Raw genomic sequence first — 57671 nt, forward strand, 5'->3', positions numbered from 1 at the left:
CCGCTGTTCCGTCACGCTGATCTCCACCAACACTCGGCGGAGTGTCACGCATGTCCTGATACCGATCTGTCACGCAGGTCATGAGACTCGACACGAGGATGAAGCCGACTTTGTGATGAGTTTCTTTACGGGTTCAAGGCGGCCCGCTCCGCAGGCCGCTCGCGCCGCCCAGCAGGGCCGGGCCGGAGGCCCGCCGCTCGGGGCCCGCGCCCGGGCGCTTCGCTGGGCGCACCCCGGCGGTTCCCGCCCGGCGGCAGGCGCGAACGTGCGAAGAAGCCTCGGGCCGCCTAAAGGGGCAGACCGGGGCCAAAGGTAGAACCTTCACGGTAACGTAACAGAACGTGAGCGAACCGGGTCCGCCTCTATTCCTGGCCGGGAACCCGCGGGACAACCAGACCGGCGGCATCGGCGTCGGCGCTGTGATCGCCGTGGTGCTCCTGATGCTCGGATCCGGAGCTGCCGGATTGTTTGGCCTGTTGATCTTTCCTTACGCCAGCGACGCGTGCGGGAACCCAGACTTGCTCATCTGCACGGGCAATGGGCAACTGGCGGTGGGGCTAGGACCCATGTCGGCAGCGATCGCCGGCAGCGCCATTGCAGGTTGCTCCTTGGCGCTGCGGCCGCCCTATCGAGCGGCAGGGATCATGCTCGGGTACGTGGTTGGCTTCAGCGGCTTCGTAGCCGCAGCGATCATCGTTTCCCAGGTGTAAAGGACAGGGCTACAACTCAAGATCTGTCCTCACCGGACGGGCGGGCTCCCAGGATGGCCGGCTTCGCGGAGACGCGCATGGGTGTTCGGGGCGGGGTGCGGAGTCATCCCGCTCGCCGGGCGTGGCTGGCAACAGCCAACGGCTGAGCATAGACCGGTTCCGCGCGGACCAGCGCGCGCACGGACGGCGGCAGAGTAGCGGATCCGATCTTAGGGCTCCGCGGTCATTGGACCGGCTTGCTACCCCTCGCCAGCGAGGACCATAGGGGTCATGATTTCGCCGGTATCCACCGCGGCGCTCAGCTGCCGGCCTCCGCGAACGGCAACGAAAGTCCGCGCCTGGTAGCGCACGACGATCTCGCCGTCTTCCTCCGTCGCCGCGGTCCGGCGCACGCGACTGGGATCGAGATGGCACAGCGGTGCCGACGGGGTGCCGGCGTACCTCTCAAGCGCCTCGAGGATGCGCGCGACCACCTGCTCCGGCTCCGCACTCGTGGTGTCGCAGACCACGTCGTAGTTGCGCAGGCGGGTCTTGTCAACGCCGTACCGGGACAGGAACCGCTGCCGTTCGCTCTCGCTGCGGCCGGCGAGTTCGTGAAGGGCCTCCTCGACGCTGCGGTAATTCTCGACCGAGTCGCCGGGCCGGTCGAGCACCCGCCGGGCCGGCGAGCGGGCTCGTGCTTCCGTTCGTTCCCGCGCCTCGCGGGCGTATCAAGCTGGAGGGCCCGCGAGAGCGCCGCCACGGTTCAGGATGCGAAGGGCGTAATCGTTTCGAAGGGGTCCTGGAAGCGGATGGTCCAACCGCCTTCAGTGCTCTTGCGGTCGAGGAAGTCTTTGGAGTCGGTGAGCCTGTCCATGAACGTCGGCATCGGGCGCAGCTTTTCGGTGAGCGGTTGCATGAAGTTGTCCCAGTGCACCGGGATGATGAGCTTGGGGCGAACGGCTTCGACGACGTGGTGCCAGTAGTCCTCGCGGAAATGCTCTGGCTGCGCCCCCAGCGAACCGATCCCGAGGTAGAGCACCTCGGCCTGCACGCCTTCGAACTTGTCGGGGACGAAGTTGGCGCTGGGGTGGACAAAGATCGATCCGGTCGGATGGGTGATGTGGAAGGAGTAGCAGCCGCCGTCGCGGTAGCTGCTCGCTTTGGCCGGGGTGGTGAGGGGCGCATCGATCGTGCCGGGATAGCGGTTGCCGGGGCTGTGCAGGCCTTCGAAGACGCGTACGCCGAAGTCGCCGACGGTGTACTCATCGCCGTCGACGATGAGCTGCAGGCTGTCCTCGTTCAAGCCGGCGCCTCGTCCGACGTTGAGGGTCGATTCGGACCCGTACAGCGTGCCGCCGAGCTGCCTGATCACCTCGGGTGCATCCATGGCGTGGTCGTGGTGGGAGTGGGCGACGAAGATGCCGTCCAGACACTCCACGTGTCCACGGGTCAGCGCCTGGCTGATACGGTCGCGATCGGGCGCGATGCGTCCCAGCGCGACGCGCAGCAGCGGTGGTCTGCTCAAGAACGCGTCGGTGAATATGCTGGCCTTCCCGTCGCTCACGAACACCGACGTCGTGCCGAAGAAGGTGCACTGGACCGGGTGGTCGTCGTCTGCCATCTCTCGGGTGTCCCTCTCCGGTTGCCGGTTGCCGGTTGTCGGTCAGCCGGGACCCGGTTCACGCTCGCCTTCTGATCATGATCTATCAGGGGCCTCCGTCATTTGGGAGGCAATTACGCCGCCTGCCTGCCACGCGAAGTTCGCCAGCCAAATTATGGAGCTCTTCGTAACCGTTGGACCAGGAGCGAACGGGCGAGTCAATCCCGATGTATCCGGCCACATAACACACGCGCTCTCATCGGAACAATGCATTCGTCTCACCTGCCAGCCCGAAGGCTGTTGACGATCGGCGCGGCGTAGCGATCGGTACCGATGATGGTCACTCGTCCGGCGGACAGTGATCGAGGGCGTGGGAGGCGGACCGTGAAGCGATAGACCGCAGCTGACGGTGGGAGGGCTTCACGGCAACGCCGGGACTGTTCAAGCAATGCGGGTGCCGCGACGCCGGCACCCGGCGGCGGCTGCGTACCCGCTGCCCGCGTATCGGCGAGCGCGGGCACGGCACCTGGTACTACCGCTGCTATATCCGGGACCTGCTTGGCAAGCCGGTTCAGATCAGTCACGGCGGCTACCGCACCCAGGCCGACGCTCGGCAGGCCCGGACCGCCGTGCAGGCCGAATCCCGCCCCGACCTCGCCGGCCATCTCACCCAGCGGCAGGCTGAGGACGCGCAGCAGCGCCCAGCTTCCCAGCGAGAAGCCAGGACCGACCCGACTCCGGAGGTGGCTCGCAGGCTGCGGGTGTCGCAGACCGCGGTGTATGGCTGGCGGCAGCGTTGGACGGCCGATGGGCGCGACGCTTTGGTGTCGAGAGGGCCGAGTGGGAGCCGGTGCCGCTGTGGTGGCTCATCGCCCTGCGCGGCCTGCGCCGGGGCGAGGCCGCCGGTCTGCGCTGGCACGACGTCGACCTCGACGCCCGGCAGCTCACCATCACCAACCAGCGCACCACGGTCGGCTACCAGGTCATCGAAGGCCCACCCAAGTCCGCGGCCAGCCGCAGGACCATCGCACTGGACCGGCGCACCGTCACCGTGCTCCGCGCACACCTGCGCCGCCAACGCGCCCAGTACCTGGTCACCGGCCGTGTCTGACGGGCGTCCGGGTACGTGTTCACCCGGTCGGACGGTCTGCCCTTCCACCCGAACTACTTCACGAAACGGCTTCGCTTCCTGACCGACCTGTACGGCCTGCCACCGGTCCGGCTGCACGACCTGCGCCATGGGGCGGCCAGCCTGGCGCACACCGCCGGAGCCGACCTCAAGACCGTCCAGGACCAGCTCGGGCACGCCAGCATCGTGCTCACCGCCGACACCTACACCAGCGTGCTACCCGCCGCCCAGCACAAGGCCGCCGAAGCCACCGCCCGGCTCATCCTCACCACCGCCCGCAATGCCCGCGCCCAGATGACCGCCAAGAACCTGCGCCGCCGCCGCCCGTCCGGACCGCCGCCGCGGCCGGCCCAGACGTCCACCACACCACCCCGCGCTAACACCGCTGCCGCCGGTAAAGCCGCAGGTCAGGGGGCTGCACCAAGCTGCGCGACACCCGAATGCATCCGAAACAGTCCAAGCGACAACGAGTGACCAGCAAGCGCCCACCCACTACAACGGACAGTCGTAGTCGGGGAAACCGCAGGTCACCAGGGTGGGCCGCCGGGGATTCGAACCCCGAACCTAAGGAGTCCCGGCAGCTCGGATGGATCGAGCTCCGTGCGAGGTCAGGCGGGGCGTGGGTGGTGGGTAGCGGCCGGTGCGGTTGCTGGCGTTGCTGTACTTCGCTGCTGTACAGCGACTCGAGGTGAGGACTTGAACCCCAAAGCCGTGATGGTGAAGTCGCGTGATGCGCGCCGGTGCTCAGCCGCTCCTGCCAAGGTGATCACATGGATCGCCTGATAAGTGCCGCCTGCGCTCTCATGGGCGCATTCGCAGTAGTGGCTAACCGGAAGTTCGGACAGGCCGGGCCCACGAACGCCAAGAGACACTTCGGCAGGGACATCCCGGAAGGCAGCCGGGAGTACCGGTTCCTGGTTGCCTACGGGCGAACGCTCGCCATAGTGGTCGGCTCACTCATGTTGTTCTTCGGCACACTGGGCGCGCTTGGTGTCGACTGGCGCGCCCTGCTCAAAATGCCGTAGTCGCTCTGTACGCCCGCTGGCATTTGCGCACCCCAACCTGCCTCCCTGCCATCCCGTCCACCGTCGACCCACACACCGTGGAGCGGGCCTGGTCCAGGGCGCCAAGGTGGAGCGCCCCACCGGACGAACGACCTTGGCGCCCTGGAACAGGTCTGCTCGGCTTCGCCTGGGTCGACGGCGGGCGGGATGGCCACCATCCCCGAAGCCCGAGTGCCCCGCCGGAGGCATCCCCTTGGATCAACGCCACAGCAAGAACGGGCCGGCGCGCCGGCCGATGCCGGCCGAAGGCCGCCAGCAGGCCGAGCGCGGCCGGCCGTGCCGCGCTCGCGCGGCGCGTCTTCCAGGACTCCTGTCCACCAGGACCATCACGATCCCAGTTTCAAGTGTCCAAGATCAGGGGGCAACTCCCGACATCGCGTCGACCTGTTCCGTGTCAGGGAAACGATCATGCCGTCTGACCTGCGCTCGGGTGCGCCGTAAGCTGGGAAAATAGTCCGTCAGCGTCCATAGTCGTCCGGGCTCGTGCCACCCGGTTGTCCCTCAATTAGTCACCCTGCTACGGATTAGATCAAGACCTCTTCGTGGATCTCGGCCCGGTCGAGCTGACCGCGAGCAACCGCGACGAAGTCGCCGCTGAAGATTCGAAGACGCTCATACGTCGTCAGCAGCTCCAAGCGGACCTCCGACACCGACTCCGGTCGGGTATCGGGCCAACACTCGCCAGCGAGATGAACACCGATCCCGACCTGCCCTCGTCCTCCAACAGCATGGAAGCGCAGCCCAACGAGTTCCTCTTCCAATTCGTAAGGGGCTTCTCGGCTGCTAAAGCCGCCTGCCAGCTCCAGGCCGCGAGGTAGCGGGAACTCATCGAGCGAGCCAGCGAACTCTATGAGGTGCACCGCGTCGAAATACGCGGCGCCACGACCGGCAAACCCGCCGGATTGGGCATAGACCTGAAGCTGGCCCGTCCCGTCGCTACTCTCGACGAACTCGACAGCCACGAAGCTCGCCGCCCACGCGATGCTCACCACGCAGCGATCATGACATCCGTTGCCGGTCTGAAGGTTCTGTTCGGACCCCCTCGCTTGTAAGTTCCGGGCGGCCCGTCCCGCATCGTCCGTCCATGGCCGTGAACTCGGACGGCTGTCCGGCGGCGCCCCGTTGCGGTCGAGATCGTCCGGCCCGGTTGCTGTCAGCGTTGCTGTCGAAATCGGGAAACGCCGGGCCGTCGGACTCGAACCGGCTCATCCCGTACAAGGGTGCACAATCCGCCGTCGTGGCCCCTCGTAGGCTCCCCCATGTGGCCCCTTGGTCTCTCCCAGTCCTCCGACGGCGCCTTGACCCCAAGGCAACCAAGCCCGGCGCGGTGCTCAGGTCTGCTCGGATGAGCCGCCCAGCATTGCGCCACCGGCCGGACCCACACCCGCACGAGGGCGGGGGATCACGGTGAATGTCAATGCCAGCACCGAGCAGAGCGTGAGACCCGGGTGGATCAGCACGAGATCGGCCCGGATGTTGAAGCCCTTCCCTTGCAAGGAAGCCTCGTACGGCGCGTAAAGGGCCCACAGGCAAGACACAACGAGGCAGGGCCAAATGCGCAGCCTACGTCCCGCTCCAACAAGCCGGGCAGCGAAAACCAGCAGCCCGGGAATTGCTAACACGGCCGCAATAAGCAGAATGCGCCCCGGGCGCTCAACCAGCAGGTCAAACACTCGTACCCCTCACCCCTGTGTGCGGCCCACCTTGGGTAGCCGCACGCCGACTATAGAGGTCCGCCGCTGAGCTTCCCTCGCCAGAACAGACGACGCCGCGCTCAGAGCCGCATCCGCCGCTTCCGCTAGGACTACGGGCCGGCCGGGCGGATCCACGGGTCGAGGATCAGGTGGTCGAGGCCGATCGCGGCGAACCTGTCGTACAGCGGCTGGGTCAGCTGGACCATGTTCACCCGTAGCTTGCCGTCCTCCGAGGAGGCCGTGTAGATGCCCAGGTCTTCGTCCATCAGCGCCCCGACCGCCTCGCCGGTGGTGGCCTGCAGCCTGTTCTCAGCGGCGATGCTGTGCCCGCCGGGTGCGGCGACCACGCAGAGGTTGTCGGTGTAGATCGCGGTCAACGCCGCCCGGGCCTGGTCCACGTCGCCGCTCACCACCTCGACCACCAGGATGCGGGCGTTCCCGACGTGCGTCGCGAAGGGTGCCGCGAACTGGTCGGGATGTGCGTGCAGATATTCGTGGACCTGGTCGTCGGACCGGTCCTCGCCGTCGCGCCAGCCACCGGCCGGGGCCGGACACGGCGGGGTGTCCGGCAGATCGAAGTCCGCGAGCGTGCCGGCCGACGTGGGCGCGTACGGCATCCGCTGGATGTCGGACAGCCAACCCTGATGCCACCGGCCGCGCAGCGTCGCGCCGCCCGTCGGTTTGACGCCCGGCACCCGGATGCCAAACGGGCAGGTATCGCTGCCGACCGGGCCCGGCGCGCACAGCTCACCATCCTCGACCGAACCGCTCGCCTCCACGAGATCGCCGTCCCGGACGATCAGCTCGACCCGCCCCGCTGGAACGATCACCCGCACCGCTGCGGGTGCGGGTTCTGGCGGTGGTGGTTGGTCAGTGGCGAAATCCTGCGCTCCCAAGGCCAGGATCGCGGCCGCTACGGCACCGACCGGCACCAGCCAGCCCCGCCACTGCGGGGTCGGCGACCGGCTCACGTCCGGCTCGGGCGGCGGTGGCTGGGTCGCCCGCCCGAGCCCGTCGGCCGCAGTGAGCGGATCGTCGCTCAGTTCAGGGCCGTGATCACCAGGCACGATCGCCCCCGTGCTATCTCCAAGGTCGCGCACCGGTCAGACGCTAGGCGCTGATCAACTTCCTTGGCGTCCCCCGAGCCAGCCAACCGCACGTCCGAACGGAGGAGGCCGTCCGCCAGACTGCGCGGTGAGACCGTGGGCGCACTCACCTGCCGCGATACGCCTTCCTGCTGTCGCAGATCACTCGGCGGACGGCCGTCGCACATCATCCGGCGGAGGACGTACTACCTCGAACCAAGGTGCGAGCGACACGCGGTTTAGGAATGGGGGTTGCGCTGCCAGACACGGGAGAGGGCCGGCCGCCGCGAGGACCCGTCCGCGGTCGTGCTGGACACCCAGTCGATCCGGGCCGCCAACCACGTCCCGGCCACAACGACGGGCAAAGATGCTGGTAAACGGGTGCCCGGCCGCAAACGGGGCCTGGCCGTGGACGCGTTAGGGCTGATCATCGCGGTGGTCGTGACCGCGGCCTCGGTGACCGACAACGCGATCGGCATCCGGCTGCTCGACAAGGTCGCCGAACACACCCCGACGGTGACCGTGGCCTGGGTCGACGCCGGGTTCAAGCAGGACGTCGGCGTGCACGGCGCGGTCCTGGGCATCGACGTCGAGGTCGTCAAGCGATCCGATGCCCGGCCCGGGTTCGTGCCGGTCAAGAAGAGATGGATAGTCGAGCAGGTGTACGGCACCCTGATGCTGCACCGCCGCCTGGCCCGCGAGTACGAAAGCCGGCCGGAGTCGAGCGTGTCGCGCACGCTGTGGGCGTCGATGGCGACCATGGCCCGCCGACTGACCGGGACCAGCACCCCGACCTGGCGAAACGCGTAAGGCCTCAGGCGATGCACTACGACACGATCATCAAGCTGATCACCGACCGGCAGAGCGCCGCCACAGCGACCGCCGACCTGCTCCGCGACCAGATCAGCCAGTTGACCAGCGAACTCGCTGGCATCGACCGGGAACTTGACGACCTGGCGACTACCCGGACCATGCTGCACAGCCTCGCCGCGACCGAGTTCACCGCCGACGACCCGACCGTGATCAGCTCTGCCTACCAGCAGATCCTCACGGTCCTACGCCCAGCCGCCGCTGGGATGCGCGCCAAGGACATCTGCCTCGCCCTCGACATCGAACCGCTACCCAAACACATCGAAGGCACCCGCGCGAAGCTCAAACGCCTGCAGCCGCGACATCGTCACCGAGACCGAGCCCGGAATATTCGTCCTGACCCAGAAACGGACCTAATCTCCCTTACCGCCCTCTGACTGGACGTTTTATTAGTACTGATGGTGCTATCAGGCATTTGGAAATTGCCAGCGACGGTCCCGACTGGCCGATCTACCCGAATCACGCATTATCGACTGCTTCACATCTGTGCAGCTTCGCGGCTTTTCATCCCTCGATCGTGTTTCATTGACTTCCACCATGGAATCGACGGACATAGCGTCCTCACCACAGGCCGCCATTGCCGTAATCCACCGCTATGACCGAACGTCGCAAATACCCGTCCGACCTGTCCGACGCCCGCTGGTCCTTGATCGCGCCCCGGCTGACCGCTTGGCGTCAGGCCCGCACCGACGCCCGCACCTCAATCGGCATCAAAGGCCGCACCCCCACCTACGACCTGCGGGAAATCTTCAACGCCATCCTCTACGTCAACCGCACCGGCATCGCCTGGCGCTACCCCCGTTACCTTTTTGATCGTCCCCAGCCGGGGACTGCTCGGTCGCTCGGTCCGGTATGACTTACTGCCCCTAATAGAGGGCGAACGGGGTGCTCGGTGAGACTCTCGGACGTCTTTACTGCCCTTGACCTATGAGGTCTCACGACAGACGGACGACGGGACATCGAGCACCTCGTGTTGGCGGTCCGGAGACGTCGCGTTGACGTCTGGGGTCAGTTGGACATTCAGTCCTTTGGGTAGACCGGCGCGTTGTCGGCGTGTCCGGACCGCCGTCGCTCCGCTCGTCAAGGCAGGTTGCTGCTCGTGGTTCGAGCCCGCCCGCATGGTCGATACCTCATTCATGCTGAGCCGCTGAGCTCTGACGCAAGACCGGGGATCGTGCGTGTTGCTGGGATCGCGAACGGCTCATCGGAGGGTAGGCCCAGAGCCTCGCTATTAGGTCGCCGCGCGTTCTCGCCAGGGTTCTGAACAGCCAATACATCGCCCGATAGGGCAGTTCTGGGGAGGAGGGCCACTGGTGCAGGTTTTTTGTGGCATCGATTGGGCCGAAGGGCATCATGACGTGGCCCTGGTCGATGAGGCCGGACAACTGGTCGCCAAGAAGCGGATCAAGGAGAGCGTCGAGGGATTCACGCAGCTTGTCGAGATGCTGGCCGCGGCAGGCGACAGCGCAGACGCGCCAATCCCGGTCGGGATTGAAACCCCTCGTGGCTTGCTGGTTGCGGCCTTGCGGGAAACCGGGCGACCGGTGTTCGCGATCAACCCCATGGCGGTAGCCCGTTACCGCGAACGTCACTCGGTGTCGAGGGCAAAGTCCGATCACGCCGACGCGATGGTCCTGGCAAACATCCTACGCACCGACCGTCACGTGCACCGGGTACTGCCGGCCGACAGTGAGCTGGCCCGCGCCATCGCCGTCCTGGCCCGCGCGCACCAGGATGCGACCTGGCAGCGGACCAAAGCCGTCCAGGAACTGCGCTCTGTCCTGCGTGAGTACTACCCGTCGTTTCTCGAAGCCCTCGCAGGCAGCACCACCAACCTGGCGACGCCGTCCGCCCGAGCGGTGTTGGCGATCGCGTCGACGCCGGGCGCCGGCGGCCGGCTGACGAAGGCCCAGATCGCGGCCGCGCTGCGCCGAGCCGGCCGACAACGCGGTATCGACACGACGGCCACCGAGCTAAAGCATGCTCTCCGACGGCCTCAGCTTCGACAGCCGCAACTGGTAGAGCAGGCCATGGGGGTTCAAACGCTGACGCTGCTCGCTGCCTTGAACACCGCATGCGACAACGTCGACCGGCTCGCCGAAGCAGTCACGGCGGCACTCCAGCAGCATCCGGACTATGAGGTCCTTGTCAGCTTCCCGGGGCTCAGCGAAACTGGCGCCGCCCGGGTGCTGGCAGAGATCGGTGACGACCGAGCCCGGTTCAGCGACGCGCGTGCGTTGAAGGCCTACGCCGGTTCGGCGCCTGTCACGAGGGCATCCGGCCGCAGCATTTCGATCACCCATCGCCGGATCAAGAACGACCGGCTGGCCGCTGCCGGATTCGTCTGGAGCTTCATGGCCATCACGAACCACCCGCCGGCGCGTGCCCACTACGACCAACGACGCGACCGCGGCGACCGACACCCGGCGGCGCTGCGACACCTGTTCAACCGGCTACTCGGTCAACTCCACCACTGCCTGGCCACCGGCCAGCTCTACAACGAGACGAAGGCGTTCGGCATCTTGGAAGAGGCCGTCATCTCGTGAGCCGGACGTCCAGCTTCTGCCCAGCGCCAGAGGACCGCGTGTTCAAGCCGTGCTGAAGAATCACGGGTATGGACATCCCCGACCCACTGCGCCAGGCGGCTGTCATGGTCCCTCAATCCGCCACCAGCGAGGCCGGGACCACCGTGGTGGACGCTATCGACTACCTCAACCACAACGAGTTCGAGATCGCGCTCGACATACTCACGGAGCTGGGCGATGCCTACGCCGCCGAGCCGGCGTTCTGGAACCTCCTGGCAGACGCGGCCGCCGAAATGAACCTGCACCGCGCCAAGGCGTGGTGTCACTGGAGAGCAGCAGAGACCCTCCACGGCATCATCCGCGCGGACCTCCAACTATTCAGCCCTGAACAGCCTGGTGCTCGAAAGACCGCGATACCCGGCGACGGCATACTGCGACCCCTTTGGGACCTCGGGCTCGTCATGCCGGAGGGCCATCCTGACCTGCGCGTTGCCCGTATCTGGGTCGAACGGGAACCCCGCCTGGACCCAGGCGCATGCGGATCAATCCGCCTTGCTCCGCTCAGCCCCGAAGGATGGCGACACCTGCGACCAGGCGACGAGATCACCATGCACGAGCAGGCGCCGCCGGCCGGGACGGCCACCATCACTCAAACGCTGTTTCCAGCTCAGTAGCACTTGACCGTTCGCGCTATCGGAGGTCTGTCGTACGCATGATCCGGGGGGTGTTGTCGCCGGGCCGGGTGGCGTCGGCGGACCGCTGATAGGGACCCGGCCACCCCTCGGGGAGCAATGCTCAGAACCTGTGGATCGGCTTGGTGAGGACGTACCCTCCCGAGCGATCGATTCGAAGGTCACTGAGTAGGCCGACGTTGGCGCGTCGGCTGGGAGGGCACGCCCATGCTTACCGTAGTTGACGCCGACGGGATGACGCCGAACGGCTCGTTGATCGACGAGATCGTCCGGGAGGGTGCGCGGCGGATGCTGGCCGCGGCGTTGGAGGCGGAGGTCAACGGCTACCTCGCCGAGTTGTCCGGGCAGCGGGACGAGTCCGGTCGGCGGCTGGCGGTGCGCAACGGCTTCCACGCCGAGCGGACGATCTCGACGTCGGCTGGACCGGTGCAGGTCAAAGCGCCGCGGGTCAACGACCGGCGCGTGGATGAGGCGACTGGGGAGCGTAAGCGGTTCTCCTCGGCGATCCTGCCGCCGTGGGCCCGCAAGACGCCGAAGATCTCCGAGGTGTTGCCGCTGCTGTACCTGCATGGCCTGTCGACTGGGGACTTCGTCCCGGCGCTGGAGCAGTTCCTGGGTTCGGCGGCCGGCTTGTCGTCGGCGACCGTCAGCCGGCTGACGGCGCAGTGGAGCGAAGACCACAAGGCGTTCCAGGGCCGTGACCTGTCGAGGACCGACTTCGTCTACGTCTGGGCCGACGGAGTGCACCTGAGAGTCCGCCTGGACGAGGCCAAGGCGTGTGTTCTGGTCATGGTGGGTGTCCGGGCCGACGGCAGCAAAGAGTTGATAGCCCTGGATGCCGGTTACCGGGAGTCCGGTGAGTCGTGGTCGAATCTGCTGCGTGATGCCGCCCGGCGTGGGATGCGCGCCCCAGCGCTCGCCGTCGGTGATGGGGCGCTGGGGTTCTGGAAGGCGCTGCGTGAGGTGTTTCCCGAGACTCGCGAACAGCGGTGCTGGGTGCACAAAACGGCGAATGTTCTGGATGCCCTGCCGAAGTCGGCGCAGCCCGCGGCGAAGAACGCCCTCGCGGACATCTACAACGCTGAGGACAAGGAGCACGCCGGCGCCGCCGTGCGGGCCTTCGCCAAGCAGTACAGGGCGAAGTTCCCGAAGGCTGTCGCGAAGGTCGTCGACGACCAGGACGTGTTGCTGAGGTTCTACGACTATCCGGCAGAGCACTGGATCCACTTGCGGACGACCAACCCGATCGAGTCGACGTTCGCTACCGTCCGGCTGCGCACCAAGGTCACCCGCGGTGCCGGATCCCGCGCGGCCGCTCTCGCGATGACGTTCAAGCTCATCGAGTCGGCCCAGCAACGCTGGCGCGCGGTCAACGCGCCTCACCTGGTCGCCCTCGTGCGCGCCGGGGCCCGATTCGACAAGGGCGTGCTCGTCGAGCGCGAACAGGTCACCGCGGCATGACCGATCCCGCGCAGAGCCCCCTGCTGTTCCTCGACGTCGACGGGCCGCTCCTGCCGTTCGGCGACGGCCCGCAGCGACGGCCGTCAGGCGACGCGTCAACCTCGCATCTGGCGCGGCTCGACCCACACGTGGGGCATCGCTTGGCGGCGCTGCCATGCCAGCTGGTCTGGGCCACGACCTGGGAAGAGGAGGCCAACGCCGAGATCGCGCCCCGGATCGGGCTGCCACGCCTACCGGTCGTGCTCTGGCCGGAGCCCTCCGACGAGCACGAACGTCAGGACCAGTGGTTCGGACTTCACTGGAAGACCCGGACCGTGGTGGCATGGGCAGACGGACGCCCGTTCGCCTGGATCGACGACGAGATCACCGACACCGATCGGGACTGGGTGTCCGCGCACCATCCCGGCCGAGCACTCCTCCATCACGTCGTGTCGTCGCAAGGCCTCACCGACGATGACTTCGCAGTCCTCGATCAATGGCTTCGCGCAGCCTCGTTCAACCACAGGATTTGACAATTGCTCTCCCGTGTCCAGGTCAAGGCCGATGTTGAGAAGACCGTCTTGTTGCACGCTGCGCCTCCACGACAGCGAACCCCGCGATCGGGCGCGACCAGGCATCACCGGCCGTAGGCGGTTCGCGGGTGTGTGATCAGGGCTGCCGGCCGCGCGTCGGGTATCTTCACTCGAGTGACTGTCGAGGAGCGTCGCCGAACGCTGTTGCCGCGAGGCATGTCGCCGAAAATGCGGCTGCGGTGTATAGAGGGCGCCCAAAGGGCGCAGCGGCGTTCCAGTTCTGTTTGCGCTGTCTGTCACCTTGGACGGTGACCGGCGAGGCCACCATAACGCATCATGCGGCAGCTCGTCAGCGTCCCTGAACGCATCTGGCACATCGAGAAACCAAAGGTGTCCCGTCCCAGCTTCCGTGGGAAAAGTCGGGTTCCTCGAAGCGGCTTACCTGCGGTTATTCGCCTCTGAGCCTTGTCGCCGCTGACGGACAGTGCTGCACGCCAGTGAGGTCGGCTCACCCGCGTGCAGCACCTGCCGGACTACGGCTGGTTGGGCAGGGTCGCGCAGGTGGACTGTGCCGGCTGGCCCGCGAGCCGGTCAGTCAGCCAGTTCACGGCAGAGCCCTGGTCGGCCAGATACGCTCCGGCGTGGTTCAGTACGGGGCTGCCGACATTGGGCAGTTTGATCGGGGCGTAGGTGACGTCCGCGCCGAGTCGGCACCAGTCGACGGCCAGCATGCGGGCCTGGGCGTGGGGTACGGCGTTGTCGCTGACGCCGGTGGCCACCCGGACGGCACCGGTCGGCTTGACGGTGCCGATAAGCTGCGCGTCGATGAACTTCTGTATGCGGGGCTCGGCCCGGATGACGTCGACCATGGACTCACCGTTCACTGTCCACGCCGTGCTGCGCTTGTTGGCGTAGGTGACCAGCGCGTCACTGGCGCACATGGTGGAGAGGTCCTTCAGCACGGCCCGGCCGGTGTCGTTCAGGTGCTGGTCGAGAAGCGGTTGCAGGTCCGGCTGGGATTGGACGAACCCGTTCACCGACCAGCCGAGCGTGCCCACCAGCTCGGTGCCGTCGATCCCCGCCGTGACCTCGGTGATGTTGGCCGGCGGGGCGCCAGAGTAGGTGGCCTTCAGCGGGACGTCGGGAGCGTATGACGACTGCAGTTCCGCGGCCGCGGCCGCGGCGCCGCCGCCCTGGCTGTATCCGTAGAAGCCTACGGTCGAGTCCGCGGTGATCGACGTGTCCGGGAGCGCCTTGGCCGCCCGGGCGGCGTCCAGCACGGCGTGCCCGGAGTCCACGCGGTTGACGAAGGTGTGCAGCCGATCGGTGGCGCCGAGACCGACGTAGTCGGTCTCAACGACGGCGATGCCCTTGGCGAGGAGCCGGTAGATAGCGAGGAGCTCGTAGCCGATCGACACGGTGGACTTCTTCCAGCCGATCTTGAGGACCACGCCGCGCTCCAGCGTCAGGGAGGCGGAGCACTGGTCGCCCTGGCCCATGGTGCCGGGCGCGAAGACGACCAGCGGGCGCGGTCCCGGCCCTCGCCAGCGCGCGGCCGGTTCCACGTAGGCGCCGGTGACAGCGACCGGCTTGCCGTTCGAATCGGTGGATTTATACATGATCCGGGTCGCTTCGCCGGGCAGTCGGCGCGTGAAGCCCGGCAGCGACAACCTCATAGACATGGGCTCGGTGCGGATCAGCGTGCCGTTGTCCGCCGGTAGCGTTTCGGGCGACGCGTAGAAGGCGGAAATCTCGATTCCGCGAGACGTGACGCCATTGTCGGCGGCCACAGCGGGGGGCGAGGCGACGCCTACGCCCACGATCGATGCCGTCAGCAACACGGCGGTTATGCGGGTGCGGATGGACATGTCCGGCCTCCGTTAGCTCAGCGCGACCGCCCGTTGACATCCGTGAAACGTCGCGGCTACCGGAAGGTAACTACTGCAACTGAGACAAACCAGGGTCCTCACTTCTCACTCTGGCTGACCGCCGCCCGCCGGGCGACGTCTCACTGCCGCAACAGGCCGGGTGTTTGGCCTTCATAGCACGTACATTTCGGATATGACCGAAGCGGACTCGGAGGGGCGCGATGCGGCCAATCGCCCGCATGGGCACCACTCCGGCCCGAGGCCGCTCCACCGCACCGGACGCTCACCGGGCGCCGTCAGCGATCGCGACAGGGTGACCCCCGTCGGGGCAGCGAAGGCGAGTGCCGTCGCCGCTCCGACCGCGACGGGAATCCGCAAGGTAAGCTGCGGCGGCCCATCGGTAGGCGGGGGCGCCCGGCACCCGGCGGCACAGGACAGCGGTAAAGTCACGACTGTGACTGTCGCCCTGCCGGACCTCCTGACCCGGGTGCTGCACGATGTGAGCGCCACCTACCCGCTCCGCGTGGCTTGCGAGCCCGTGAGGTCAAGAAGCAAGCGTGAGTCAATCGTGCGGATCACGGCCGAGGGTCTCGCCACCGTGGAAATCAGTGTTCCCGACGGCGACACCTCCGCCCGCGAACTCGCAGAGGTGGCAGATCGGGTAGCAGATGAGCTGGTCGAGGTGTTGCCAGCTGCCGGCTATCCAGCGATTTGGCCCGAATGCCCCCTGCATCCAGGCAGCCACCCGCTGGAAGCGCGAACCGACGGGCACGAGGCTGTGTGGTCATGCCCGGCAGCCGACGCAAGAATCGCCACGATCGGCTCATTGGCCGGCGCAAACGTGCGTTGATTGGCTAGCCCGTAGTGACTGTGGGTTGGATGGCGAAGCCGCGATAGACGAAGCTCACGGGGGAGTTGAGATCTCGAGGGCGCCTCGTCGCTTCAACTCCACGACCGCCTCTCCACCACGTTAATCCATAGTGGAGAGTTGGCGCGAAAGAATTATACAAGGGCATCCCACTCTCAGAAACCAACCCCTAACACCTTGAGAGCGTGACAACTCTCTATGTACTCGGCCTCCGCAGGCGAGCGCGCCCTTTCTAAGATGATCACGACGAAAGGTGACGCCTATGGATGGGATGCGGGTGCGAAAGAACAGGATGATCGCTGCCGTCGCGGTCGCGACGGTGGGCTCGCTTTACTGGGTCGCGCCGGCCCAGGCCGACCGCGGCAGGGTTGCACCCGCGGACGTCGCGGTCGGTTCGACGGTTGCAGCTCCTTCGGACTCCGGGTCGTACAGCTCCACCCTCACGCTCACGGTCGATGCCGCCAGCGCGCCCCAAGCGCGGATTCTCGTCGACGGCCTCGCGCGGCAGACGAGCGCCGAAGGCTCGGCCCCGATCGAGGCTCCTTTCAATGAGGAGTTCGAGGCGATGGCGGCCGCCGAAGAGAACGAGAACGCTTCGGCACCGAAGGACGCCGACGGCCCGAGCCGGGCGCCGGACCCGGGCGGCGGCGCTCCGGCGTCGGGCGGCGAGCAGATTCGATGCAACAAGTTCTACATGAAGACGGATACCAACGGGACCTTCACCTACCAGCACAAGTGCGGTGGCAACACGGCGCCCTGGGGGTACAAGATCACGCCGACCGTGCAGCGGATCATCGTGAACAACGTGTCCCAGCGCGGGATGCGTTGGAGCCTGAATGGTGTCGCGCAGCGGACCATGACCGGCCACAATGTTGAGCCGGGCTACCACTTCCACGGCACCTTCAAGCCCGTGCGTGACGGCGACACCGTCGGCTACAACGATCTGATCACGTTCGAATGCAACGTGGGACCGAGGTGCAAGGGCAGCATCACGATCCGGGGAGCGATCAAGAACATCCGATAGTTCTACCCTCGGTTCGCGCTTGCCGGTGTCTCCGATATCGCATCTTCGCTGCCGAAAAGATGGAAGCCGTGGTCCGCACCTTGGATCGCGGCTTCCATCGCGTCACGCCTATTTAGTACAGCGGACTCTCGACAAGTCGCACAGCCGATCCCCGAATCCGGCAAGGCGCACCACCTCAAACGTGGCTATGGTCACTTCGGAGCGTGTAAGCCAAATCCCGAGAGGGCCATTCGCGTTGCTCGAACCCGGTCCTCACGCCGGCAGCGAAGCATCCGGGCAGAGATCATCTGCTGACCGCACGGGCACCGGGCGTCGAGCCGGTCAAGGCGATCATCCAGAACTGGTGGCGGCAGGGCATGATGGGCGGCGCGAAGGCGCACTACGACGGCGTCGTCGAGTTCTCGCAGACCAACTTCACCGAGGACCACAAGAACATCACGGTGCCGGTCCTGGTCATGCACGGCGACGACGACCAGATCGTGCCCTACGCCGACTCCGCCCCGCTGCCGGCCCGGCTGGTGCGCAACGGGACACTCAAGACCTACCCGGGATTCCCGCACGGCATGCCCACCACCCAGGCCGAGACCATCAACGCGGATCTCCTGACGTTCCTGCAATCCTGAGCTGATGCCCGGCTGCGCCGGGATAGACGCATGTGTGTAGAACACATGACCGCTCCCCGAGCCGCCTGCGGCATGCCGTCACCGTCGTCTTGTTGAACCGCGGTCGCTGTGATGTATCAGCGTTCTCCGCAACGCCGCGTCGTCGCTGCGAAGCAGCAACGCGGACCACCGAAGGCGGTGTGACTCAGCCGCGGTCGCATGCTGCGAGAAGGAGGTCCGATACCAGGTCGACATCGTCCGATGTGATGTCGCCGCCGCCGACGGATCTGATCCAGTGCAGCCCTTGATCACGGCGGCGTACCAACCAGAGATCCGCATGAAGTGCAATGTCCTTCGCCACCGATGGATCGACGCTACCGATCTGACCGAGCACGACGGGCCGAGTGGCACCGTCGAGGACAAGTCGGATGATGTCAAGCAGATCCGTCCCCTGCTTTTCGGCTTGACGGTTCATCACTGCCTGGAGCTTCATCGCCACCAGTGGCCCCGGCTCAGCCACAAGCGTGGTCACTTCGAGGTGATCGCCATTGGCCCGGACGACCTCAAGCGTCATGTCGGTAGCGGTGTCGTTGGCCCACGCATGTGCCGATGCGTGCAAGCGGTCGCCGGGGTCGTCGCTAGGCATATCGAGTTCGGCCTGACGTACCTCGAGGACGTCGACTTTCACCATGCCATAGGGCGTGGGCAGCAGGACGGCGGCGGGGTTGACCGGCTCCGCGCCGTCAGCGGCTCTCAAGACCTCAAGGTGTGGCACCTCACCGTGCAATCGATCGACCACGTCGAGGTCAACGGTAGCGCGATACGGATTCGACAGCCGGGACAGGACGGCTACACCTCCGACGATCACCGGAGATTGACCGAGCAGACGTCGGGCCTCGATCACACCCTGCACGACGGGCGCCATCGCGTCGCCGAGGAAGGTGACGCGGTCACCAGACACGGGACCACCGTTCGTCCGGCGTCCAGGCGTCAAGAATCTCTCGCCCGCGGCCGGCATCCAATGCCAGGTCGAGCGCGACGAACAGGGGGTGTGCCAAAGGCCACCCCAGCGGGTTCTTAGCGGGCTCGTAGCGAGAGAGCACAACGGCGGGTACCGGGGCGATCCTGACGGTTGCTCGAGCTTGCGATGGTTTCGCCGCAGCGCCGAGCAACGTGGCGGCGCGATGCTGAATGGACTGGTCTGGGACATAGAAGTCCAGGACCTGTCCCGACCGGAACGCTACCGGCGCACCGTAGGCAGCCGCGGCAGCTGAGTCCGTCAACGCCCAGCCGATCCCGGCAGCGGCGTCCTCCAGGCCGAGCCGTAGCGCTTGGGCAACCGGCGCATCGCCGGATATCGGCAGCTGCGCTAGATAGGTACGCGGGGTCGCCCAATGATCGGCGACATGCCAGAACAGGCGAGAGTCCGCAACCGCGTTCTTGGCATCCACCAGCCCTTCACCGCGCAGCGCGGCAAGAACTTCGGAGACTGTGCTGGCAGAGCGTCCAAGTTGACGCGCCAGCTCGCGGACGGCAGTCCCTTGTTTGGGCTGCATCAAGACTGCACAGGCAACTTCCAGCGCGGCCCTACCTCGCAAGGCGCTCGCTCGTTTAGATCGCGCTCGTAGAGGCTCCACCTCGGCGTCGATCACCAGACCGTCGGCGCGCAGCGCGAGGCGACCACGCAGGTCGAAATAGCCGGCTCCCCGTGCAGTAAGGATCTTGCGGGCGCTTTCGGTCACACGGTCACCGACGAGCATGAACGCGAAGCCAGGCGGAGCGGGTTCCTGGAGTGCCTTTTCTGCGACGGCGTCGTTCACGAGGGCACGTCGCTTCAATTGGATGGCTAGGTGCACTCCGTTGACGTCGAGCACCAGGTCGACACCGCTGTCTGACGTTTCGGTAGGCGCGTGAGCGTCGATGCCGAGCTGAGCGAAGGCATCAACCAGAAGCGTCTCCGTGGCCACATACATCATCATTGCGCCTGTTCGCTGTTCGGTCAATACCGAACAGCGAACATCCTCGCAGGGCACCGAAACGACGCCTCAGCGGCACCAGACCACCACCGAGTGCGGCGAGGGCCGCTCCAACGCCGCACGACCCATCTTCAACACGAGGACCTACACCTGTTCGCCGATGCCAAGACGGGCATGGACCTGCTGAGCTCGTTCCGCGGCTGCGCTGGCCCCATACCGGCGGGGCGTCTCGTCCGACGACCAGCCCAGGATGAGCATCAGATCGCCGGTGTCCGCACCGTTCAGCTTCCACTCGTGTGCGTAACTGTGCCGCCATCGGTGCGCGTAGACGTTGTCAACCCCCGCGCGTTCCCCCAGCCGCTTCAGCCGAATCTTGATCCCGTTCGGCCGCAACGGCCGCACGCCGCGCTCTGCCAACCACAACTCGGCGATGCCGCCCTCGCCCACGCGTCGCGCCCTGGCCCGCAGATAGCGGCGCAACGATCGCGCAGTTCGACCTCCGAGCCGCACGCACCGGTCCCTGCCACCCTTGCCGCGCAGATAGACGGCCTCGGTGTTCAAGTCGACGTCGGTCACCAGCAGACTGCCGATCTCCGACAGCCGCGCCCCGGTGTTGCAGTACATCCGGATCAACGCCTGATCCCGCAACTGCGTGAAGCCGTTGCCGGCACAGGCCTGCAGCAATCGGCCCGTGTCCTGATCGGAGATCACCGGGATCACCTTCTGACGCACCTTGGGCTGCCTCACGTACGTCAACGGCGACTGCGCGATCTCGCCCTCCTCGACCAGCCACCGGAAGAACTGCTGCAACGCCTTGTGCTTTTCAGCGCCGTACCGGGAGAGCGGGTTTCGATCATCCACACCTGGAACGACTCCACATGCTTACGGCCGATCAACGCCGGATCCCGCACACCGCCGGAATCGACGAGAAATCGCGCCAGCTGGGCGACGGCGAGCAAGTAGTTGTACCGGGTCGTCTCCGGATGATTCGCCGCCCGCAGAGAGCTGTCCCAGTCACGAAGAAGCACTCCCCAGGTGCTTTCGGCAAGCCCGTCGGTCAACCTGTCCAGATCCAGTAGCGCCACCGTGGTCACACTCCGAGTCAAGGGGTCGTTGAGCGCCGTGCTCGCCACTTCGGACCGATACCCCCGAAAACCGGTCCTGACCTGCGAAAACGTGAACGGTCACACGCAGCTAGCCCAGTCAAGGAGTCCACGTCCGACGGCGTCGACCGCTCAACAACGTCTTTGACCTGCGAAGATAGGCTTCACACGAGCGCTTCGCACCCAATGTCACCCGCGCGGGTCAAGGGCTCCAAGACCCGGATGCATCGATGACGCGCAATGAAAAGAGGGCTTCCGCATGGCCTCTGGCCTGCGAAAACCCTCTCAAAAGTCGGGCTGACAGGATTTGAACCTGCGACCCCTTGACCCCCAGCAGCTGAAAGGCCCAGCGACGTGCTGAATACCGTTTTACCAGGTCACCGAATATGATACCAGCGCGAGTAAAGGTGTCGCTACCAATCACCTAGCGATGGACCCACTGCAAGACCTCTACCAGCGGTTTCGCTGCTCGAGATCCCTCAAACGGGTTCTCCCGGAACTTTATCAGTGCTCAGCCGAAGCTCCAGCAAGCCGTTTTGTTCCGATGAGCGGCGTGCTAACCCGCCAGCGAAGCGAAGCCCTTAACTCGAAACTCGACCAGGCTCGACTAATTCTGTTCGCGGAGGGTTTCCCGGCAAATCCCATCGACTTTCGACCAGCGTGACAATTCACTGACGACCACCGCAACAGGCAGGTTTCGGATTTTGTATTCCTTATGGCCCGCGTGCAGATGCTTGCATCCGGATACACGTCTTCCACGCCTCAGCTAGTGCGCACCTTCCACGGACTTACCAATGTCAGGGAGAAGATTCGTGGTGCAGCCGGCCCAGTTCCGCAGCGGCCGTGGCTGGATTTCGGACGCTGTCATCAGCTCGGCGATTCGGCCCGTGGCCTGCAGGCGTCTGGCCGCGTTGACCCGGGTGTAGTAGCGCATGAGTGTGGCCGGATCATGGCCGAGCCGCTCGGCGACTTCGTGGACGCCGTAGCCGGCGTCGAGCAGCGTCGACGCGATCAGGTGCCGGATCTGGTGCGGGCCGATCGGCCGGACCTTCGCGGCTTCGGCCAGCTGGTTGAATCGGTCGGTGAGGTTGTCCGGCCGGATCGGCTGACCCGTACGGCCCGTGAACAAGTATCGCGACGCCGGCCCCACCGCGACCGGCCCGAGCAGTTCGAGCGTCACCGGGTCGAGCACCAACGTGCGCACGGCGTTGTGCGACTTCGGCGGCTTCACCCGAACCCGACTTCCTGGGTCCTCGACCACCAGCTGCCGACGCACCGTCAGCGTGCCCTGCAGTATGGCGCCGGGGCCATCAGCTTCTCCTCGATGCGCCACCAGCCGTGAACCCACCTCCAATGTCGCTACCCGACCACACATCACCTCACCCACAGTGATCAGGCAGGGGCCATGGGCAATCTTCGCCAGAGAGTTCGTTGAGGCGATGGGGGTCGGGTTCGGCGCATTGCCCTCGGCAAACCGTTCGACAGGCCCACTGTCTGAACGACCGCGGCAATCCTCCGCACGACATGCCTCGGACAGAGGCGCGGAACAAACCGCTAGCGATACGCAGCGGGCTGGATGGCGGCGCCTGGACGGTACTCCGGCAGCCCCGGGCTGACCTGATTTCTTCTCGAAAAGCGAGGGTCCTCTGGATCATGCCGTACGTCGAGTTCCGCGAGCGCCAGCGTTACTCCGTAAGATGGCCTTAACGTCTTCATAGGCCTCGTCGATCTCACTTTGCGGTCGGAATTCGCTTTCATTGTCGTCGAAGTCGCGAAGAAAGGCAGCAAGAGCGGGAAACTCGTCCTCATCCTGTAGGAGCTTGCTGACTCCCATCAGCCGGAATAGCTGCTCTGGGTTCGCTGGCCGGGATTGGTTACTGTCCTTCGACAAATTCTGGAGTCTCAACTCCAAGATCTCTTTGTCCAGCGATTCCTGCCGACTGACGCGCAAAAAACGAAGTTCGTACTCCTTGACCATCGGCTTGAGGTAGTGCCGCATCCGGTTGATCTGCTGCCGCAGCGAACCGTCACTGTTGTACACCTCCGGCAGAGCGATGACCCGTCGCAGCAACGCCCGCATGTCACGGCATCGCTCGACGAGATCCGCGTACGTCCCGGCGTCCGGAGTCGAGACCAGACGCATCGCCGCGCTCTCGATCGCATCCTGGCCGACGACAAGGTCCTGCAGGATCGCCGTCCACGACTCCCGTCTCACCCGAGTGATGTCGACCTGACGGAACACCGCCGTAATGAGACCGGTCCCGGCCAGAACCGTACCGAGCTGGAGCAGCCACCGTCCGATCTCGAACCACGCACCGGAAGCCGTCGGCGAACCCACCAGCAACAGGATGCCGACGACCACGACACCAGCCGCGAGCAGAAACAGCGCGGCGGCAAGAGCCACCATTCCGCGTGGTCGCCAGGCGTTCGTCCTCATGCCGAAGACCCTGCCACGTCCCGCTGGTTCAGTTGATATCCGTCGCCGGTTAGATTGGCGCCATGGAGCGCCTCATGGACCGGCCCGCATGGGAACGAGGCTCAGGCAAGGCGCACAGAAAACTTCTCGATGCTCTGACCGAGGCCTTGAGGACACGCAATTGCCGACTACAGCACGTGAAGTGGTTCGGCGCCGGCCGCAGCGGCCACCCGGTGGCCGGCATCATCCGCCACGAGGGCGGGCCCAACTACCGCATCCTCAAGTTCAGTACCGACCTGCAGCATCAGCGGATGCTCGACGCGCTGCAGGTGAAGAACACGTTCGTCGCGCGGCATCTGGCCGAGGTCGAGCACGAGCGGATTCCGCTAGGCGGCAATGAGTGCGCCGTCTTCATGCGGATCGCTGACGACGATGTCGTCGACATCGTGTCGATGGAGGAACTGCGTGCCCAAGGCCGGGCGATCGACTACGGTGTCATCGTCCGGGCGGTGATCAGCGAGTGGAACGACGACGAGCCGACCGTGGTCAACCGGTCCGCGCGGTTCGTGGTCGGCGGCATCGTCGGCCGGCGGCGGGGACCGGTTCTCCGATGGATTCGCGCAGCGTCGCACCTGGACGACTTCGCGCCGGTCTCCCTCCTCGCCGGCGAGGCCGGCCGGCAGATCGTCCAGAGTCTGCTACTCGGCAACGCGCACGGCGATCTGAGCTCGCGCAACATCCTCATTCCCGCCGACCCCGGCGTCCGGTCCGACGACTTCCACCTGATCGACTACGACCACTTCGCCCGAAACGCTCCGCTGGCCCGCGATCCCATGCACCTGCTGGTAGGGCTGGCTCTCGACGTGTTCGCGGATCATGCGGCGATGCGCGGAGAGATCATCAAGGCGATCGTGAACCCCGACGATCCGAGCATCGCCGCCCAGGCCGGCGACTTCACGCGGGTCAGTGCGGCGATCCACGACGCGTGCGCCGCCGGCATCACGAGAACGCGAGGATTCTCCCGGTACTTGCGCGAGCAATGCCTGCTCGCTCTGGTCGGTGTCGCACTCCGCCACGTCGGGCGCGATCGCAAAGTAGACGATCCGGAGGAGGTCAAGCGCTGGTGCTACGACCTCGCGGTCGCCGCCGCGCATCGATTCGAAAAAGTGCGCCAGAGGTACGAGGATCCCCCGCGGATCTCTCCGGACCCTGACGGTCCCACGCCCACGATCGTCGACCGACACCTCGAGCGGGAAGACCTCACCCATCGACTGGCATACGGCCCGCACGGTGTCGTGTCCGTCGAGGGGAAGCGCGGCATTGGGAAGACCAAGCTGATCGACGTCGTCCTGCACGACATGGCCGGGCACCACGACGGCCATCGGCTCCGGGCGGAGCGACACCATGCCTCTGCGAGCCGAAATCTGGATCTGCGGACCCTGGTCGAGCTCATCAGCGCCCGGAGCGCTCCAGCCGTACGTGGGTCACCGCTGGTGCTGCTCGAATCCACGCTGCGCAAGCTGCGGGACACCCCGGTCGTCGTCACCGTGGCGGAGGCGCAGAATCTGCTGGAGCCGGGCACACATCGGATCGCCGATCCCGATCTGGCCGACGCCTTCGACATGCTCAGCACGGAACCGGACCACCGCGTATCGGTTGTGCTCGAGACGGAGCACGGCGCCGTGCTGCCGGTGGCGGAGGCCTGGCCCGACAACGAGCCCGTGGTCGTCCCCCGCATGGCTGAGACCGACTTCCTGAGCATGCTGCGTGACATGGATCGCGGCATGAGTCAGCAGGTAGACGACCTGTCGGAGGCAGAGCGACGGACGCTTTGGGAATCGGCAGGCGGCAATCCGCGGGTGGCCGAGCTCGTCTGTGCTTCGGTCTGTCTGCACCCCGTCATGACCCTGCCGGAACTCGTCGCCGATCTGCACAGGAACCGCAAGAAGCCGGCGGCGTACCTGATCAAGCGCCTTCTCGGCGGCATGCCGAAGACCTCGGTGCGGACCATGCGTGCGCTCGCCGCGCTCCGCACGCCGCTGCCTGCCACAATCATCGCGCAGCTCGTGCACGGGGCCGGATCAGCAAGCGCCGTTCGTCAGTCGCTCGACAATCTCTCCGATCGTCGAGTGATCGGCCAGCAGGGAGAGTTCTACTTCTTGTCACCGGCGGACGCGGCGACCGTTCTCCGTTTCGTCCGGCAGCCGAGACGGTCGAAGTTGCACTATGCCGCCGCCGACATCCTGTCCTCATATCGGGAGTGCCGACCCGCCCCACGGCGGGTCGACGACCTCCGCTACCACCTCGCCGAGGTGGACTGCCTGATCGCCTCCGGCGATCACGGCTCCGCATGCGACGTGATGGCCGAGATCAACGAGTACGTGGTGGAGTGGAACTGCGCCGGGCTGCTGCGTGGACGGCGCGAGAAGATCCGCGGGCTGCTGGACACTGAGCGGCAGGAGTTGCACAACGAGGACGCCCTCGGCGGAATCTACGTCGATCTGGGCAAGCTGGACCGGGCCAGCGAGGCGTACGACCGTGCCCAGCGGCTCGCTGGGCCGGACACTCCACCAAAGGTCATGGCCCGATTGCACGCCAACATCGCCGATATGCACTGGGCCGCCAACGACATGGATCGGGCACAGCGCTCCAACGAGAAGGCGCTGGCACAGGCGACCGAGGCCGGCGACCGGGTCGCGATGATGAAGTCTCTGATCGGTCTGGCCGACGGTGATCGGCGCCGAGGCGAGTTCACCGCCGCGATCGCTCGTGCCGGTGAGGTCCTCGGCGCCGACGACCTCGCGACGCTGGTCGCGAGGAACCGAACGGCCCGCGTCCAAGCGGTCAGCGCGGCGGTGCGGTTGTCGCGCTGGCACGCCGAGCGCGATGGGCCGGACGACCTCGGCGAGGCCCGCCGGTGGCTGGCCCGGGCCGACGATCTCGCGGGCAGAGGAAAGGATTGGCACCGGGCCGCCTACCTGGACGCGCTGGCCGATCTGCGGCTCGCCGAGGGACTGGCGGACGGCGATGTCGAGGAGGCGATGGCCGCGGCCCGCAGAGCGGTCGGCCTTGCCTACCGCGTCCAAGACCAAGCGATCCTGCTGCAGTCACGCACGACCCTGTGCGTGGCTCAGTTGCGGCGCGGACGATATCCGCAAGCGGCTCAGGAGATCCGGCGAGCCGTGCGGCACCGCCCCGAAGGCCGCCATCTCGTCGTACCGGCTCTGCTCGCGCTGACCACCCGGCTAACCGGCGATCACAAAGCAGCAGCCAGGCACTTCAAAGGTCTCCGAGCCGACGCTGCGAGGCGCATCAAAGGAGAAACCGGCGCCCCGACCGACTTCGGCGCCCGGCATTTCCACGGATTCGCCGAGTGCGGCCTGGTACTCGACGGCCACGGGAGCATGAAATCGGCCAAACGCTCACTGGGCGTGGCGGACCTGCGGCACCGGCCACCGGCGCCCGGACTGATCGCCCGGATGGTGTTCCTCGTGCAGAAACTCGACGAGTCCGGGCCTCGTCCCGGGATGCTTCAGCCCGCGATCGACGCCCTTCAAGGCGCCTAGATCCAGCCGCGATCGCGGGCCTGCACGACAGCCTCCATCCTGTTGCGCGCACCCATCTCCCGGTACAGCGCGGCCAGCAGCCGGAACATGGCCCGCTCGGAATACCCTGCATGTGCGGCCAGCTGAGCCACCGTCATACCCGACGCCAGCTTCCTGAGCCATCCGATCCGATCGGGATTGACTGCCCCCAACTGCTGGTCTCGCCCGTCGGCGAGGAGATTGACTACAGCCGTCGGCAGAACTGACTGACCGTCCAGGGTGGCCTCCACGGTCCGCCGAAGCGATTCGCGGGCAGCGCCCCGTGGGAGAACCGAACGCGCACCAGCCCGCACCGCACGAACACCGTCGGAGGGAGAACAGTCGTCAATCAGCGCGATGACCGGCGCCGGCCGCAACGCGTCGAGCAACTGCCATTGCGGCGTGCCAACCATGGTCAACAGCACCAGTGCCGACGGCCGCTGGGCGGCCCAGCCAACGGGATCCGCAGGCGTCTCGACGTGATAACCGGCCGCTGACAGCACGGTGGCCACGCCCTCCCTGAACATCGGGAGGGGGTCGATGACCGCAACGTGAGCCGTGGCATGATCCCTTCTCTCAATATTCAACAACTTGGATCATTGCGTACCGCAGAAGGTGATGTGTGGCGCACCCGAGACACCATCTGGCATGACCATGACCTAAATCTGTCGTAGACCGGCGCTCGGCATTATTCCTAGCGTCAAGTCCGGGGGTGGGCAGTGGTCTACGACGATGAAACCGGGCGGCGTGTACACCTCAGCCTGCCCTTAGAAAACATGAATGAACTGGCCTCAAGAATGACCCACCAGCCGTCGACGGCCGTGACAGACGCGATCGTGCGGGCCGTGAAGCGCCGTGCGAGGGGACCAAATCGCCCTAAGGTCAGCCCCTCCCGGATCAAGTCTGACCTTCGGCGCTCGCGGATCGAAGTGACAGTCGAGCAGGTGGCCTGGGTGATGGTGACCGTGATGCGAGCTCCCGAGGTGACGCCGCCCCCGCAGCCGCGCCCAAGGCGGCGTAACCGGCCTCTTCGATGGTTAAGCAGGGCTCGTGACTAGAGTCGACAATTGCGCTAGAAGCCTCGCAGCATCGGTAAGCGTTCTTCATTGCGGTCCGGCAGACCGTCGACAGGAGGCTTCCCGGGGACTCGTGGTCGAAACCCAGCCCATAGCGGCTCACATCCGCCAGATCAGGCCACATGGCGCCGCCAAACAGGAACGGCGTCACCGCATGGACCGCGGCCACCGCATCGGCCCACCGGTCAGCTGCTCGATGTCCGTCCGGAGGTAGGGCTACGCCTGCGCGAACCACAAGGCCACCTCAGAACGGGCGGCCACCACAAGACCGTCCGGAAGGGACTCGAAGAGGGAAGCCAGCTCCTCCCACAGCCGCGCCCGATCCAACGGCAACACCGCGCCTTCCATCGATGTGTGGCGGGCACGCCGCTTCCGAACCCTTGTGACCCAACGACCCAGCATAAGCGCCCGTCAAAGCAGTTCCGGCGGTGAGACCGCCGACGCTCATGCGCAGCGGGCCAGCGTGTCGCGGCATTCTGGCCCATGCCGGCGTTGTTGCGTAGCAACGTAGCAGCACTCGTTGAGGTCATCGCAGCCATCGAATCGGGCCAGGTGCGATTGCCGGCGTGGCGTGGTTGCGCACGGCGGCCAGAAATGGGGACGGGGTCGATGAGTTCGGGATTCCTGTGCTTCCGTGCCAGCGGTTTCCCTCGATCAGGATGACGGCACGGCGGGCGCGGGTCAGGCCGACGTAGAAGAGAGATCGCGCTTGGTCGAATTCGGTGGGTGTGGCGGGTAGCCACCGTCGCTGTCTTGGATTCCATCGCCGGCCGGGGAGAATGCCGTCGACGAGGCCCGGCATGATGACGTAGTCCCACTCACGTCCTTTGGCGGCGTGGTAGGTCGTCAGGGTGATCTTTCCTACTCGGAGTGCACCTGCGATGTCGCCTACCGTCAGGTTGCCGCGGAAGGCGGCTTGTTTGAGTTGGACGATCGCTTGTTGGTCTCGTCGCAGCAGGCTGACTGCGGCCAGCGCGGATAGCGAGAGTTCGGTGTCGAGTCTGTTCAGCCAGGCCGATAGGTCTGCGTCGGGTGACGTCTCACGCAGAGCGACTGCCATTTTCCTCGCGGTAGTTCGACGTAATGGCCTGGGTGCTCCGGCGGTCTCGTGCAGGCGGCGGTACATGGTGGTGAGTTGCCCGATGGTCAGGACGGCAGAGGTCTGGTCGGTGCCTGGATAGCCGATGGGTTGTGGTCCTGCAACCGCCCGGGCGGCACAAGCGCGGACGAAGTCGATGATGTCGCCGTCCGGCAGACGGCGATCGTTCTCGTGAATGTAGTCGTGGTCGCCGGCGTCCAGCGAGGCGATGAGCTGGTCAAGAAGCCATCCCTTGCGGGGGTAAAGCACCGCGATGTGGTGAGCCAGCACGCCGCCGGCGATCAACTCGCCGACCTTGGCCATCATGACGCGAGCGTGTTCGTCCTCGCCGCCACCGACCGTTAGGAGTTCAACCACGCCGGGGTCGTCACGCGACGGGTCGGCTTCATGAACCCGGCTGCCTTCGATCGCGGCTTGGCTAGCGGTGATAATGGCCGCTCCGCACCGGTAGTTGATGTTCAAAGTCTCGTCGGCGAAGTCGCGTCGCTCAGCCAGCGCGGCGAGGAATCGTGGGTCTGCTCCGGTGAAACGCATGATTGTCTGATCGGGGTCGCCGAAGGCGACTACAGCGGCAGGACCATGGTCGTGCAGGTGGGTCACGAGTTCGTGCAGAACCGGTCCGAGATCTTGGTACTCATCGACGATGACGATGGGGAAGCGGGCGGCGACCAGGCGGGTCACCCGCGAATCGCGACGCAAGATGTTCAGAGAGGCAGCGACCATCAGGTCGAAGTCGTACAAGCCGTTGGCATTCAGCCGCTCGTCGAAGAGGATCGCTGCCCGGGCTAGAGGGTCGCGAAGATCCTGGTCCAGGCCAGCAGAGATCCGTCTCCTGATCCGCACAACCTCAGCTTTCACGCGACCGACGACCTCACCGGTCGTCGTCTCGTCGAGGCACCGTTGTAGCAGCGCCGCCCACTCGTCGGAGTTGTCGTCGACGACCTGCCCAATCCCTGGAGGGATGACACCGACCAGAGGTCCGAACGGGTGCAGGATCCGGCGCAGGCACCAGCCGTGCACCGATCCGGCCGCGACCCGATCGTCGGCTCGGACGTCCATCCCGATGAGGCGATCGGTAATCTCCCGGGCAGCGTGCCGGGTGTAGGTGATGGCGGCGAGGCCGCGCCGAGGGGGCAGTACGGTCTCCAGCGTGTACGCGGCCTTCGCCACAAGTGTCCGGGTCTTGCCAGAGCCGGGTCCCGCTCGCACCACCATGCTGCCCGGGCGCAACACGGTGGCGCGCTGCGAATCGTTGAGCGCCGCCAGTTCGGCGGCGAGTCTCGGACTTAGGCCGGCTAGTGCAGTCATGCTCCGGTGCCCGCCAACGTCGCGGCCTGAAGAATGCCGTGCCCGCGCACCGTCCAAGAGATGCGGTCCAACGCCGCCAGGATGTACCCGTAGGTGCCCGCGGCGAGAAGCAGCGTGCTGGAGGAAACGTCGTCGAGTTCGCGGATCACGTCGTCCGAAAGGCCAACCTCGGCGCCGAGTCCGCGGCCATCCCAATGCTGCACGTGGCTGGCGAGCCGCTGAGCGTAGCGGCCCTTGCTGACGGACGTAATACGTCGTAGCAGCTCCTGGCGTGGGCCGCCCGCGCCTGCACCGACGCTGACCGCGGTGACCGCGGCGACGAAGCTGTTGTGTAGGCCGCTCGATGGCTCCAGTTCGCCGTGGGCGGCCACCATCTGCTCAGCAAACAGCGGGGCGAGATCCGGCTCAAGGGTGTCCTGTCCGACAAAGACGCCGTGCCCGGCCGCGCGGCATCGAGCCGGCGTCGAGTCCACCGCACCCATGCCGACAACAACCTCCTCAACCATGTCCTCCAGTGCGGCCTCGTCGATCAGTTTCGCGGCCCTCCGCAGCCCGGCAGCGGTGTACTTGTCGCCGACGTACGGATCGCCGTCCGTGATGATCACATGAGGGACGCTGAGGGCACTGTCGTCCAGCAGGCGCCGGTAGGGACCGAAGTTGGTCCCGGAGATATTCGCGACGACGACGCCGTATGCGTCGAGATCGAAGCCGAGAGCGGCGGAGATCGCGGGTATCAGGTATGTCTCGGAGGGGCCTTCGACCAGGATGGCCGCCGAGCAGAACAGCAGCTCCGCACGATTGGCGTCGAGGTACCGCTCGAGATCATTTACCTCGAGCACGGTGAGGTTCGCGGCTCCCGCGCACGCGGCGACAGTGGCGCCCTGCTCGCCTGGCCGCAGCACAATCAGTGACGGCAGGTTGGTGACGGCCGCGATGTGCGGGCTGTGTGTGGTGACCAGCAGCTGTGTGTCGTTGCGCAATAGGTAGCGGAACAATTGCCGCTGTAGGACCGGATGCAGATGCGCCTCAGGTTCCTCCACGGCGAGAAGCGCGGTGACGATCAGGTCGCGGTCTCTGCGCGATGCGAGCCGCTCCAGCAGCAAGCTCAGGTAGATGACGTTGGCGTTGCCGGTCGAGGTCTCCCCCACGGTGCGCCGACGGTCGATGTCGACGTACAGGCGGATCGAACGCATCAGCCGTTCCGGAACGCTGGACGCGAAACCTAGTGTCGGCGTGACCTGCAGCCGCGGGCCGGCCATCTCGTCGAGCCGCCGGTCTATGTCGGCCGCGACCGCGGTGATCTGGTCATCCTTCGCCAACGTCGTCATCGCATCCTGCACCGCTTCTGCCGCCGTCTTCAGCGCGTAGCTCGCCGGGGGCCGCGCCTCCAGCAGTTCCTGCAGCGGCGAACTACGCCACCTCGACAGCTCGTTGACCGCGTCCCGCAAGGCCGGCAAAACCGTCAACGATACGTCGTCGGTGAAGATCCGAGGAACATCGCTCTCGCTGTCGCCGCCGAACACGCGCACCTCGTAATGATCCGTCCCCAGTTCACCCTCGACATCAGCGCCGGCGCGGGGACGGAAGACGTACGTCAAGCGGGCGGTCAGCGGGTCGAGGCTGACGAAGCATCCGTCGCAGGCTGCGTCTTCTTGCAGCGACTGATCGATGTCGACGAGGTCCACCTCGATGCGGACCTCGACACCGTCAGCGAGCCTCTGCCCGCCGTACTCGCAGATGTCTTCCTCACGTAAGTACTGCGCGCGGCGCGGGAGATCGGGATCAAGGACCAGGCGCAATGCATAGAGCAGGTTCGACTTGCCGATCCCGTTCTCCCCGACGAACACCGCGTTCACCGGAAACGGAGCAATCTCGAGATCGAGAAAGTTCCGGAAGTTCTTAATCGCCAGCCGGCCGATCCGCACCCTGACTCCTCCGGGCTCCTCGGGCGGGAACCACCCGATCTTTGATGAGCGCGGCGAGTCTCCCAGACGTACGCCGTTCTCATCGACCGCCGGAGCGGCAACCCGATCAAGTTTGCCCACACGCGGCAGTCACGATTCCGAACATCGATTCGTCATCGCCGAAAGGCGCGCGGCCGAGGCCCGTTCAGGTGACCCCGGACGGGTGACGGACCCACCGTCGCATCGATCGACGGCCACGATTCCGCGAATCTTGCTCCAGCGTGTACGCGACATCGCGAGGATCATCTACGGAGGTGACTCGTGGCCCGCCTCAGCTGTTGACCTAGACGGTCACACGCTCGTCGATCAAGGCTGGCGGAGATCTGCTAGGCATGTCCCAGGCCGCGCTTGTCCGTGACAGCGCTGGCTCCGCAGGGGCGTGGCACCTTGCCTACCAGCCGGTCCGCTTCCCCCGCCGACGGACTAACGTGGAAGGTCGGTCAGGTGGCCCATTCAGAATCCCATGTCCTCTGAGCTATGGCCGGCAAACCTCGTGGGCTTCGTATAGGAGCTAGCGGAGGTCTTGCCCGCTTTGAGGTTTCGGGCTGCCTCCATGAGGCCGGCGATGTCGCTCTCATCGTAGATCGCGACTCCCTGCGCGTCCTTGGGCGCTTTCGTGGGGCGGATGTGGTTGTCATAGTAGTGCGAAACGTTCTTGCCGCGTTCCCGCGCGTCTTGTTCGGTCCATCCGCAGCGGGTGGTAAGCACCTCGTGAACATAGACTCGCATGATGCTCCTCAGGTCGGAGGTGATGGCGTCACTTGCCGACCGCAAGCTGTCGTCCGAAGTTGAGCAAGCTACGGCCTGGTGGCGGTCTGTGTTCGGATGTCGCGGCCACCGGCCGCGTCTCGAGTTCGGGAACGTCACCTGCATGCCTGAACGGCCCGTGCTGGGTCATGTGGTTGGGCCGGGGACAGAGGCGAGGGCGTAGCTCTTGCCGTGTTGTGCGGTCAGTTCGTGCTGGATGGAGGCGGCCAGGGCGGTGTCGTGGACGAGCAGGCCGAGTTCGATGTTGCGGTGTTCGGCGTTGTAGGAGAAGTTCGCACTGGTCAGCAGGATCAGTGCGCGGTCGACGATGACGAATTTGGCGTGGTTGGTGATGGGCTTGTCCTCGCCGGGGCGTGGTTGGGTGGCCCAGACGGTGACGTGGGGTAGGTCGGTGGCGGCTTTGGCGGGCTGGCCGGTGGCGGTGTCGAGGTAGAGGCTGACGGCGACGCCGGGGCGCGTGCTCGCCTCCCGCAGCAGCGTCCACATTTCCGAGGTACTGCCGAAGTTGTAGCTGGAGCAGACCACCGAGGTGCGGGCCTGTTCGACCATGCGGCGGGCTTCGCTGGTGAGTCGCCCGGTCTTGGTGCCGGCGCCGGGCATGGTCCAGACCGGGGTGACGGTGGCCCTGCCGATGGTGCCGTCCGGCCGTGGCCCGCGGGCCCCGGCGATTCCTTGCAGGACGGCGCTGCTCAACTGGGGTGTGTCGTGGCCGAGTTGTGCGGCCTTCAGCAGTGTGGTGGCGGTGTCGCGGCGTGACTTGCTGATCTCTTCGAGGGCTTTGGTGGTGTGCCAGCCTTCGCGGAGGGCGGCGGCGAGTCGGGCGGCCTCGGTGCCGTCCAGGTATGCGCCGAGCGCGGCATACGGATCATTGGGCATTGAAGAGTCCGGTGACCTGCTCGCCGCCGATCGTCGGCAGGGTGAGCAGCAGCCGGCGGTCGAGGAATCGATTGGCGCGTTCGCAGGAGGTTTCGGAGGCGAAGCAGCAGCAGTGGCAGGCCGCGCCGTGCAGGAAGTCTTCCGGGTCCGATGGTGTGCGCATGGCGCAGATCGGGTCGGAGGAGCAGCGGGCGGCCCGTCGCATCGCGGATTTGACGAGGTCGCCGACTCTGCTGGCGAGGGCGACGAGGCCGCCGAGGGTGCCTTCGCTGTCGGAGGCGGTGGTGCAGATCAGTAGGCCAGCGGCGGCCGGGCGGCCCGCGTCGGTGTCGGGTTTCCAGGCGTAGATGCGCTCGGAGAGGCTGGCGGCGCCGTACCCGCAGCTCATGGCCATTTCCCGGATGAGGACGTGGGCCAGCGTGTGCAGTAGCCAGTAGCGCGGCGGGCGGAACCGGTCGTCGGGGTCGACGTGTTTGGCGGTCTGGGAGAAGCGGCGTTGGAAGTTGCGGCGGTGGGCTTGGCGGTGGGATTGCCACAGATTGGTGGTCTCGATCTGTTCTTCCCACGGCGCCACGAGGTCCTCGCGGAGTTGTAGGAAGACGCCTTCGCCGCGGTCTTCGGTGGCGGGGATCCAGCGGGGTGCGGCGTTGCGGGTCAGCTGGACCAGTCGTTGGGGCAGGTCGCCGGCGCGTTCCATCTCGTCGATGCGGGTGAAGCCGATGAAGGCGTTCACCTTCTTCATGCGGTTGACGGCCACGACCCGCTCGACCGGCTGCGGCAGGTCATCGATGTGTACGGGGGTAACCATCAGGCCGGTGGAGTTCTCTTGTTTCGGGAACAGCGCCGGCTGTTGTAGGTAGGCCCATTCGGGAATGAGCAGCGAGATCGGATCCCAGTCCTGCAGGTCTGCCTGATCGGTATCGGCTTCAGCGGAAGGGTTGAGTACTTTCTGCGCCGCGGCGAGCAATGCGTCGTCGCTGACGCCGTCGACGTCGATCTGCTGCTTGCGGACGAGTTTCCGCAGCCATTTCGGGCTGTCGGCAGCGTCTTCGAGGTCCTCTCTCGAGGCCTGCAGCGCGTCGATGATCGCGTCTCGCTGGTCGGCCTCGGTGCGGGGCATCACGACGACTGACTGGGTGGCGGCGAACCAAAGGTTTGACGCACCCATGGTGATCAGTTTTGCCTGGTGGTCGCAGCGTGGGTCGAAGGCGTCCAGGTGCGGGTGCCGGCCTCGGCAGTGGGGCATCTTCCGGGCGCCGTTGGCGCCCTGGGCCTCGTTCATGCTGCGGCTGCTCTTGCACTGCTCGCAGTAGATCGTCGCGCCGACGGCCTGTCCCACGTTGGCGTCGCGCATCTTCAGCGTCGGGTGCGCGATCCCGGACGGGCACGGACCGCCTTTGTGCACCCACAGGTCATAGGGGAACTCGTCCAGGTGACCGTCCGGGCAGCCTAGTAGGTAACGGGCCGGCACTGCGACCCGGATGTTCTTTCCTTTGCCCGCGGGTTTGCCGCCGCCGCGGCCCGGGCAGTTCGCGTGTCCGAACTCGGCCTGGTCGGGCCTAAACGGGTTGGTGTTGCTGTAGCTGAAGCGCGGCAGGGCCGCGAGCAGGTCACAGCCGGTGCAGCGCATCCACTGCGGGAACACCCGCGCGGGCACGCCGAGATCGTCGCCGGCCTTGCTCTGGCCCGAGGTCGCCTGCCATGGGTACGGTCGCAGCTCCGTCACCTGAGGTCCCAGATGCACCTGTACCGCGCGCAGCAGGCGCGGCTCGATGATCGTGGGGATGTGTTCGCGGCGTGCCCAGATGCGGTCCCAGTCGTCCAGGCCGGCGGGCATCACGGAGAACTGCGGCAGGTCCATGATCGCGCCCGGGCCGTAGTTGTAGAGCAGCGTCGACGGCCGGGCGGAGCCGACTTTCGCGCGGTTCTTGTCGTTGGCCTGCTCCGCGTCGCTGAGTGGATCCAGCGGCGCCGATTGGAAGATCATGGTGTCGGTCATGCCGCTACTCCTGATCCATCGGGAACACCCAGGCCGGGGCGTTGTCGGGTGCGGTGGCGAACATGCGCTCCTTCACCGGGCTGACCAGCAGGTTGATCTCGGGTTGGACCTCGCGCATCGAGTGCGCGACGACGAACGGCTCGCTTTCGCCGGTCCAGCCCTCGGCGGCGGCCTTCTCCGGGCTGATCATCAGCGGGTACGTCTGGCCTTCCTTGCCCTTCTCGTAGACCAGGGTCATGGTCATCTTGTCGGCGTGCTTGTGCCGTTTCGTCCAGCGCTGCAGGCGGTTGTGCAGCCGGTCGTTGGCCTCGCCGGCGACGACCTCGTCGCGGGTACTGGCCAGGATGCGGTCGTTCAACTGGGCGATGAGCTCCAGGATCGCTTCCTGCTGCGCCTGGACACGTCCCGCGTTCGCCTCCGGTGACAGCCCGTCGGGCAGGTGAGCCTGGCTGACCCGGGCCGCGCCGACGAGTACCCCGTCGATGCCCCGGTCGAGGGAGGTCGGCGAGAACGGGGTCACCGACAGCGCCTCGACCTGCTTGTAGAACGTCTCGTGGTAGTGCCGGAACTGCTCGAAGTGCGCGAGGTCGCGGGGCCGAGCCCAATTGCCGAGCGACACCACCAGGCCCGGGCGGTTCGTCGGGTCGCGGCCGACGCGCGAGGACGCCTGAATGTATTCGGCGGTGTTCTTCGGCTGCCCGACGACCAGCATCAGCCCGAGGCGCTGCACGTCGACACCGACCTGCAGCATCGAGGTGGCCAGCACCACATCGAACGGCGCCGCCGGTGCGGGCGGCAGCTTCTTGCCTTCCTTCACCGCTGCGATGCGCTCCAGAGTCGCCTGGGTACTCAAATAGTCCGGGTCGAACGGGACCGCGAGTTGGTCGAGGGTTTCCGCGATGTCGCGGGACGCGATCCGGGAGGTGAGCTCACCGGTGCGCAGCTGGCTGAACGCGGCACCGACCCGCCGCGGGAAACCGGAACCGCGCGCCGGCCGGCCGACCCGGGTCTGCACGTCATCGGCGACATAGCGGGCCATGCCCGCCAGCTCCCGCGTCGCGTTGAAGTAGCCGACCAACGTCATGTACGGGTCCGCCTGCGCGCCGCACCGGTCGAGCAGGGTTTGCCCCGCTAGCAGCAGTACTTCGGCGACCCGGATCTCCGCGCTCGACAGCCGCACGCCCTGCGCGCAGACCCCGATGTAGCGCCGTCCCGGCGTCTTCGCATCCGGGGGCACCTCGCGGGAGAAGAACGTGTCGGCCACGTCGAGGACCTGCGGCGGGAAGATCTCCACCCTGCGTCCGTACAGGCCTCGGACCTGTTCCTCGGCGTTGCGGACGGTCGCGGTCGACGCCACGATCAACGGCTTGACCGTCGTGCCGTTAGCCTTCTGCCAGGTCGCCATGGTCTCGACGACGACCTCGAACAAGCCGACCGCGGTGCCGAGCGCGCCGGTGATCAAGTGCAGCTCGTCCTGGATGATCAGATCCGGTGGGCGGAGCCGGCCCGTGGGCACGGCGGTCGCCGCCGGCAGGCCCTCCTCCGGGTTGTGCTTCGTCTTGATCGCACAGCCCGCGTAGTCGGGATGCACGTACCCGTGCCGGCCGCACTTGCGCGAGACATAGCCGAACAGGGCCGCGGCCTCGCCCTCGCGGGCCAGCCGGGCGAACTTGTCGACCGTGGCGATGACGAACGCCGGTGTCAGCCGGTAAATCTCCTCGTCCACCGTCAGCACCGGCAACCCCTCAGCGCTGCGGCCTTTGGCGAACGGGCACTGCGCCAGATCGTCGCCGCAGAACACCAGGACACGACGATCCGCCTTGCGGGCCTTGACCTGCTTCGGCGAGATCGGGGTACCGCACCAGGGGCACCGCTGGATCTGCAACACCGTCAACCGGTGACCCCGGCCCGGTTCGTGCACCTTGTCGAGCTCGATCTTCGCCTCGTCCCAACGTTTCGGGCTGACATCCGTGCCGACCCACAACCCGATCCTGAACGGCGTAACACCCCAGGTCTGCTCGTCCTCACGCCGCAGCAGCTCCGCGGCGCAGACCATGGCGGTCGCCCGCTGGAACTGCTGGGCGGTCAGCAGCCGCAACGTATAGCGCATCAGCACCGCCACACCATCGGCACCGTTCAGCTCGCCACCGAGCGCGGCAACCGGTCCTTCACGGCGGCGCATCGCGAACGTGAACGCCGCCAACCCCAGATACGCCTCGGTCTTGCCGCCACCGGTCGGGAAGAACAGCAACTCCACCCGGGCCAAGTCGCCGCTACGCGCCGGAGCAGTCGGGTCCGTCAACGCGGGCAGCTGCATCAGGATGAACGCCAGCTGGAACGGCCGCCACGTCGATGTCGCCTTCGGATCGCCGACGACCCCGGCGGTCGCGTCCTCGATACTCAGATGCTCGTCGGCGTTACGGGCGGCGGCGATCAACGAATGCTTTCGCTGATCGTTCATCACCCGGTTCATGAACTGGAAGCAGCGCAGCGCCTCGGAACCGTCGGTCAGACACGCAAGCCCGGCAGCCAAGCGCTGATGTGCACGAGCCGCATCGTGCAGCACGACGTCGGCCGTCTCCCGCAGATGTGACGGCAGCGCCTCGGCGGCAGCCCGCTGCTCGGCAAGCCACGTGCCATAGCCGTTGATCAGCGGCGCCAAACCGGCTTGCAGCGCGTCGGCGTCGGCCTCGGCCAGTGCGGCCATGCCGAGCGTGGCGTCCTCGACCGACCGCGCATGCACCTGTGGCGTCTCCGCGGTCGGCAGCCACGACGTCCACACCGCCGTCGCGCGCCGCGCGCCGGGCTCGACCGTCCAATCCACCGAACAGGTACGCCCGACCGCGAACTCCAGCCGATCCCGATACTGCAAATCCAGCCGGCGCACCTCCTCGTCATGCTCCGGCCAGTCATCGGTCAGCACGTCACGCACCGGCAGGAACACCGCCGCACCGCCTGCCTCCACCTGTAACCGGGTCTGGAACAGCCATTCGTTCACCGGAATCCGCACGGGAGTCACCCGGTCGTTGCACAACGCGATCTCCAACAGCCGGCGGCCGTAGGTTGGATCGTCGAACCGGTCGACCCGCAGCTTCACCTGATCCGCGACCGTGAACTCCGCGGTCCGGCCGGGAACGAGATCGGCCAGCCGGATCGTGGTGGTGTGCCGACATGGCGTGCGCCGGTACTGCTGACGCGGCCTGCCCTTTTGCTCTTCGCCTCCTTCGAGCGGTTCACTCTGGTAGGTGCCCCAACTCGATTTCACGGTGAACTCGTCGAGATCCTCCGGCACCTGGAACCGCAGCCCCATCGACGCCGGCACCATGAGACCCTGCTTCGGCGCCCGATCATCGACCGCATCGTCGCCGCTGTCGGCCTCGTTGTCATCCGACGGTGCTGCCGGCACGCCCCGCTGGGCGTGCACGCTCTCCTCCTGAACGTCGGCTAACACTGCGTCCTCGACCCGGTCGTCCAGCCGCTCGCCGTCCAGCTTCACCGGTGCGATATGACCCACCAGGTACAGCTGGCGAGGACTCTCCAGCAGCACCTCCTCCGGACCGTTACGAGGGCCCAACAACTCCCGCTCCACAATGTCAACCAGGTTCTCCCGAACTGTCGCACCCATGCCGTCCGGCTCGTGTGACAGGACATACTCAGCGGTTGGGGTCTCAGGCATCGAAACGTCCCTCCTGCGCGGCCGTTCGCTTCCGTGGCTGACGAGTGTTCTTAGACTTCGACTGCGCCTCGACCTCCGCTCGACGGTGATTCTCCGCTAGCAACCGATCCAGCATCTCTACCCGCGTCGCCGGACTCACCGACCACCGCCGCACCTGCCGATACTCGTAAAACCCGTGGGTCATAACGAGATCGCCCCAGCCATACGCCTCCGCGACCGTCCGGTCCAGCTCCACGTGAATCTCCCGAAGCCGCCCTACCTCCGCATCTAGCTCGCCGCTGATCTCGGGATCGTTGATCAGGTTGTAAAGCTTCGTCAGCCCCAACTGCCGCCGCAACATGATGTCCCGCCGCTCGGTATCCAGAATCTGCCCGACCTGCTCCAACTCCGGCGTCCCACCCGGCCGCGGAAACGTCTCAAAAACATCCGATGGCGTATACCGAACACGAGTCTCTAGCGATGAGCCGTAGGTGATCGCCCAAAACCGGTGAAATCCCGACGACAAAATCGCCTGATCTGCCCAAGTATTTGTTGCGAACACGCAGATTTGTTCACTGCAAACTGGGCCAGTTGGCACTCGGGTTGGCATCACCACGCTGCTTACCCGCGCAATCACCAACACCTCCTCGAGTTCGGCAATAGCTGCCCGCAGTCCTGGGCGGCGCGCCTCAAACTGCCACCAGCGTAGGCGCGGTCCCTCGCGGCTCAACTGCTCACGCTCTGGCCTGACTAACTCCTCCACCCGTTTGAAAGGCAGCCGATATTTGGCGGCCTCCCGCACGTCGCGATCGTTGAAATTGATCACCCATCGAGAAGGGGAACAATCAGGACGGCTGTTGAGGTCTTCTCCGTTGAGATAGGGGAAGAGGACCTCACTGTTGCAGGGGTCCGCTTGGATCCAGCGATTCACTTCGTCTCCGTCGAGCACGAATCCCATGCCGCATACGATGCAGCCCTGGAATGCGATACTGACATTCTCGGCTAGCCGGATAGGTGGCCCACTGACGGCGCCGGCGGGCTCGAGGAGGGTTGAGATACGGGGAACCGGTATATCATCCGAGATTCGCATGACCGCGTCGATGATTTCGTTGCGGGTTGCCCAAACTGCTGCGAATTCGAGGTTGGCGCTCGTGGCGGGCCATTTTCGACTCTGTATTGCACGGGTGATCTCGATGCCCTGCTTTGCGAGTCGATCAAGGCCGACTTGCCGCGTTTCACCTTGCGCGATGCTGTTGGTTCCGATGACGCCTATGGTTCCAGTTGAATGCAGCAGTCCGTGGGCGCGGAGAAGGAAGTAGGCGACCATGTCGGCGCTGCCGCGTGCTCCAGCAGCGGCGATGTTGACGAACCAGTCTCGGATGTTTGTACCGAGCGCGCCGGTCAATTTCTGGCCGCCTAGGAACGGCGGGTTGCCGATGATGGCATCGAAGCCGCCGCGATCGAGGATCACGTCAGGGAGTTCGAGGGTCCAGTGCAAGGGCTGCCAAATGGTGTACTCAGTTTGGACGGTAGGGGTCAGTCCTTCGTGGTTGACGCGGTCAAGCGTCCGGGAATCACCGCCTTCACCGCTTGATGGATAAGCGAGCCCGACGGCTGACTGCAGGATGGCGTAGGCCTCATCAAGGGCTCGGCCAGGCTTGCCGCCGAGTGCGAGGCCAGCCGCGATGACGCCGTCGGCGACGTGCCGGAGTCGAGCGATGAGATCATGGATGCGGGCGAGTTGGCGTTGCTTGGCAGAGGTGTTGCGTTGCGGGTCGCGTTCGTCGACTTCGGTGGCAAGACGGCGGCGCAAGTCGGTGACCTCTGTGAGAACCTCGTCGATGCCAGGGTCGAATAAGGTTGCCTGCTTGTGCTTCGGCGGGTTGATGTGCAGGTAGCGGAGCTGGTCGAGATTAGTGAGCCCAAGCAGCGAGTTTCCGCACAGGATCTTGTCGTCGACGAATGAGAAGGGCAAGTCGCGGTCGAGGGAGACCAGCCAGAGGGAGAGCTTGCACATCTCGACGGCCATCGGGTTGATGTCGGCGCCGTAGAGACAATGTGCCACGACCTGCCGGATGGCGTGTTGCCGGATGTCGGCGCGGTGTGTGGTCTCGGGCTGTTCGGCGGCCCAGGCTTCGACGAGCCGGGAGCCGAGGTAGCGGGCTGCGCTGACGAGGAAGGCTCCGGATCCGCAGGCGATGTCGGCGATCTTCAACGCGAGGATCTCCTCCGATGGGCGGAGCTGCCATTCGCTGGAGTCGTTGGTCTGGTAGGGGCCGGGTGAGTAGCAGAGCGGTTCGAGCGCATAGTGGACGATTTCTTCAGCCAGGGCTCGTGGCGTGTAGTGGGCTCCGGAGTATCGCCGCGACGGTGTTTCGACGACCAGCAAACCGCCGTCGAGAACGACAACGGGTCGGCCACGCAGGTCGGTGCGGATGATGCCGGCGAAGCGGCGTATCCGTGCGCGGAGTTGTTCGTCGTTGGTGATGGTGCGAAGCATCCGGTCGGCCTGCTCGCTTGGTCCGGCGGTGAGCAGTTTGGCCATGGCCGCGGCGGTCTTTGCTTTCGCTCCTGGCTGGTCCTCTTTGGTCCACGCGATGACCGCGGCGGCGAGGTCTTTGGGTTCGGGGTGGTCGGAGGCGAGGCGTTCGATGATGCCGAGGGGGATTTCGGGTTCCTCGCCGGCGGTGCCGACGAGGCCGAGGATTGCTTGGCCGCGGACGATGGTGCTGGTGTAGCCGAGTAGTCCTTCGTAGATGTAGCCGATCTGTTCGACGTCGACGTCGCGGAAGGAGATGCGGCGGGCGGGTTGGCCTTTTAGGTCGGCGACTTGGACGGCGCGTAGGACGGCGAGCATGACCCGGTCGGAGACGGGCAGGGCGAGAGTGCCCTGCGGTCCGAGCTGGGTCAGCAGCGGTGTGTGGTCGGGGTCGAACAGCGATCCGCCGTATGCGGGCATGCGCATGTTTTCGAAGGAGGCGCCCCCGTAGAGGGCTTGGCTGGTGGCGAGGAGTCGGTGCCAGGTGAGGTAGGTGGAGTCGAGGACTTCTTCGTGTTCGTTGCGGGCGCGGTGTTCGAGGCGGTCGAGTTCGGTGCTGATGCCATATCCCTCGGTGAACAGGGCGGAGGTAGGCAGTAGGCCGCGTTGTTCGGCGAAGAGGAGGAAGACGACGCGCATCATGACGGTGACCGCGCTGCGGTAGACCTCGTGCGGGTCGTCGGGTAGGGGGTCGGGTTGGCCGCGGCGGCGGGCGTCGATGGCGGTTTCGGAGAAGGCTTGGATCAGGGTTTCGACGGCGCGGCGGACTTGGGCGCCGAGGGCTTCGGTGATCTCTTCGGCTTCGGCGACGGAGTTGGCGAAGATTTGGGGGAGGCGTTCGTCGGGGTCGCCGCCGATGAGGTATTGGCGGTCGAGGAGGGTGAGGAATGCGTCGCGGGCGCGGCTTTCCTCGATCCAGGTTTGGGAGTCGACGATTCCGGATGCAACGGGGGTGTCGGAGCGGGCGCAGACCAGTGCCCACCAGCGTCCATCGGTGACGACGCCGATTTCGATGCCGCTGTCGCGCAGCATGTGTTCGAGGCGGTCGATGGGGGTGGCGGCCCAGCCGTCGGTGCCGGCCTGGTGCAGGCTGTCGACCCGGTCGACCACATAGACGAGTGCGCCGACGCCGTCCGGGCCGCGGAGCAGCGCGGTCGGGATGGCGGTGACGGTCTGGTTCGGGGAACTGGCCTGGGCCCCGGCGACGGTGACGACGGGTGGCCATTCCAGATAGCGCTGCCAGCCGATGACCTCTGCGAAGAGGGTTCGGACCCAGGTGTCGCGTGCGGCCCGGTACGTCTCGACGGCCGTTTCGTCGCCGAGGCGTACCCCAGAATCGGTCTTCTCCCAGATCGCCTCGAATTCGGTCTTTGCGATCCGCAGGACGTCACGGCGGTGCGGGTCGAGGGCGGGCATGCCGTGCGGCCAGACCCGGACCAGGGGCGGGACGGCGAGGAACGGGCCGTCGGTCTCGACGAGTTCGAGCCAGGCTCGGTGGGAGTCGGCGGGGCTCGCGGTCTTGGGACGGGCGGCTCTTACCGAAACAGCCATAAACGTGAGGCTAATTCACGTTAGTTGCGGTGGGCGGAAGTTCGCCAACCTCAGGCGGCCGCGTCCTCCGGGGTGAGGGCGAAGACGAGGGCCGCGGCCGTGGTGTGCGGTTTGATGTCGGTGTAGCGGGCCTCGATCGCGGCGATTTCGCGGGCTTCTTCGTCGGACAGCTCGGCCTCGCGGCGGCGCATCGCCTCGATGTCGCGCTGTCGTTGCCGCTGCTGGTCGGGATCCTCCTGGAACAGGGACAGCTGGGCCTGCCGCTCGGGGGCGGTCAGCTCGTCCAGGGAGTCGGCCAGGTTGCGCCGGAACGCCGCGAAGATCTTATGGGCGCGGGCCGCGTCGGTCTCCTGTCGCCGGGCGAGGCGCCCGGCGACCTGCGCCTGGCGGGAGTGTGCCCGCTTCGTCATCGACTCCTCGAGCTTCGCGCGCAGCGGCGCGTCCGGCTCGTTCCACTGCGCGGCCAGCCGCCGGCGCACCGTGTCGGATGCGATGGTCAGCTGGAGGGCGTCCAGGGCCAGGTCGAGGGCGGCCTCGGCGCGTTCCTCGGCCATCGCCCGGCCGCCGTGCATCCGCACCCCGGCCAGGAAGATCTCTTCATGCAGGCGTACGCCGCCGCGCCCGACCAGCACCATCCGCGTCACCGCGGCGACCACGGACTCCGGTAGGTCGTCGACCACGACGGCGGTGACCCGGTTGAGGGGCGACTCGGCACTCCACAGCGACCGGCGCAGCAGCCGCTGTGCCTTGGTGACCAGCGGATGCCCCAGGTGCACATAGGCGATGTCGTCGCGGCCCTTGGCCTGCTCGTCGTCGAAGGTGAACGGTCGTGGCTGTCCGGGATTGAGCTTGGTGTCCAGGCCGACCAGGGTCTGCTGCCAGGCGGGGCTGACCGCGCCGATCTCGCAGACGCCGTCCTCTTCGGTCGGGGTCAGCTGCGGCTGGTGGTTGATCCGCAGGGCGGTGTCGACGACGCGACGCAGGTTTGCAGGTTTGAGGTGCAGTTCGGCCTTGCTGTCGGCGTAGCCTTGAGCCAGCTCGGTGAGCTGCGCGTTGAGTTCGCGGCTGCCTTTGAGCACACGGTTGACGACCTCGCTGCTGTCGACCTGCGTGGTCGGCGCGGGGGCGGGCCGGTGGCCGCCGCCGTAGTGTTGCTGGATCTCCGCGCCGATCACCTGGTTGACCGAGCCGAGATCCTGCGCCACGGTGGCGACCTTGCGGGCGACCCGGGCCATGAAGTCCATGTCCGCCGCGTACGTGGTGGAAGTGTCCTTGGGCACGAAGTGGAACACCTGCGGCGAGTGTTTCTGGCCGTAGCGGTCCACCCGGCCGATGCGCTGCTCGAGCCTCGACGGGTTGAACGGGATGTCAAAGTTGATCAGCCGGTGGCAGCGGCGTTGCAGGTCGATGCCTTCGCCGGCCGCGTCCGTGGCCAGCAGTACCCGCACCGGGTGGCGCGACGGGTCGGCGGAGAACCAGGTTCGGATCAGTTCCCGGTCCTCGCTGGGGGTGGAACCTTGGATCACGGCGAGGACTTTGCCGTAGCCGTGCTGGGTCAGGATCCGTTCCAGCCAGCCGGCGGTGTCGGCGTACTCGGTGAAGACCACCACGCGCTCCTCGTTGAACTTGCCCTTCGGCCGGCAGATTTCGTCGAGTTGGGCGATGAGCGCGTTGAGGCGGGAGTCGGCGCGGTTCTCGTACTCCAGGCCCCATTGCGCCAGCTGTTCCAGGGTTTGCGTGTCACCGGCCGACGCGCCTCGGCGCAGGGCGGTGGCCTCGTCCTGCTCCCACAGCCCCTCCTCCTCGTCGCTGGCCTCGTTGCCCAGGATCTCGTCGTAGGCCGCCAGCAGCGCCGCCGTACCGCCGTCACGACTGTCCAGATAGGCGCGCAGCGTGGTGCCGAACGCCCACGGGCAGGACATGAACCGCTTCTTCAGCAGCATCGCCGTGATGTCGCCGCCACCATCGCGATCGCTCCGAGCTTGCAGCGCCGCATCCAGCTCGGCGAACCGGGCCTGCTCGTCCTCGGTCGGCGTGAAACCGATCGTCTGCACCACTCGCGGCGGGAAGCCCTGCTCCGGCAGATCACTTTTCAGCCGGCGCACCGTCACCTCGTCGAGGGCCTTCGGGTCGAGCTTCGCGCCGCGTTGGAACCGGCGCGGGTCGACCATCTCCATCAGCGCGGTGAACGACTCCGGATGCCCGTTGTGCGGGGTCGCCGACAGAAACAGCCGGTGCTCGCAACGGTCCGCCAGCGCGCGCACCGCGGTCGTCCGGAGCGTGTCGACCGCGTACCCGCGGGCGCCTGTAGCCGCCGACGGGCTCGACGGTGCCACGTGGTGCGCCTCGTCGACCACGAGGATGTCGAACGCGTACCGGTGTCCCGAGCCGCGTGATGCCGGCGCGTACATGTCGCGCAGCAGCCGCTGGGCGCGCAGCTGGGGCAGCCAGGCCATGCTGACGATCACGCGGGGGAAGATCCGGAACGGGTTCGCCGCCAGCCCGTGTGCACGGCGTACCTCGCGCATCATCTCGCTGTTGACGATGACGAACTCGAGGCCGAACTTGTCGCGCATCTCGTCCTGCCATTTGATCGACAGGCTCGGCGGGCAGACGATGATCGCCGTTCGTGCCCGGTGGCGCAGCAGCAACTCCTGCACGACGAGGCCGGCCTCCACCGTCTTGCCGAGGCCGACGTCGTCGGCCAAAAGCAGGTTCGTCCGCGGCGCGGCGAGGGCCCGGCGCAAGGGTTCCAGCTGGTACGCCTCGACGGAGACGCCGCTGCGGAACGGCGACTGGAACGACCGGTCGTCCGCGGAGGTAACCGCGCCCCAGCGCATCGCGTCGACGAACCCCGCCAGATCGTGCGGATCATCGAACGCCTCGGGCAGCAGGTTGGCCGGCAGTCCCTGCGCCTTCGTGATCGTCTGACCGACCTCCAGCTCCCAGATGACGGTCAGTTCCTCGCCGAGGCGGTCCTCGTCCAGCGCCTGCAACGTCACCGCATGGTCCAGCACCGCGGCGGACTCATCGGCCGGGCTCCGCGGCAGGCTCTGCTCCGCCACGTGCGCAACTGCCCACGTCGAGCCGCGCACCTCAACGATCTGACCCGGATCCGGAACCGCCGACACCACAGCTGACACCGTCTGCACGGCCATGAGCCCTCCCACCACGTGCGGCTGGAATGCTGCCCATCATCGCCACCAAGCCCGTGGCGGAACGCCAATTCGGCGGAGCGCACCCTGGGTCCTAGAAGGACGGCTATATTCCCGCGAACTCGCATCACGCGAGCTTTCGCCAGTCTCAGGGCTCACGGCTGCACCGCCGGAGGTGTGATGAGTGCAGTACTGCCGGGCGTTAGGGAACCTGTCGGGCTGGAGTGCCAACACTGACCGTTTGAGTCCGCACCATCGAACGGCGAAGGATCGGCCGTCCCCTCCCCTATGGGAGCAGACCTCCGAATATGGTCACCGCCGTGCGGTTGATCCGACGACCGCAGTCTTGGTACGTCTCGAGGAGGTTGACGCAGCCGCTGCCTACGTAGGCGTACCCGTCGGCGTCGATGGCCGCGACGGTCTCGCCTGCTCTCTCCACCATCCACAGCTGGTAGGGCAGATCGCCTTGGGCGGCGTCCCGCTCCCGGCGCTCGCGACGCTCGACAGCGAGGGGGAACGTCCGGAAGCCGCGCTCGGTCCCGCCGTCCATGCCGCTCGAATCGACGAGCGCGCTGCGAACCGCAAACCATTTCGCGGCGTTGGCTGTCATGCCGGTCAGAGTCGCCGCGACGCGGTAGGCGAGGTTTCGCGGCGTCGCCGCCGGTGTACTGGCCGGCGTCGACAGCCCGGTGGTCTCCTCTGCCTTGCGAATCAGTTCCCCGCTGGGATGGAGAAGTCTGGTGAACTGCCACGCGTCGGCGCCGCTGCGCGGGAAGTGCACGCTGCCTGCTCGGTTGATGCTGATGTAAGGGTCAGTTGATCCATTTCCAAGAGTCACCGAGTCCAGGCAGTCGTACAGGCCGCCACCTGGGTGGGTTTCGAAGATCCACAACTCGGGGTGCCGTCGGGCGAGAGACGCGGCGAACCACCAGGACAGGGCGTGTTTCAGCAGCGGGGAGATGGAGATTTCCACGCCTGGAGTATCCGCCTCTGCCCGGATTGACGTCGGCATACGCCCGACAGAGCCCGCGGTCGATCTGTTCAAAGCGGTGCGCGGCGACGTCGCCGACATCCACACCCGTGAACGACTCACTGAGCAAGAGAATGGCGCAGGCCACTGGCGCGGGTGATGGGTCGTGTGACGGCGGCCCGGATGGCTTGCTCGGTGCCGAGGATGCGGATGTGTGTGCGGGCGCGGGTGATCGCCGTGTAGAGCAGTTCCCGGGTGAGCAACGGCGAGTCGGCGGTTGGCAGGATGAGTGACACCCGTTCGAACTGGCTGCCTTGCCCGCGGTGGACGGTCATGGCGTACACGGTCTGCACGTCCGAGAGCCTGCTCGGTGGAATGAGCACCGGAGCGCTGCCTCGGGCGAACGCTGCTCTGATGCTGTCGCCGACGCGGACGATGACGCCGGTGTCGCCGTTGTACAGGCCGACGTCGTAGTCGTTGGCGGTGATCAGCAAGGGCTGGCCGGGGTACCAGTCGCCGGCGTCGTCGTGGTCGATCTCGTCGGCGAGCCAGGCTTCGATTTCGGCGGTCCAGCGGCTGACGCCGTAGGGGCCGCTGCGGTGTGCGCACAGCAGCCGGTGGGTGTCGAGCCCGCGCAGCGCCGCGTCGACGTCGCCGCGTTGGGCAGCCTCCGTAAGGACCTGTGCCGAGGTCACTATGTCGCGGCGCAGGCCGTCCAGTCCGGTGGGGCGGCGGTGTTCCAGGGTGTCGGTTTCTATGAACTCGACGTCCTCCCAGGCACCGCCGAGCAGGGTGATCACCGTGTCGGCGTCGCCGTCGCGGATGTGGCCGGCGAGTTCGGCGATGGCGCCGCCGAAGCGCCAGGTGTGGTCGAGCACGACGACGCCGTTGACTGTCGGTTCGTCGCCGGTCGATGCGGCGCCGACGTCGGCGAGGCGGTCTTCGAGGGCACGGTCGGGGGTGCCCTGTGCGCGTACCAGGTCGCCGAGGACGGCTCCGGCCTCGACCGAGGCGAGTTGGTCGGGGTCGCCGACGAGGACGAGGCGCGCGTCTGGGCGTACGGCGTCGAGGAGCCGGGCCATCAGGGTCAGCGAGACCATGGAGGTCTCGTCGACGACCACGACGTCGTAGGGCAGCCGGTTGGTGCGGTCGTGCCGGAACCGGGTACGCGAGTCCGGTCGCCGCCCGAGGAGCCGATGCAGGGTCGAGGCGCGCAGGTCGCCGAGCGCGGCACGGTCGCTCTCGGGGAGCTCGGCGGTGACCTGGTGGACGGCCTCTTCGAGCCGGGCGGCGGCCTTGCCTGTGGGTGCGGCCAGCGCGATCCGCAGCGGGCCGCCGGGCTGGTCGTGCAGGACGGCGAGGAGTCGGGCGATGGTGGTGGTCTTGCCGGTGCCGGGGCCGCCGGCGAGCACGGAGACCCAGCGCAGGACGCTGACCGCGGCGGCGCGCCGTTGCCGGCTCGCTTCCGCGGGGAACAGCCGGTCGAGGGCTGCCCGCAGGCGTACCGGATCGACCGGTGGGTCGTTCGCGGCGTGGTGCTGCAGTTCGCGGCGTATCTGGTCTTCCTGGCGCCAGTACCGGTCGAGGTAGAGCAGGTCGTGTGCGAAGCGCAGGGGGCGGCCTGGTGGGGCGTCGGCGTTCGCGGCGGCGAGGGTGCTGCGTTCGCAGGCGGCGCGCCAGTCGTCGGGGTCCGGCCAGGGCAGGGCGGAGACGTCGATGGGTTCTTCGCCTTCGCCGGTGACGGTGTGGCTGACCGTGCCGAGGTCGATGCAGACCGATCCGAGGCGCAGCGCCCGGACGGTGAGGGCGATCGCGAGCCGGACCGGTTCGGCGGGCTCCTTGCCGAGGTCGGCGATGCGGCAGGCGGTGTGGACGTCGGCGAGGTTGAGCACGCCGGCCGTGTTGAAGGTTTGCAGGATGCCGGTGGCGCGTCGCGCCAGCCGCAGGTCGGGCTCGATTGAGGTGGTCATCGGGGGCCGCCGTCGAGCAGCGTGGAAAGGTCCTCGACGAGCCTGGCCGGTGGCCGCCAAGAGAACACGCCGCGCGGTACGCCGTCGGCGGCGGGGGTTTGCGGGCCTGCCATGCCGCGCAGGAACAGGTAGAGCACGCCGCCGAGGTGCCGGTCGGGCTGGTAGTCGGGTTGGCGCCAGCGCAGGTAGCGGTGCAGGGCCACCGCGTAGAGCAGGGCCTGCAGCGGGTAGTGCGCGGCGATCATCGCCTGGGTGAGAGCGGCGGCCCGGTAATGCGTGGTGGTCAGGGGCAGCGGGCCGGTGGGTCCGATGTCGCCGAGCCAGTTCGTCTTGTAGTCCACGACCAGGTAGCGCGTCTCGCCGTCCACCTGGGTGCGTAGGACGGCGTCGATGCTGCCGGCGAGGTAGCCGCGCAGCCGCTGGGCGCCGAGTGCGGGTGTCTGCAGCAGGTCCGGGTAGGCGGTCAGCGGATCGTCGGGGTCGAGGTGGCGGCCGATCAGCCGGCCGACGTCGGCGAGGGTGATCCGGTTTCCGGAACGGGGTCGGTCGCCGCCGTCGAGGGGTAATTCGAAGTCGAGTTCGGTGAGGCGGTCGCGGGTGGCGATGTCGGCGAGACTGCGGTTGCCGGCGAGTGGCCCGAGGGGTGTCTGCAGGGCGGGCAGGAGGGCGGCGGCCAGGGTGTCCGGCTCGAGCCGTCCGGGTTGCTGACGGAGTTGTTCGTGGGTCCGGGTGGTGAGTTCGGTCAGCAGGTCGGGTGCGGTGGGGTCGGTGTTCTCGAGGATGGCGTGCACGGTGGTGCCGAAGGCGGCGCCGCTGGGTAGGTCTGCCATCGGCGACGGAAGTTCGGCCGGTTCCTGGTCCGCGGTGGTGATCGCGTTGGTGGGCATTGCCTCGTCGTCGTGGTGGCGGTGTCCCGGCTCGCTGCCGACGGCGGGGGCATCGTGCGCGGCCGCAGTGAGCCGGGAGTACGAGGTGCGCTGCCAGGCGGTGTCCAGGTGCCGGGCGAAGACAGCTGCAGTCAGGTCCGGGCCGGGTTCCGCCGTCGGCGTCCATCGGGTGGGCTCGGTGGGGACAACCGGCTCCACGGCCAGGTGTGGTGAGGCCAGGTCCCGCAGGGCCGCGAGCGCGGCGGCGTCGGCGGGCACGGGGTACCTGTCCTGCGGGGCGGTGCCCGGGGCGGGCCGGCCGATCAGCAGCCGGTGCAGCGCGGACGCCCCGGTGTTGGCGGTCGGGGCCCACCAGGTGACGACCTGGGACTGTGCGCGGGTCAGGGCGACGTACAGCAGCCGCAGGTCTTCGCCGGCGTCCTCGGCGTGGTGCCGGCGCTGGCTCTCGGCGAAGCCGCCGCCGGTGGCGCCGCCGACGTCTCGTACTCGTGCTCCGGCGTCGTCGTGCAGCAGGGGCACCTCCGGGTCGGAGACGTGCCGGTCCCAGCCGAACGGTACGTACACCACCGGGTACTCCAAGCCTTTGCTGGTGTGCACGGTGATGACCTGGACCGCGTCGGCGTCGGACTCGAGCCGCCGGCCGCGTTCGACGCTGGTGTCGCGGTCGGCCTCGTCGATTCGGTGGCGCAGCCATTCGACGGTGGCGGCCAGTCCGAGCAGGCCGTCGACGGCGGCGGTGTGCAGCGCCAGCCCGATGTGCCGCAGGTCGGTGAAGCGGCGTTCGCCGGATCTCTGGGCGAGCAGCCGGGCGGGCAGACCGGCCGCGGTGATCGTCTCCGCCAGTGCCGCGACGCCACGCTGCGCGAGCACAGCGGCCCAGCGGCGCAGCGTGATACCCAGCTCGTCAAGGTCGGTTTCGGTGGCGTTCGCGAGGCGTTGCGGTGACCAGCCGACGAGGTCGGTGAGGGCGGCCGCGGCTGCCCGGGTGGCGCGGTGTGGTTGTTCGAGGGCTTCGAGCAGGGCCAGCCAGTCGCGGGCGGCGGGAGTGGCGAACACGCTGGTGGTGCCGGCGAGGACCGCCGGGACGTCGACCGCGGCGAGGGCTTCGCGTACTTGCACGCTTTGGCGGTTGGTGCGGCACAGCACGGCGATGTCGCCGGGCCGCAGCGGCCGGTCGGCGATCCGGGCCTTGCTCGCGAGCAGCGCGGCGATGTCGCGTCCCACGTCGGCGGCGACGGCGGTGCGGGCGTCGTCGACGGCGGCGAGTCCCGACTTGTTGAGCCGCAGTCCGTCGCGGGCCAGGACCCGGATCCGCAGCGGGGCGTTCGCCGGTGCTCCGCTCAGGCGTGGGGCGGGCTGGGCCGCGCGTACGGGGTGGACGGTGATGCGTTCGTCGCCGAGGGCTGTATCGCCGTAGACGGTGTCGAGGGCGGTGATCAGCGGCTGGTCGCTGCGCCAGTTGACGGCGAGGGTGGCGTGGGTGCCGGCGGTGCCGGCGGCGGAGAGGTAGCTGACGACGTCGGCGCCGCGGAAAGCGTAAATGGCCTGTTTCGGGTCGCCGATGAGGATGAGCGTGGTGTGGCCGTGGAAGGCGGTGCGCAGGATGTCCCACTGGACCGGGTCGGTGTCTTGGAACTCGTCGACGAGCACCACCTTGTACCGCTCGCGCAGGCGGTGGCAGGCTGCGGGGCCGTGTACCGGGTCGGTGAGGGCGGCGGCGAGGCCGGTGAGCATGTCGTCGTAGCCGAACATTCGCCGACGGCGTTTGCGGAGCGTGACCTCGGCGCGGACGGCTGTCGCGAAGCGGTACCGGGCTTCGGCCTCGCTGCCGGATTCCGCGTCGGCCGGTGCCAGGCGGGCCTGGCTGTCGCCGACGGCGGCACGGGCGATCGTCAGCGCGGCGGCCCGGCCGAACGGTGGACCGGCGGCGCCCGGTACGGCGTACTTGCGCAGGTAGAGGTCGTCGACGACCTCGGTGATCAGGTCGTCGAGGTCCTCGACGAACACGGCGTCCGGGTCGCTGTCGGCGGCCAGGCCGAGACCGGCGCGCATCTGCTGACAGAACTGGTGGGTGGTCGCGATCGTGGCCGCGTCGAAGTCCGCGAGCGCCGCCGCGAGCCGCCTCCTGCGACAGGCGGCCTCGGCGTCATTGACGTCGGCCAGTTTGGCGAGCACGGTGTCGTCCGACGCGCGTGCGCGGGCCGGATCGGCCAGGCCGCGTTCCGCGCTGACCAGGCGTTCCCGGACCCGCTCGCGTAGTTCCGCGGTCGCGGCCCGGCCGAAGGTCACCAGCATGAGCCGGGGCAGGTCCGCGATGCCCTCCGCGACGTAGCGGGCGGCGAGCGCCGCGATGGTGAACGTCTTGCCGGTGCCGGCGCTGGCTTCCAGCACGGTCGTGCCGGCGGGCAGCGCGCAGCAGACGTCGAAGGCCGGCACCGTCGTCATAGCTGCTTCAGCTCCTCCGCGGCCAGCAGCGGCTCCCACAACCGCATCGCCAGCGCCCCGAACTGGGTCGGCTCCGCGGTGCCGTCACCGGTCGCGGGCGTGGCGAGCAGCGCGTCGAGCGGGGCCGCGTCGCCCCAGACCAGGGTGTGGCCCGGGTCGTCGTTCTCCCCGCCGCCGCTGAAGCTGGCCCACTGCAGGCGGGCCTTGGCCAGCGCGTCCTGCGCGGGGCTGCCCTTACGGCGGCATTGGGCGTACGCGTGGGAGGTTTTGAGGGCGAGCGGGAGCGGCTGGCACTGGCCCTCGTCGCTCAGGTCGACCAGCGCGGCCAGCAGCGTGGTGGCGTCTTTGGGGCCGACCGGCCCGAGGGTGGAGCGGCTCAGCCCGCGATAGCCGCGACCGATGGTCACCGCCCGCCACGCATGATCCGGTCTGCTCGCCGCCAGCGCGAGCAGGCTCACCCATGCCCGCAGCCGATGCTTCGGCCCGAGGTTCGAGTACACCACGGAGACGATCGTGTGGTCGTGGACCCCGCTGACCGTGCCCGCCACGGTGCGACCGCCGGGCAGCTCGGCCAGGACGTCGAGGGCCTCAGGTTCACCGACCCGGTACGGTTCCGCGGCGGTGACGAGCCGCTCCACCTGCGCAGCCAAGTCGGTCAGGAGCCGCCTGCCCAGGGCGCCCGGCGGGACCGCGCCGCGCCGCCACTCCGCCTGAACGCACCGTTCCGAGTCGGCGCCGGCAAGCCGGGCCCGCAGCAGCCGGTCGCCGACCGCCCATGTGGCCAGGCCGTCCAGCTCGACCGGCAGCCCGTCGGCCGGGTCCTCATCGGCGGAGAAGAACGAGACGGTGAGCCGTCGGCGCAGGAACGCGCGTACGGGATGGTCCAGAAACCTGGTGAGCTCGATGAGCGGGACCACCGCGTTGTCGCCTGCCGGAGGCAGCGGGCCGGACAGGAACGGCGGCGGCGCCTGCTGGGGGCCGGCCGCCGCCTGCGCTCCCGCCAGTGCCGCGCGGTCGTGGCTGAACGGGCCCGGGACGCCCAGCGCGCGCGGGGTGAAGTTCCGGGCTGCGAACGGCTGCAGCGGGTGACGCACGAGCACCTGCTCGTGCCCGGGCCGGCCGTCGGTGCTGCGAACGCTGCGGTCGATGGTGTCGAGCAGCTCACCCAGCGGGACCGCGGGTGGGCGGCGGGCGTTGGTGCGCTCGTCGGCGCCCGCGTAGAGCAGCACGAGATGATCGGTTGCGCACATCACCGCGTCGAGCAGCAGCTGCCGGTCCTCGCCGCGGACGTCACGCTCCCCCACCCGCGGGTTGCGGGTGAGCACGTCGTCGCCGTCGACGCCGGGGCTACGGGGGAACACGCCGTCGTCGAGACCGAGGACGCAGACGACGCGGTGCGGCACCGAGCGCATCGGCACCATCGTGCACATCGTCAGGTCGCCGGTGCGGAAGTTCGCGCGGGTCGGGCGTCCGCCGAGCCGCTCCCCTACCAGCGACCGTAGGTCAGGCAGCGACAACGGTGCCGTGCCTGCGACGGCAGCCACCTCGGCGAGCTCCGCGCGCAGCTGTTCGCCCTGCCAGGCGTCGGCGTCCGGGATCGCGGTCAGCGCTTCGACACCCGCCACGATGACGTCCAGCCATTCAGGCAGCGGGCGCTGTCCGGAGAGGCCAGCCAGGGTTCCGGCGAGGCGGTCCACCAGTTCGGCGAGGCGACCGACCAGCTCCACGTCGCCGGAATCCACGTCGTCGAGCGGCAGTGCCAGGTCGAGCCAACACAGGTCCTCTTCAGACATGGCGACGCCGAGCACGATGCGGTCCAGGCCCGCGGCCCACGTGTTGGGTCGGATCGCGCCGAGCTGGAACCGCGCGCGGTGATCGCCGTCGAGGCCCCATCGCACGCCCGCGTCGACGACCAGGTCGCGCATACGCTCCAGGTCATCGTCGGCGAGCCGGAACCGGCGGCGGACCGGCGGTGAGGCCGCGAAGTCGAGGACCTGCGCGGCCGTGACGCGGGAGTCAGCCAGGTCGAGGAGCTCGGTGACCACGCCGAGCAGCGGGTTGACCCGATCGAGGGCCCGGTCGGCGAGGCGTACCCGCAGCCCGTGACCCGGATGGGTGGAGTCGTCGCCGAGGCCGAAGGTCGCCGAGATCAGCGGGGCGAACGTCTCGATGTCGGGGCACATGACCAGCACGTCGCGTGGTTCCAGGTCGGGATGTGCGGTGAGCAGCCCGAGGATGACCTCTCGCAGGACCTCCACCTGCCGGGCGGCGCCGTGGCAGGCGTGCACCTGCACGCTGCGGTCGGCCGGGTCCAGCGGTGGCGGATCGTCGGGCGGTTCGTCGCGTGCCACGGCCTGCTGGATGCGGCCGAGGAGTGTGTCCGGCCGTGCCAGCGGCTGCCCGGGGCGATCGGCCGGGTCCGAGCCGAGGACCAGCTGAAGTTCGCGGGTGTCGCGGCCGAGGGAGGCCAGCAGCGGGTGCCGCGGCAGGTCACGGGTCGGGTCGGCGGCCCGTGCGGGGAGGGCCGCTGCTTTCGCGTACGGGCGTAGTCGTTCCCAGAGCACCGGCGACGGATGTGGGAGCCATAGGTGTACCTCCCGTTGCGCGGCGAGGGCGGTGAGGACGGCGAGGTGTGCGGCAGGCAGGCGGGTGGGGCCGAAAATGGACAGCCGTTGCGGGAGCGGGCAGCGATCTGGATGCTCGCGCAGTACCTGGCACACCTCGGGAAGCCGCTCAGCCGGGCTCGGCAGTGGCATCTGCTTGCGCAGGCGCCGCCACAGTTCGGCCTGCCAGCGCAGATCCGCAGGGAGCACGCCGCCAACACCGTCGGCGTCTTCGCCGGCCGACCAACAGGTGAGCAGGTCTGGGCGCTGCTGGCCGTAGGAGTCGAACAGGGCGGCGACGTGCCGGGCGGTGGCATACCGGCGGCCATTCCGGATCGGGTCGCCGTCGAGCATTCCGAGGTATGCGCCGAGGGCGGCGCACCACGGCTCGGTCGCGCAGTGGTCGATGAGATCCAGTAGGACCCACACCAGCCGATTCGGATTCCACGGGTCAGCTTCCACTGCTCCGGCGGCGGCGACCGCCTGCTCGACCATCGTCGAGACCGGCGGGAACACCATATTCGCGCAGACGCCGGCACCCGGCCTGTCGGTGCCGAGGAGGTGAGAGAGACGCTGAGCGAGCCACCGTTCGACGCCCTTCGAGGGGACGCTGATCACCTCGGCGGCGAACGGGTCCGCCAGGGGGTCACGCAGCTGCGCGGCCAGGCCGTCTGCCAGCTGGTCCGCCCGCTCAGCCCGATGTATGTGGAGCACCTCAGCCGCCGGGGTGCGCCTCGACCTCGCGCCATGCGCGAGCCGGTCGGATGGCGTCCGCTGCCGACCGACGTAAACGCGCCGGATTTCGCCCCCGGCTGATCACATAGACCATGCGTGCTTCGCCCCCGAACATCTCACGCAAACAGTAGCCCGAAATCACCTAATCGCCGCTTAGATCCCATCCGTTGATTCGGCTGTGCGAGTCACTTCGCGTGAGCATCCTAGGAGGATGGGCTGATTATTCCTCGCACCGAGACACTCCCGATTGGGCTGGCGTCGATGCGGACTCGTAGTGCGCGCTGCCACCACGCCTCATTACCGTTTATCGGCGGCGCCCCAGGCCAGGCAGTCCGCCGCGTACCACCTGCAGGCGTGCAGGTGGTACGACGCTCGAGAGCTGTCCCGTACGAGCAACCCGCGGCGCAACCTGTCCTCCGGCCAGGGCGGCGGAGCGGATGGTGCAGCACTCGCGGCACAAGGCAACTCCGGGCGGGCGCCGCGGCCAGACGGTAGCGGCCAGCGTGAACCGTCGTCCGCACATGGCGCGCAGGCGCAGGCTGGGATGCGGTTGATGGAGAAGGCGACTGGACTGTCTCTCCGTCAGAACGACCCAGCCCGGTGCGTGCCAGGGATTTGTTGAGGTCGTGGTGGCAACATCGGCACGTCGTGGCGCAGGGGTGACCCGCGCCTCCGGCTCAGGCAGGCGTGTTCGCGCTGGCCCGGGGTGCCGGAGGTCAGCGCTCATTCGCCGGCGCGGCTTGCCGCGTGCCCGCTGGCGGGGAAACGCGTCTTTGCGGCGCACAGGCCGAGGTGCTGTCGGTATCGGCGCGCTTTCCGGCGCCGCCCCGATCGGGGCGAGCAGAACAGTGAAGCGTGCCGAGCAAAGGGCGCAGGGGAACCCGGCTTGCTGCGGTGATTCAGAGCGATCGTCGACCGGAATTTGCCGGTCACACAGCGTCCATCCTGAACGGTCCGGATCGGTACGGTGTCGGGTGCGACTGCTATCGGCGCCCGGAAGCGACACCCACGCGCTACGCTTCGCCTCCACCATCATCACTCTACGCGTGGAGCGGGAGATGGTGAGGCTCGGCTTTGTGGTGAAGTCGAGCCAGCAAAATAGACTGGTCCTACCGGGTCAGAGCTCGTTCGCCACGCTGGGGTTGAGCGCCAAGCTGATGTCGTTGGCGATGAGCACACCTTCGTCGACCAGGCGATCGATGAGTTGGTCAAGCCGCCGGGAGATGTCTGGTCCACGCCGGGTCCAACCGTAGAGCCTTGCCACGTACGCAGTCAGTTCGTCGCGGGCCACGCCACCAGCGTCGCG

Annotated in this window: 39 protein-coding genes and 3 pseudogenes (1 of these 42 running past the window's edge); 16 read left to right on the forward strand and 26 right to left on the reverse strand. The window is 67.3% G+C overall.

All coding sequences use genetic code 11. From position 1 onward, the window contains the following. Nucleotides 1-341: 341 nt before the first annotated feature. Nucleotides 342-710 carry a hypothetical protein gene (locus AB0B58_RS26010; RefSeq protein WP_360228586.1) on the forward strand — a complete coding sequence of 123 codons (369 nt, stop codon included), beginning with the start codon at nt 342-344 and terminating at the stop codon, nt 708-710. 239 nt (nt 711-949) lie between these two features. Here AB0B58_RS26010 and AB0B58_RS26015 read toward each other — a convergent pair whose 3' ends face one another. Together AB0B58_RS26015 and AB0B58_RS26020 are read right to left on the reverse strand one after the other, a co-directional pair. Then, nucleotides 950-1363: a hypothetical protein gene (locus AB0B58_RS26015; protein WP_360228589.1), complete on the reverse strand. Its 414-nt coding sequence runs from the start codon at nt 1361-1363 to the stop codon at nt 950-952. A gap of 92 nt (nt 1364-1455) precedes the next feature. Then, nucleotides 1456-2313, reverse strand: coding sequence for an MBL fold metallo-hydrolase (locus AB0B58_RS26020; RefSeq protein WP_360228592.1), 858 nt, complete (start codon nt 2311-2313; stop codon nt 1456-1458). 608 nt (nt 2314-2921) lie between these two features. Here AB0B58_RS26020 and AB0B58_RS26025 point away from each other — a divergent pair. The 4 genes and pseudogenes from AB0B58_RS26025 to AB0B58_RS26040 all read left to right on the forward strand — a co-directional run. Then, a pseudogene (locus tag AB0B58_RS26025) lies at nt 2922-3113 on the forward strand (helix-turn-helix domain-containing protein); the annotation flags it as partial. A gap of 29 nt (nt 3114-3142) precedes the next feature. After that, nucleotides 3143-3403: a hypothetical protein gene (locus tag AB0B58_RS26030; protein ID WP_360229016.1), complete on the forward strand. Its 261-nt coding sequence runs from the start codon at nt 3143-3145 to the stop codon at nt 3401-3403. Between the two features lie 15 nt (nt 3404-3418). Beyond that, entirely contained in the window at nt 3419-3895 is a 477-nt protein-coding gene (locus AB0B58_RS26035; protein WP_360228595.1) for a tyrosine-type recombinase/integrase, read from the forward strand. 296 nt (nt 3896-4191) lie between these two features. Beyond that, complete coding sequence (locus tag AB0B58_RS26040; RefSeq protein ID WP_360228598.1) at nt 4192-4446, forward strand: hypothetical protein; 255 nt, start codon at nt 4192-4194, stop codon at nt 4444-4446. Between the two features lie 563 nt (nt 4447-5009). Here the strand turns inward: AB0B58_RS26040 and AB0B58_RS26045 are convergent. From AB0B58_RS26045 to AB0B58_RS26055, 3 genes are all read right to left on the reverse strand, one after another. Further along, complete coding sequence (locus AB0B58_RS26045; protein WP_360228601.1) at nt 5010-5477, reverse strand: hypothetical protein; 468 nt, start codon at nt 5475-5477, stop codon at nt 5010-5012. Between the two features lie 339 nt (nt 5478-5816). Next, nucleotides 5817-6158, reverse strand: coding sequence for a hypothetical protein (locus tag AB0B58_RS26050; RefSeq protein ID WP_360228604.1), 342 nt, complete (start codon nt 6156-6158; stop codon nt 5817-5819). 131 nt (nt 6159-6289) lie between these two features. Beyond that, nucleotides 6290-7246 carry a hypothetical protein gene (locus AB0B58_RS26055; protein ID WP_360228607.1) on the reverse strand — a complete coding sequence of 319 codons (957 nt, stop codon included), beginning with the start codon at nt 7244-7246 and terminating at the stop codon, nt 6290-6292. Nucleotides 7247-7516: 270 nt separating this feature from the next. Between AB0B58_RS26055 and AB0B58_RS26060 the strand changes: the two are divergent. The 7 genes and pseudogenes from AB0B58_RS26060 to AB0B58_RS26090 all read left to right on the forward strand — a co-directional run. After that, a pseudogene (locus AB0B58_RS26060) lies at nt 7517-8074 on the forward strand (transposase); the annotation flags it as partial. A gap of 11 nt (nt 8075-8085) precedes the next feature. Continuing rightward, a complete protein-coding gene (locus AB0B58_RS26065; RefSeq protein WP_360228610.1) occupies nt 8086-8511 on the forward strand; it encodes a hypothetical protein in 426 nt (141 codons plus the stop codon). A 218-nt stretch (nt 8512-8729) separates the two neighbouring features. Further along, nucleotides 8730-8930: pseudogene (locus AB0B58_RS26070) on the forward strand (transposase); the annotation flags it as partial. A 517-nt stretch (nt 8931-9447) separates the two neighbouring features. Further along, entirely contained in the window at nt 9448-10680 is a 1233-nt protein-coding gene (locus AB0B58_RS26075) for an IS110 family transposase (RefSeq protein WP_360228613.1), read from the forward strand. A 68-nt stretch (nt 10681-10748) separates the two neighbouring features. Next, nucleotides 10749-11333 carry a hypothetical protein gene (locus tag AB0B58_RS26080; RefSeq protein WP_360228616.1) on the forward strand — a complete coding sequence of 195 codons (585 nt, stop codon included), beginning with the start codon at nt 10749-10751 and terminating at the stop codon, nt 11331-11333. 225 nt (nt 11334-11558) lie between these two features. After that, nucleotides 11559-12812, forward strand: coding sequence for an IS256 family transposase (locus AB0B58_RS26085; protein ID WP_360228619.1), 1254 nt, complete (start codon nt 11559-11561; stop codon nt 12810-12812). Beyond that, nucleotides 12809-13324, forward strand: coding sequence for an HAD domain-containing protein (locus AB0B58_RS26090; RefSeq protein WP_360228622.1), 516 nt, complete (start codon nt 12809-12811; stop codon nt 13322-13324). Before AB0B58_RS26085 ends, AB0B58_RS26090 begins: the two co-directional genes overlap by 4 nt. A gap of 533 nt (nt 13325-13857) precedes the next feature. Here AB0B58_RS26090 and AB0B58_RS26095 read toward each other — a convergent pair. Continuing rightward, on the reverse strand, nt 13858-15000 hold the full coding sequence (locus AB0B58_RS26095; RefSeq protein ID WP_360228625.1) for a lipase family protein: 1143 nt from the start codon (nt 14998-15000) through the stop codon (nt 13858-13860). Between the two features lie 646 nt (nt 15001-15646). Between AB0B58_RS26095 and AB0B58_RS26100 the strand changes: the two genes are divergently transcribed. The 3 genes from AB0B58_RS26100 (at nt 15647) to AB0B58_RS26110 (ending at nt 17707) form a co-directional block, all read left to right on the forward strand. Beyond that, nucleotides 15647-16042: a hypothetical protein gene (locus AB0B58_RS26100; protein WP_360228628.1), complete on the forward strand. Its 396-nt coding sequence runs from the start codon at nt 15647-15649 to the stop codon at nt 16040-16042. A gap of 280 nt (nt 16043-16322) precedes the next feature. Continuing rightward, nucleotides 16323-17084 (forward strand): hypothetical protein, encoded by a 762-nt coding sequence (locus tag AB0B58_RS26105; protein ID WP_360228631.1) that lies wholly within the window; start codon nt 16323-16325, stop codon nt 17082-17084. A gap of 332 nt (nt 17085-17416) precedes the next feature. After that, nucleotides 17417-17707, forward strand: a complete 291-nt coding sequence (locus AB0B58_RS26110; protein ID WP_360229007.1) for an alpha/beta hydrolase — start codon at nt 17417-17419, stop codon at nt 17705-17707. 184 nt (nt 17708-17891) lie between these two features. Here the strand turns inward: AB0B58_RS26110 and AB0B58_RS26115 are convergent, their stop codons facing one another. The 6 genes from AB0B58_RS26115 to AB0B58_RS26140 form a co-directional block, all read right to left on the reverse strand. Beyond that, on the reverse strand, nt 17892-18647 hold the full coding sequence (locus AB0B58_RS26115) for a hypothetical protein (protein WP_360228634.1): 756 nt from the start codon (nt 18645-18647) through the stop codon (nt 17892-17894). Next, complete coding sequence (locus AB0B58_RS26120; RefSeq protein WP_360228637.1) at nt 18637-19653, reverse strand: ArsR family transcriptional regulator; 1017 nt, start codon at nt 19651-19653, stop codon at nt 18637-18639. Before AB0B58_RS26120 ends, AB0B58_RS26115 begins: the two co-directional genes overlap by 11 nt. Before the next feature lie 153 nt (nt 19654-19806). Then, the gene (locus AB0B58_RS26125) at nt 19807-20523 is read right to left on the reverse strand and encodes a tyrosine-type recombinase/integrase (protein ID WP_360228640.1); all 717 of its coding nucleotides are present in this window, start codon (nt 20521-20523) and stop codon (nt 19807-19809) included. Then, entirely contained in the window at nt 20415-20795 is a 381-nt protein-coding gene (locus AB0B58_RS26130; RefSeq protein WP_360228643.1) for a phage integrase N-terminal SAM-like domain-containing protein, read from the reverse strand. Before AB0B58_RS26130 ends, AB0B58_RS26125 begins: the two co-directional genes overlap by 109 nt. Before the next feature lie 736 nt (nt 20796-21531). Then, on the reverse strand, nt 21532-22113 hold the full coding sequence (locus tag AB0B58_RS26135) for a tyrosine-type recombinase/integrase (RefSeq protein ID WP_360228646.1): 582 nt from the start codon (nt 22111-22113) through the stop codon (nt 21532-21534). Nucleotides 22114-22416: 303 nt separating this feature from the next. Further along, nucleotides 22417-23202: a hypothetical protein gene (locus tag AB0B58_RS26140; protein WP_360228649.1), complete on the reverse strand. Its 786-nt coding sequence runs from the start codon at nt 23200-23202 to the stop codon at nt 22417-22419. A 62-nt stretch (nt 23203-23264) separates the two neighbouring features. On the opposite strand from AB0B58_RS26140, the gene AB0B58_RS26145 reads away from it, so the two are divergent. Continuing rightward, the gene (locus AB0B58_RS26145) at nt 23265-26747 is read left to right on the forward strand and encodes a hypothetical protein (RefSeq protein ID WP_360228652.1); all 3483 of its coding nucleotides are present in this window, start codon (nt 23265-23267) and stop codon (nt 26745-26747) included. On the opposite strand, the gene AB0B58_RS26150 is transcribed toward AB0B58_RS26145, so the two are convergent. The 14 genes from AB0B58_RS26150 to AB0B58_RS26215 all read right to left on the reverse strand — a co-directional run. Then, complete coding sequence (locus AB0B58_RS26150; RefSeq protein ID WP_360228655.1) at nt 26744-27277, reverse strand: DNA-binding response regulator; 534 nt, start codon at nt 27275-27277, stop codon at nt 26744-26746. The genes AB0B58_RS26145 and AB0B58_RS26150 overlap by 4 nt on opposite strands. 1090 nt (nt 27278-28367) lie before the next feature. Then, the gene (locus AB0B58_RS26155; protein ID WP_360228658.1) at nt 28368-30248 is read right to left on the reverse strand and encodes an ATP-dependent helicase; all 1881 of its coding nucleotides are present in this window, start codon (nt 30246-30248) and stop codon (nt 28368-28370) included. Next, the gene (locus AB0B58_RS26160; protein WP_360228661.1) at nt 30245-32173 is read right to left on the reverse strand and encodes an AAA family ATPase; all 1929 of its coding nucleotides are present in this window, start codon (nt 32171-32173) and stop codon (nt 30245-30247) included. Before AB0B58_RS26160 ends, AB0B58_RS26155 begins: the two co-directional genes overlap by 4 nt. Nucleotides 32174-32665: 492 nt before the next feature. Then, nucleotides 32666-32941: a hypothetical protein gene (locus tag AB0B58_RS26165; RefSeq protein WP_360228664.1), complete on the reverse strand. Its 276-nt coding sequence runs from the start codon at nt 32939-32941 to the stop codon at nt 32666-32668. A 165-nt stretch (nt 32942-33106) separates the two neighbouring features. Further along, nucleotides 33107-33856, reverse strand: coding sequence for a DISARM system phospholipase D-like protein DrmC (gene drmC, locus AB0B58_RS26170; protein ID WP_360228667.1), 750 nt, complete (start codon nt 33854-33856; stop codon nt 33107-33109). Continuing rightward, nucleotides 33846-35855, reverse strand: coding sequence for a DUF1998 domain-containing protein (locus AB0B58_RS26175; protein WP_360228670.1), 2010 nt, complete (start codon nt 35853-35855; stop codon nt 33846-33848). Before AB0B58_RS26175 ends, drmC begins: the two co-directional genes overlap by 11 nt. A gap of 4 nt (nt 35856-35859) precedes the next feature. Then, the gene (gene drmA, locus AB0B58_RS26180; RefSeq protein ID WP_360228673.1) at nt 35860-39531 is read right to left on the reverse strand and encodes a DISARM system helicase DrmA; all 3672 of its coding nucleotides are present in this window, start codon (nt 39529-39531) and stop codon (nt 35860-35862) included. Continuing rightward, nucleotides 39524-43600, reverse strand: a complete 4077-nt coding sequence (locus AB0B58_RS26185) for a DNA methyltransferase (RefSeq protein ID WP_360228676.1) — start codon at nt 43598-43600, stop codon at nt 39524-39526. Before AB0B58_RS26185 ends, drmA begins: the two co-directional genes overlap by 8 nt. A 50-nt stretch (nt 43601-43650) precedes the next feature. Further along, nucleotides 43651-46758 (reverse strand): DISARM system SNF2-like helicase DrmD, encoded by a 3108-nt coding sequence (drmD, locus tag AB0B58_RS26190; protein ID WP_360228679.1) that lies wholly within the window; start codon nt 46756-46758, stop codon nt 43651-43653. A 283-nt stretch (nt 46759-47041) separates the two neighbouring features. Further along, nucleotides 47042-47728, reverse strand: coding sequence for a hypothetical protein (locus tag AB0B58_RS26195; protein WP_360228682.1), 687 nt, complete (start codon nt 47726-47728; stop codon nt 47042-47044). Nucleotides 47729-47844: 116 nt separating this feature from the next. After that, nucleotides 47845-49695 carry an exodeoxyribonuclease V subunit alpha gene (recD, locus tag AB0B58_RS26200; protein WP_360228685.1) on the reverse strand — a complete coding sequence of 617 codons (1851 nt, stop codon included), beginning with the start codon at nt 49693-49695 and terminating at the stop codon, nt 47845-47847. Beyond that, nucleotides 49692-53027, reverse strand: a complete 3336-nt coding sequence (locus tag AB0B58_RS26205; protein ID WP_360228688.1) for a UvrD-helicase domain-containing protein — start codon at nt 53025-53027, stop codon at nt 49692-49694. Before AB0B58_RS26205 ends, recD begins: the two co-directional genes overlap by 4 nt. Next, nucleotides 53024-56344, reverse strand: coding sequence for an exodeoxyribonuclease V subunit gamma (gene recC / locus AB0B58_RS26210; protein WP_360228691.1), 3321 nt, complete (start codon nt 56342-56344; stop codon nt 53024-53026). The genes AB0B58_RS26205 and recC overlap by 4 nt, the downstream gene beginning before the upstream one ends. A gap of 1138 nt (nt 56345-57482) precedes the next feature. Continuing rightward, nucleotides 57483-57671 carry the end of a DUF3320 domain-containing protein gene (locus AB0B58_RS26215; protein WP_360228694.1) on the reverse strand. Its footprint extends 5325 nt past the window's final position, so only the last 189 of its 5514 coding nucleotides appear in the window; the start codon falls outside the window, past its right edge; the stop codon is at nt 57483-57485.

The organism is Actinoplanes sp. NPDC049118, assembly GCF_040648555.1.
Taxonomy (GTDB): Bacteria; Actinomycetota; Actinomycetes; order Mycobacteriales; family Micromonosporaceae; genus Actinoplanes.

Coding starts and splice junctions, on each gene's coding strand:
- AB0B58_RS26080 (WP_360228616.1), top strand. CDS start 10,749: ATGGACATCCCCGACCCACTGCGCCAGGCGGCTGTCATGGTCCCTCAA.
- drmC (WP_360228667.1), bottom strand. CDS start 33,856: ATGCCCAATGATCCGTATGCCGCGCTCGGCGCATACCTGGACGGCACC.
- AB0B58_RS26095 (WP_360228625.1), bottom strand. CDS start 15,000: ATGAGGTTGTCGCTGCCGGGCTTCACGCGCCGACTGCCCGGCGAAGCG.
- AB0B58_RS26165 (WP_360228664.1), bottom strand. CDS start 32,941: ATGCGAGTCTATGTTCACGAGGTGCTTACCACCCGCTGCGGATGGACC.
- AB0B58_RS26140 (WP_360228649.1), bottom strand. CDS start 23,202: ATGAGGACGAACGCCTGGCGACCACGCGGAATGGTGGCTCTTGCCGCC.
- AB0B58_RS26065 (WP_360228610.1), top strand. CDS start 8,086: ATGCACTACGACACGATCATCAAGCTGATCACCGACCGGCAGAGCGCC.
- AB0B58_RS26185 (WP_360228676.1), bottom strand. CDS start 43,600: ATGGCTGTTTCGGTAAGAGCCGCCCGTCCCAAGACCGCGAGCCCCGCC.
- AB0B58_RS26175 (WP_360228670.1), bottom strand. CDS start 35,855: ATGACCGACACCATGATCTTCCAATCGGCGCCGCTGGATCCACTCAGC.
- recD (WP_360228685.1), bottom strand. CDS start 49,695: ATGACCACCTCAATCGAGCCCGACCTGCGGCTGGCGCGACGCGCCACC.
- AB0B58_RS26020 (WP_360228592.1), bottom strand. CDS start 2,313: ATGGCAGACGACGACCACCCGGTCCAGTGCACCTTCTTCGGCACGACG.
- AB0B58_RS26040 (WP_360228598.1), top strand. CDS start 4,192: ATGGATCGCCTGATAAGTGCCGCCTGCGCTCTCATGGGCGCATTCGCA.
- drmD (WP_360228679.1), bottom strand. CDS start 46,758: ATGGCCGTGCAGACGGTGTCAGCTGTGGTGTCGGCGGTTCCGGATCCG.
- AB0B58_RS26105 (WP_360228631.1), top strand. CDS start 16,323: ATGGATGGGATGCGGGTGCGAAAGAACAGGATGATCGCTGCCGTCGCG.
- AB0B58_RS26205 (WP_360228688.1), bottom strand. CDS start 53,027: ATGACGACGGTGCCGGCCTTCGACGTCTGCTGCGCGCTGCCCGCCGGC.
- AB0B58_RS26145 (WP_360228652.1), top strand. CDS start 23,265: ATGGAGCGCCTCATGGACCGGCCCGCATGGGAACGAGGCTCAGGCAAG.
- drmA (WP_360228673.1), bottom strand. CDS start 39,531: ATGCCTGAGACCCCAACCGCTGAGTATGTCCTGTCACACGAGCCGGAC.
- AB0B58_RS26085 (WP_360228619.1), top strand. CDS start 11,559: ATGCTTACCGTAGTTGACGCCGACGGGATGACGCCGAACGGCTCGTTG.
- AB0B58_RS26090 (WP_360228622.1), top strand. CDS start 12,809: ATGACCGATCCCGCGCAGAGCCCCCTGCTGTTCCTCGACGTCGACGGG.
- AB0B58_RS26155 (WP_360228658.1), bottom strand. CDS start 30,248: ATGACTGCACTAGCCGGCCTAAGTCCGAGACTCGCCGCCGAACTGGCG.